This is a genomic window from Streptomyces sp. NPDC001980 (assembly GCF_040296885.1).
Lineage (GTDB): Bacteria > Actinomycetota > Actinomycetes > Streptomycetales > Streptomycetaceae > Streptomyces.
In genome coordinates this window covers 227,921-284,274 of record NZ_JBEOYD010000007.1, presented here as the reverse complement: position 1 = coordinate 284,274, position 56,354 = coordinate 227,921, and the positions used below count along the sequence as shown (strand labels likewise).

The 56,354-nt window shown below is 71.6% G+C and carries 51 protein-coding genes (2 of these 51 running past the window's edge); 40 read left to right on the top strand and 11 right to left on the bottom strand.

Translation table 11 applies throughout. The features are described 5' to 3' along the window. Positions 1 to 1,020, top strand: the 3' portion of a protein-coding gene (gene mnmA, locus ABT137_RS13785) for a tRNA 2-thiouridine(34) synthase MnmA (protein ID WP_351707317.1). It extends 117 nt beyond the left edge of the window; only the last 1,020 of its 1,137 coding nucleotides appear in the window; its start codon lies off the left edge, out of view; it ends in the stop codon at positions 1,018 to 1,020. Here mnmA and ABT137_RS13780 read toward each other — a convergent pair. After that, positions 996 to 1,322 (bottom strand): DUF427 domain-containing protein, encoded by a 327-nt coding sequence (locus tag ABT137_RS13780; protein ID WP_351707314.1) that lies wholly within the window; start codon positions 1,320 to 1,322, stop codon positions 996 to 998. The two genes, mnmA and ABT137_RS13780, sit on opposite strands and share 25 nt — an antisense overlap. 131 nt (positions 1,323 to 1,453) lie before the next feature. On the opposite strand from ABT137_RS13780, the gene ABT137_RS13775 reads away from it, so the two are divergent. From ABT137_RS13775 to ABT137_RS13755, 5 genes are all read left to right on the top strand, one after another. Beyond that, entirely contained in the window at positions 1,454 to 1,993 is a 540-nt protein-coding gene (locus tag ABT137_RS13775) for an LOG family protein (RefSeq protein WP_351707310.1), read from the top strand. Positions 1,994 to 2,009: 16 nt separating this feature from the next. Next, complete coding sequence (locus tag ABT137_RS13770; RefSeq protein WP_351707307.1) at positions 2,010 to 2,708, top strand: SDR family oxidoreductase; 699 nt, start codon at positions 2,010 to 2,012, stop codon at positions 2,706 to 2,708. A gap of 195 nt (positions 2,709 to 2,903) precedes the next feature. Then, complete coding sequence (locus ABT137_RS13765) at positions 2,904 to 3,905, top strand: methionine synthase (protein ID WP_502984511.1); 1,002 nt, start codon at positions 2,904 to 2,906, stop codon at positions 3,903 to 3,905. A gap of 13 nt (positions 3,906 to 3,918) precedes the next feature. Beyond that, entirely contained in the window at positions 3,919 to 6,114 is a 2,196-nt protein-coding gene (gene ligA, locus ABT137_RS13760; RefSeq protein WP_351707304.1) for an NAD-dependent DNA ligase LigA, read from the top strand. 213 nt (positions 6,115 to 6,327) lie between these two features. Next, a complete protein-coding gene (locus ABT137_RS13755) occupies positions 6,328 to 8,577 on the top strand; it encodes a putative bifunctional diguanylate cyclase/phosphodiesterase (RefSeq protein ID WP_351707301.1) in 2,250 nt (749 codons plus the stop codon). A 130-nt stretch (positions 8,578 to 8,707) separates the two neighbouring features. Here the strand turns inward: ABT137_RS13755 and ABT137_RS13750 are convergent, their stop codons facing one another. Beyond that, positions 8,708 to 9,286 (bottom strand): TetR/AcrR family transcriptional regulator, encoded by a 579-nt coding sequence (locus ABT137_RS13750; protein WP_351707298.1) that lies wholly within the window; start codon positions 9,284 to 9,286, stop codon positions 8,708 to 8,710. Between the two features lie 96 nt (positions 9,287 to 9,382). Here ABT137_RS13750 and ABT137_RS13745 point away from each other — a divergent pair, with 96 nt between their 5' ends. From ABT137_RS13745 to gatB, 6 genes are all read left to right on the top strand, one after another. Next, positions 9,383 to 9,754, top strand: a complete 372-nt coding sequence (locus ABT137_RS13745; protein WP_351707295.1) for a DUF4267 domain-containing protein — start codon at positions 9,383 to 9,385, stop codon at positions 9,752 to 9,754. A 38-nt stretch (positions 9,755 to 9,792) separates the two neighbouring features. Continuing rightward, a complete protein-coding gene (locus ABT137_RS13740; RefSeq protein ID WP_351707292.1) occupies positions 9,793 to 10,284 on the top strand; it encodes a cupin domain-containing protein in 492 nt (163 codons plus the stop codon). A 112-nt stretch (positions 10,285 to 10,396) separates the two neighbouring features. After that, positions 10,397 to 10,693, top strand: coding sequence for an Asp-tRNA(Asn)/Glu-tRNA(Gln) amidotransferase subunit GatC (gatC, locus tag ABT137_RS13735; RefSeq protein WP_293990396.1), 297 nt, complete (start codon positions 10,397 to 10,399; stop codon positions 10,691 to 10,693). A gap of 6 nt (positions 10,694 to 10,699) precedes the next feature. After that, entirely contained in the window at positions 10,700 to 12,193 is a 1,494-nt protein-coding gene (gene gatA, locus ABT137_RS13730) for an Asp-tRNA(Asn)/Glu-tRNA(Gln) amidotransferase subunit GatA (protein ID WP_351707288.1), read from the top strand. Then, entirely contained in the window at positions 12,190 to 12,432 is a 243-nt protein-coding gene (locus tag ABT137_RS13725; RefSeq protein ID WP_089098594.1) for a hypothetical protein, read from the top strand. The genes gatA and ABT137_RS13725 overlap by 4 nt, the downstream gene beginning before the upstream one ends. A gap of 15 nt (positions 12,433 to 12,447) precedes the next feature. After that, positions 12,448 to 13,962 (top strand): Asp-tRNA(Asn)/Glu-tRNA(Gln) amidotransferase subunit GatB, encoded by a 1,515-nt coding sequence (gene gatB, locus ABT137_RS13720; RefSeq protein WP_351707285.1) that lies wholly within the window; start codon positions 12,448 to 12,450, stop codon positions 13,960 to 13,962. Positions 13,963 to 14,019: 57 nt separating this feature from the next. Here gatB and ABT137_RS13715 read toward each other — a convergent pair whose 3' ends face one another. Further along, a complete protein-coding gene (locus ABT137_RS13715) occupies positions 14,020 to 14,829 on the bottom strand; it encodes an SAM-dependent methyltransferase (protein ID WP_351707282.1) in 810 nt (269 codons plus the stop codon). 186 nt (positions 14,830 to 15,015) lie between these two features. On the opposite strand from ABT137_RS13715, the gene ABT137_RS13710 reads away from it, so the two are divergent. From ABT137_RS13710 to ABT137_RS13685, 6 genes are all read left to right on the top strand, one after another. Then, a complete protein-coding gene (locus ABT137_RS13710; protein ID WP_351707279.1) occupies positions 15,016 to 15,336 on the top strand; it encodes a hypothetical protein in 321 nt (106 codons plus the stop codon). Positions 15,337 to 15,435: 99 nt separating this feature from the next. Next, positions 15,436 to 16,011: a GNAT family N-acetyltransferase gene (locus ABT137_RS13705; protein WP_351707276.1), complete on the top strand. Its 576-nt coding sequence runs from the start codon at positions 15,436 to 15,438 to the stop codon at positions 16,009 to 16,011. 35 nt (positions 16,012 to 16,046) lie between these two features. Further along, positions 16,047 to 16,694: a hypothetical protein gene (locus ABT137_RS13700; RefSeq protein WP_351707273.1), complete on the top strand. Its 648-nt coding sequence runs from the start codon at positions 16,047 to 16,049 to the stop codon at positions 16,692 to 16,694. 207 nt (positions 16,695 to 16,901) lie between these two features. Then, positions 16,902 to 17,132 carry a hypothetical protein gene (locus ABT137_RS13695; protein ID WP_351707270.1) on the top strand — a complete coding sequence of 77 codons (231 nt, stop codon included), beginning with the start codon at positions 16,902 to 16,904 and terminating at the stop codon, positions 17,130 to 17,132. A 161-nt stretch (positions 17,133 to 17,293) separates the two neighbouring features. Then, the gene (locus ABT137_RS13690; protein WP_351707267.1) at positions 17,294 to 20,329 is read left to right on the top strand and encodes a helix-turn-helix transcriptional regulator; all 3,036 of its coding nucleotides are present in this window, start codon (positions 17,294 to 17,296) and stop codon (positions 20,327 to 20,329) included. 31 nt (positions 20,330 to 20,360) lie between these two features. Further along, positions 20,361 to 20,573: a DUF6191 domain-containing protein gene (locus tag ABT137_RS13685; protein ID WP_502984513.1), complete on the top strand. Its 213-nt coding sequence runs from the start codon at positions 20,361 to 20,363 to the stop codon at positions 20,571 to 20,573. Between the two features lie 21 nt (positions 20,574 to 20,594). Here the strand turns inward: ABT137_RS13685 and ABT137_RS13680 are convergent, their stop codons facing one another. Beyond that, complete coding sequence (locus ABT137_RS13680) at positions 20,595 to 21,752, bottom strand: PQQ-dependent sugar dehydrogenase (RefSeq protein ID WP_502984510.1); 1,158 nt, start codon at positions 21,750 to 21,752, stop codon at positions 20,595 to 20,597. A 178-nt stretch (positions 21,753 to 21,930) separates the two neighbouring features. Beyond that, positions 21,931 to 22,929, bottom strand: coding sequence for an aldo/keto reductase (locus tag ABT137_RS13675; protein WP_351707258.1), 999 nt, complete (start codon positions 22,927 to 22,929; stop codon positions 21,931 to 21,933). A 74-nt stretch (positions 22,930 to 23,003) separates the two neighbouring features. Here ABT137_RS13675 and ABT137_RS13670 point away from each other — a divergent pair, with 74 nt between their 5' ends. The 6 genes from ABT137_RS13670 (at position 23,004) to serA (ending at position 32,968) form a co-directional block, all read left to right on the top strand. Further along, positions 23,004 to 23,954 (top strand): 2-hydroxyacid dehydrogenase, encoded by a 951-nt coding sequence (locus tag ABT137_RS13670; RefSeq protein ID WP_351707255.1) that lies wholly within the window; start codon positions 23,004 to 23,006, stop codon positions 23,952 to 23,954. Positions 23,955 to 24,422: 468 nt separating this feature from the next. Continuing rightward, positions 24,423 to 27,359, top strand: coding sequence for a putative bifunctional diguanylate cyclase/phosphodiesterase (locus ABT137_RS13665; RefSeq protein ID WP_351707503.1), 2,937 nt, complete (start codon positions 24,423 to 24,425; stop codon positions 27,357 to 27,359). Between the two features lie 243 nt (positions 27,360 to 27,602). Continuing rightward, entirely contained in the window at positions 27,603 to 29,453 is a 1,851-nt protein-coding gene (locus ABT137_RS13660; RefSeq protein WP_351707252.1) for an acetolactate synthase large subunit, read from the top strand. Positions 29,454 to 29,483: 30 nt separating this feature from the next. Beyond that, positions 29,484 to 30,008: an acetolactate synthase small subunit gene (gene ilvN, locus ABT137_RS13655; protein WP_046726929.1), complete on the top strand. Its 525-nt coding sequence runs from the start codon at positions 29,484 to 29,486 to the stop codon at positions 30,006 to 30,008. A 141-nt stretch (positions 30,009 to 30,149) separates the two neighbouring features. Further along, a complete protein-coding gene (gene ilvC / locus ABT137_RS13650; RefSeq protein ID WP_089098583.1) occupies positions 30,150 to 31,148 on the top strand; it encodes a ketol-acid reductoisomerase in 999 nt (332 codons plus the stop codon). A 230-nt stretch (positions 31,149 to 31,378) separates the two neighbouring features. Next, positions 31,379 to 32,968 carry a phosphoglycerate dehydrogenase gene (gene serA, locus ABT137_RS13645; RefSeq protein ID WP_351707249.1) on the top strand — a complete coding sequence of 530 codons (1,590 nt, stop codon included), beginning with the start codon at positions 31,379 to 31,381 and terminating at the stop codon, positions 32,966 to 32,968. Positions 32,969 to 33,077: 109 nt separating this feature from the next. Here serA and ABT137_RS13640 read toward each other — a convergent pair whose 3' ends face one another. Beyond that, positions 33,078 to 34,595, bottom strand: coding sequence for an MFS transporter (locus tag ABT137_RS13640; protein WP_351707246.1), 1,518 nt, complete (start codon positions 34,593 to 34,595; stop codon positions 33,078 to 33,080). Positions 34,596 to 34,692: 97 nt separating this feature from the next. Between ABT137_RS13640 and ABT137_RS13635 the strand changes: the two genes are divergently transcribed. Then, a complete protein-coding gene (locus tag ABT137_RS13635; protein ID WP_351707243.1) occupies positions 34,693 to 35,268 on the top strand; it encodes a TetR/AcrR family transcriptional regulator in 576 nt (191 codons plus the stop codon). A 43-nt stretch (positions 35,269 to 35,311) separates the two neighbouring features. Here ABT137_RS13635 and ABT137_RS13630 read toward each other — a convergent pair whose 3' ends face one another. Further along, the gene (locus ABT137_RS13630; protein WP_351707240.1) at positions 35,312 to 35,899 is read right to left on the bottom strand and encodes a hypothetical protein; all 588 of its coding nucleotides are present in this window, start codon (positions 35,897 to 35,899) and stop codon (positions 35,312 to 35,314) included. Positions 35,900 to 35,978: 79 nt separating this feature from the next. Continuing rightward, a complete protein-coding gene (locus ABT137_RS13625; RefSeq protein WP_351707237.1) occupies positions 35,979 to 37,277 on the bottom strand; it encodes a PucR family transcriptional regulator in 1,299 nt (432 codons plus the stop codon). 142 nt (positions 37,278 to 37,419) lie between these two features. Between ABT137_RS13625 and ABT137_RS13620 the strand changes: the two genes are divergently transcribed. Continuing rightward, positions 37,420 to 38,346: a proline dehydrogenase family protein gene (locus ABT137_RS13620; RefSeq protein WP_351707234.1), complete on the top strand. Its 927-nt coding sequence runs from the start codon at positions 37,420 to 37,422 to the stop codon at positions 38,344 to 38,346. A gap of 59 nt (positions 38,347 to 38,405) precedes the next feature. Further along, positions 38,406 to 40,037: an L-glutamate gamma-semialdehyde dehydrogenase gene (gene pruA, locus ABT137_RS13615; protein ID WP_351707231.1), complete on the top strand. Its 1,632-nt coding sequence runs from the start codon at positions 38,406 to 38,408 to the stop codon at positions 40,035 to 40,037. A 73-nt stretch (positions 40,038 to 40,110) separates the two neighbouring features. Here the strand turns inward: pruA and ABT137_RS13610 are convergent, their stop codons facing one another. Continuing rightward, positions 40,111 to 40,971: a helix-turn-helix transcriptional regulator gene (locus ABT137_RS13610; protein WP_351707228.1), complete on the bottom strand. Its 861-nt coding sequence runs from the start codon at positions 40,969 to 40,971 to the stop codon at positions 40,111 to 40,113. A gap of 88 nt (positions 40,972 to 41,059) precedes the next feature. Between ABT137_RS13610 and ABT137_RS13605 the strand changes: the two genes are divergently transcribed. The 3 genes from ABT137_RS13605 (at position 41,060) to ABT137_RS13595 (ending at position 42,719) form a co-directional block, all read left to right on the top strand. Continuing rightward, entirely contained in the window at positions 41,060 to 41,755 is a 696-nt protein-coding gene (locus tag ABT137_RS13605; RefSeq protein ID WP_351707225.1) for an SDR family NAD(P)-dependent oxidoreductase, read from the top strand. Between the two features lie 20 nt (positions 41,756 to 41,775). Beyond that, positions 41,776 to 42,312, top strand: coding sequence for a GNAT family N-acetyltransferase (locus tag ABT137_RS13600; protein WP_351707223.1), 537 nt, complete (start codon positions 41,776 to 41,778; stop codon positions 42,310 to 42,312). Between the two features lie 275 nt (positions 42,313 to 42,587). After that, the gene (locus ABT137_RS13595; protein WP_294004210.1) at positions 42,588 to 42,719 is read left to right on the top strand and encodes a hypothetical protein; all 132 of its coding nucleotides are present in this window, start codon (positions 42,588 to 42,590) and stop codon (positions 42,717 to 42,719) included. Positions 42,720 to 42,832: 113 nt separating this feature from the next. On the opposite strand, the gene ABT137_RS13590 is transcribed toward ABT137_RS13595, so the two are convergent. Further along, the gene (locus ABT137_RS13590; RefSeq protein ID WP_351707220.1) at positions 42,833 to 44,386 is read right to left on the bottom strand and encodes a purple acid phosphatase family protein; all 1,554 of its coding nucleotides are present in this window, start codon (positions 44,384 to 44,386) and stop codon (positions 42,833 to 42,835) included. Between the two features lie 131 nt (positions 44,387 to 44,517). Between ABT137_RS13590 and ABT137_RS13585 the strand changes: the two genes are divergently transcribed. The 4 genes from ABT137_RS13585 to ABT137_RS13570 all read left to right on the top strand — a co-directional run bounded on the left by ABT137_RS13585 (position 44,518) and on the right by ABT137_RS13570 (position 49,399). Continuing rightward, positions 44,518 to 45,561, top strand: a complete 1,044-nt coding sequence (locus ABT137_RS13585) for a 3-isopropylmalate dehydrogenase (protein ID WP_351707217.1) — start codon at positions 44,518 to 44,520, stop codon at positions 45,559 to 45,561. A 273-nt stretch (positions 45,562 to 45,834) separates the two neighbouring features. Further along, positions 45,835 to 46,923, top strand: a complete 1,089-nt coding sequence (locus ABT137_RS13580; RefSeq protein WP_351707214.1) for a branched-chain amino acid aminotransferase — start codon at positions 45,835 to 45,837, stop codon at positions 46,921 to 46,923. 81 nt (positions 46,924 to 47,004) lie between these two features. Continuing rightward, positions 47,005 to 48,078 carry a hypothetical protein gene (locus ABT137_RS13575; protein ID WP_351707211.1) on the top strand — a complete coding sequence of 358 codons (1,074 nt, stop codon included), beginning with the start codon at positions 47,005 to 47,007 and terminating at the stop codon, positions 48,076 to 48,078. 19 nt (positions 48,079 to 48,097) lie between these two features. Continuing rightward, positions 48,098 to 49,399: a KamA family radical SAM protein gene (locus ABT137_RS13570; protein WP_351707208.1), complete on the top strand. Its 1,302-nt coding sequence runs from the start codon at positions 48,098 to 48,100 to the stop codon at positions 49,397 to 49,399. 132 nt (positions 49,400 to 49,531) lie between these two features. On the opposite strand, the gene ABT137_RS13565 is transcribed toward ABT137_RS13570, so the two are convergent. Further along, the gene (locus ABT137_RS13565; RefSeq protein WP_351707205.1) at positions 49,532 to 50,974 is read right to left on the bottom strand and encodes a cytosine permease; all 1,443 of its coding nucleotides are present in this window, start codon (positions 50,972 to 50,974) and stop codon (positions 49,532 to 49,534) included. 153 nt (positions 50,975 to 51,127) lie between these two features. Here ABT137_RS13565 and ureA point away from each other — a divergent pair, with 153 nt between their 5' ends. The 6 genes from ureA to ABT137_RS13535 form a co-directional block, all read left to right on the top strand. After that, positions 51,128 to 51,826, top strand: coding sequence for an urease subunit gamma (ureA, locus tag ABT137_RS13560; RefSeq protein WP_351707202.1), 699 nt, complete (start codon positions 51,128 to 51,130; stop codon positions 51,824 to 51,826). Continuing rightward, positions 51,823 to 53,535, top strand: coding sequence for an urease subunit alpha (locus ABT137_RS13555; RefSeq protein WP_351707199.1), 1,713 nt, complete (start codon positions 51,823 to 51,825; stop codon positions 53,533 to 53,535). Before ureA ends, ABT137_RS13555 begins: the two co-directional genes overlap by 4 nt. A gap of 9 nt (positions 53,536 to 53,544) precedes the next feature. Then, positions 53,545 to 54,579: an agmatine deiminase family protein gene (locus ABT137_RS13550; protein ID WP_351707198.1), complete on the top strand. Its 1,035-nt coding sequence runs from the start codon at positions 53,545 to 53,547 to the stop codon at positions 54,577 to 54,579. 42 nt (positions 54,580 to 54,621) lie between these two features. Further along, positions 54,622 to 55,221 carry a TetR/AcrR family transcriptional regulator gene (locus ABT137_RS13545; protein WP_351707195.1) on the top strand — a complete coding sequence of 200 codons (600 nt, stop codon included), beginning with the start codon at positions 54,622 to 54,624 and terminating at the stop codon, positions 55,219 to 55,221. Positions 55,222 to 55,343: 122 nt separating this feature from the next. Then, complete coding sequence (locus ABT137_RS13540) at positions 55,344 to 56,090, top strand: hypothetical protein (protein ID WP_351707192.1); 747 nt, start codon at positions 55,344 to 55,346, stop codon at positions 56,088 to 56,090. 61 nt (positions 56,091 to 56,151) lie between these two features. After that, positions 56,152 to 56,354: the 5' portion of a TolB-like translocation protein gene (locus ABT137_RS13535; protein WP_351707189.1), read on the top strand. The gene runs 946 nt beyond the window's last position; only the first 203 of its 1,149 coding nucleotides appear in the window; the start codon lies at positions 56,152 to 56,154; the stop codon falls past the right edge of the window.

The following is a 56,354-nucleotide window of genomic DNA, read 5'->3' as shown; positions in this document are numbered from 1 at the left end:
GTCCACCTCGCGCTCTCCGCGAACCCGCAGTCCTTCCGCACGGGCGCCCGGGGCTGTTGCACCATCGAGGACTCCCGCGACGCCCGCCGCGCCGCCGACGTCATCGGCATCCCGTTCTACGTCTGGGACCTCGCCGACCGCTTCCGCGAGGACGTCGTCGAGGACTTCGTCGCCGAGTACGAGGCGGGCCGCACCCCCAATCCGTGCCTGCGCTGCAACGAGAAGATCAAGTTCGCGGCCCTGCTGGACAAGGCGCTCGCGCTCGGCTTCGACGCCGTGTGCACCGGCCACTACGCGAAGATCGTGACGCTCCCCGACGGCTCCCGCGAGCTGCACCGCGCCTCCGACATGGCGAAGGACCAGTCGTACGTCCTCGGCGTCCTGGACGAGCGGCAGCTCGCCCACGCCCTCTTCCCGCTCGGCGACACCCTCACCACCAAGGGCGAGATCCGCGCCGAGGCCGAGCGCCGGGGCCTCGCGGTCGCCAAGAAGCCCGACTCGCACGACATCTGCTTCATCGCCGACGGCGACACCCAGGGCTTCCTCGCCCAGCGGCTCGGCAGGGCGGAGGGCGACATCGTCGACGAGTCCGGCGCCAAGGTCGGCACCCACGAGGGCGCGTACGGCTTCACCATCGGCCAGCGCAAGGGCCTGCGCATCGGCACCCCCGCCGCCGACGGCAAGCCGCGCTACGTCCTCGACATCTCGCCGGTGAACAACACGGTGACGGTCGGCCCGGCCGCCGCCCTCGACGTCACCGGCCTCACCGCGATCAAGCCCCGCTGGTGCGGCACCGCCCCCGCCGGCCCCGGCGTCTACACCGCCCAGCTCCGCGCCCACGGCGGCGAGACCGAGGTGAGCGCCGAGCTGGTCGACGGCGAACTGCAGGTCACGTTCACCGAGCCGGTCCGCGGCGTCGCCCCCGGCCAGGCGATCGTCCTGTACGACGACACCCGCGTCGTCGGCTCGGCGACGATCGCCTCGACCGTCCGACGTCAGCCGGTGACGTCCACCTCGTAGAAGCAGAGGTGGTCCTTGATCTGGGCGACGTCCGCCTTCGGCTCGGGGTACGCCCAGACCAGGTCCGGCGCGTCGGGCAGGGACCAGTACGAGGCGGTTCCCTTGAAGGGGCAGACGGTGTGCGTCTCGGAGGGGGTGAGGAGGTCGAGGCGGACGTCCTCGGCGGGGATGTAGTAGCGCACGGGTGATCCCGTCTCACGCAGGACGAGAGACCGATCGCTCTCGGCGAGGACCAGGTCCCCGTGCGTGACGCGTACGTGCTGCTGGGACTGCTCGATGGTGATCGTGTGTCCAGAGGCCATACAGGGATGACAGCGGCGGAGGCTCAGTTGTTCCCGACGCTCAGGCGAGCGCCCCCTAAGGGGCGCGGGGAACTGCGCGACCAGCCACATGCGGCCCGCACCCGCCATCCGGCCACGCCTACCCTGACCCCATGCGAATCTGTGTCTTCCTCTCCGCGGCAGATCTCGACGACCGCTACACCCGCCCCGCCCGCGACTTCGCGAAACTCATCGGCAAGGGCGGCCACTCCCTGGTCTGGGGCGGCTCCAACGTCGGCCTCATGAAAGTGGTCGCCGACGGTGTCCAGGAAGCCGGCGGCAGGCTGATCGGCGTCTCCGTCGACTTCCTCGCCAACAGGGCCCGCCCCGGCGCCGACGAGATGGTCATCGCGGCCGACCTCGCGGAGCGCAAACGGCTCCTGCTGGAGAAGGCCGACGCCGTGGTCATCATGGTCGGCGGCACCGGCACGCTCGACGAGGCCACCGAGATCCTGGAGCTGAAGAAGCACGGCCGCACCGACAAGCCCGTCGTGCTGCTCAACACCGCCGGCTTCTACGACGGCCTGAAGCAGCAGTTCCACCGCATGGAGGCGGAGGGCTTCCTGCCCCGCCCCCTGGCCGAGCTGATGTTCTTCGCGGAGGAACCCGCACAGGCCCTGGCCCACCTGGAGCAGAGTCTCGGCGCCCGCTGATGCGAGCATGGGCCCCATGGCAACTCATGTGATCACCGGCGCCGGTTCCGGCATCGGCGCCGCCGTGGCCCGCCGCCTGCACGCGCGCGGGGACGACGTCGTGCTGCACGCGCGCGACGCCGGCCGCGCGAAGGAACTGGCCGCCGACTTCCCCGGCGCCCGCACCCTGGTCGGCGACCTGGCGGACCCGGACAAGCTCTCCTGGGCCTTCTCCCACCAGACCCTCCCGGACCGGGTGGACTCGCTGCTGCACATCGCCGGTGTCGTCGACCTGGGCGAGGTCGGCGAGCTGACCCCGAAGTCCTGGCGCCACCAGCTCAACGTCAACCTGGTCGCACCGGCCGAGCTGACCCGGCACTTCCTGCCCCAGCTCCGCGCCGCCCGCGGTCACGTGCTGTTCGTGAACTCCGGCGCGGGACTCAACGCGCACGCGGTCTGGTCGGCGTACGCGGCCTCCAAGCACGGCCTGAAGGCCCTGGCCGACTCCCTCCGCGCCGAGGAGCACGGCAACGGCGTCCGCGTCACCTCGGTCTACCCGGGCCGCACGGCGAGCCCGATGCAGGCGAAGGTCCACCAGCAGGAGGGCAAGGAGTACGACCCGGCGCGCTGGATCGACCCGGAGTCGGTGGCGACCACGATCCTCACCGCCCTGGACCTGCCGAGGGACGCGGAGATCAACGACCTCACCGTGCGCCCGGGCCCGCTTCCCGGTTGAGCGCTCCGCCGGGAGTGCCGCGATACGCCGTCTGTCGAGTGCGGCGCCATCGTGGCTGGTCGCGCCCGCGCGGCGGCAGCCGCACATCGAATACAGCCCAGCGCTCCTTCGGGGCGCTGCCGGCCGGCCCTGCGCGCCACGATCCGCACCCACGCTGCCGCACACCGCACCGCCCACCCCGCTTAGGCTCCTCACGTGAACGCAATCTCCGACTTCGGCCCCGCCACAGGCGTCGGCTCGCTCCCCGGCACCGACGCCCGCGAGGCCGCCAAGACCGCGACCGGCAGCTTCGAGGACTTCCCCTTCCTGCCCGAGCTGCCCGCCCGCGGCCCCGGCGCCGACATGATCGGCCGCACCGCCGGCCTGCTCGTCGAGCTGTACGCGCGCGTGGAGCCCAGCGGCTGGCGGCTCGGCGACCGGCCGGGCCGGGACACCCGGCGGGCCCGGTCCTGGCTGGGCGAGGACCTGGACGCGCTGGAGGAGTTCACCCAGGAGTACGCGGGCCCGCTGAAGGTGCAGGCGGTCGGGCCCTGGACGCTCGCCGCCGCCCTGGAGCTGCGGAACGGCGAGTCGGCCCTCTCCGACCTCGGCGCCTGCCGTGACCTGGCCGCCTCCCTCACCGAGGGGCTACGGCTCCACCTGGCCGAGACGCAGCGGCGCATCCCCGGCGCCCGCCTGGTGCTCCAGCTCGACGAGCCGTCCCTCACCGCCGTACTGCGCGGCCAGGTGAAGACCGCCTCCGGCTACCGCACCCACCGCGCGGTCGACCGCCAACTCGTCGAGTCCACCCTGCGCGACGTGCTCGGCGTGCACGCCGACGGCCCGGTCGTCGTCCACTCCTGCGCCCCGGACGTCCCCTTCGCCCTGCTCCGCCGCGCCGGGGCGGCCGCCGTCTCCTTCGACTTCTCGCTCCTCACCGAGCGTGACGACGACGTGATCGGTGAGGCAGTGGAGGCGGGCACCCGGCTCTTCGCCGGTGTCGTGCCGGGCACGGACACGGCATTGTCAGACCCGGCCGGTAGCGTCATGGGTGTCAGGACGCTGTGGCGCAGGCTGGGGCTGCGACCGGGGCTTCTCGCGGAGTCCGTCACGGTCACCCCGGCGTGCGGGCTGGCGGGCGCTTCCCCCGCGTACGCCCGGCAGGCACTCACCCACTGCGTCCGGGCGGCGAGATCACTCGCGGACAACCCAGAGTAACGGGAGGAACACGGTGGCCGGCGACAAGCAGCAGGCGGAGACGGCAGTGCCCGCCGAGGCACGGGAGAAGCACGCGCGGCTCGCTGAGCAGATCGAGGAGCACCGCTTCCGGTACTACGTGAAGGACGCTCCCGTCATCAGCGACGCGGAGTTCGACAAGCTCCTCAAGTCGCTGGAGGCGCTGGAGGACGAGCACCCCGAGCTGCGCACGCCCGACTCGCCGACCCAGAAGGTCGCGGGGGCGTACGAGACGGGGTTCACGGCGGTCGAGCACCGCGAGCGGATGCTGTCGCTGGACAACACGTTCAACGACGACGACCTGGCCGCCTGGGCCGAGCGGATCCACAAGGAACTGGGTGACCAGGAGTACCACTTCCTGTGCGAGCTCAAGGTCGACGGTCTCGCCGTCAACCTCACCTACGAGCACGGCCGCCTCACCCGCGCGGCGACCCGCGGCGACGGCCGCACCGGCGAGGACATCACGCCCAACGTCCGTACGATCGCCGAGATCCCGGACCGGCTGCACGGCGAGCGCGTCCCCGACCTGGTCGAGATCCGCGGCGAGGTCTACTTCCCGATGGAGAAGTTCGCCGAGCTCAACGAACGCCTGGTCGCGGCCGGCGACAAGCCGTTCGCCAACCCGCGCAACGCGGCGGCCGGTTCACTGCGCCAGAAGGACCCGCGGGTCACCGCCACCCGCCCGCTGCACATGGTCGTCCACGGCATCGGCGCCCTGGCGGGCTTCGAGGGCCTGAACCGGCTCTCCGAGGCCTACGACCTGCTGAAGACCTGGGGGCTGCCCACCTCCCCGCACAACAGGGTGGTCGACGACCTCGACGGCGTACGGGAGTTCATCGCCTACTACGGCGAGAACCGGCACTCCGTGGAGCACGAGATCGACGGTGTCGTCGTCAAGCTGGACGAGATCCGGCTCCAGGGGCGCCTCGGCTCGACGGCCCGGGCCCCCCGGTGGGCGATCGCGTACAAGTACGCGCCGGAAGAGGTCAACACCAGGCTGATCGACATCAAGGTGGGCGTCGGCCGCACCGGGCGGGTCACGCCGTACGCGCAGGTCGAGCCGGTCACGGTGGCGGGCAGCGAGGTGGAGTTCGCCACCCTGCACAACCAGGAGGTCGTCAAGGCCAAGGGTGTGCTGATCGGCGACACCGTGGTGCTGCGCAAGGCCGGTGACGTCATCCCGGAGATCCTCGGCCCGGTCGTCGACCTGCGGGACGGCAGCGAGCGGGAGTTCGTGATGCCGGCCGAGTGCCCCGAGTGCGGGACGCCGCTGCGGCCCATGAAGGAGGGCGACATCGACCTCCGCTGCCCCAACGCCCGTGCCTGCCCGGCCCAGCTGAGAGAGCGGGTGTCCTACCTCGCGGGCCGCGAGTGCCTGGACATCGAGCACTTCGGCGGGGTCGCGGCGGCGGCGCTCACCCGGCCGCTGGAGCCCGCCGACCCGCCGCTGGTCGACGAGGGCGACCTCTTCGACCTCACCATCGAGAAGCTGCTGCCCATCAAGGCGTACGTCCTCGACCCGGACAGCGGGCTGCCCAAGCGCGATCCCAAGACCGGTGAGGAGAAGGTCGTCACGGTCTTCGCCAACCAGAAGGGCGAGCCCAAGAAGAACACCCTCGCCCTGCTCCAGAAGATCGAGGAGGCCAAGACCCGCCCGCTCGCGCGCTTCCTCAACGGCCTGTCCATCCGGCACGTCGGACCGGTCGCCGCCCAGGCACTGGCCCGCGAGTTCCGCTCCATCGACCGCATCGAGCAGGCCACCGAGGAGGAGCTGTCGAACATCGACGGTGTCGGCGGCATCATCGCGACCGCGCTCACGGAGTGGTTCGCCGAGGAGTGGCACCGCGAGATCATCCGAAAGTGGAAGGCCGCTGGAGTTCCGCTGGAGGACGAGTCCACCGGAGAGGACGAGGGGCCGCGTCCGCTGGAGGGCCTCACCGTCGTCGTGACCGGAACCCTGGAGCACTACACCCGGGACGGGGCCAAGGACGCACTGCAGACCCGCGGGGCCAAGGTGACCGGTTCAGTGTCGAAGAAGACCGCGTTCGTGGTCGTGGGTGACAACCCCGGATCGAAGTACGACAAGGCGATGCAGCTGAAGGTTCCTGTTCTGAACGAGGACGGATTTGTCGTCCTTTTGGAGCAGGGACCGGACGCGGCGGCCGAAGTCGCCCTTCCGACCGGGGAGTAGCGGTTGAAGGCCACCCGTTCGGCGCATATCAGATGCATACGGGTGGCCGGTGCGCAATCGGGCAACCGTCCTCGACCGCTGCCCGTGGAAGCCTTCTGCGGCCTACTGTTGAGACGTGCGCCTGCCGTGCCCAGCTGCGGTCGGGGCATTCCCGTGCTCCGGCAGGGCACGGACCGCACGGCGTGGGCACCGCCGGCTGTGAGAGGGACGGGAATGGAACCGACCGAGAGCGCCGCCGCGGGCGCGCGGCTGCCGCTGCGCCGCCGGGCGTGCGCGTGGCGGGGGAGCCGGTGGGCGGTGCGGGGCGACCGGCGCCCCGGCCTGCCGGGTGTGCCGGGCAGGTCGGCGGTGAGCGGCGCGGCGGACGCGCGCGACCCGCTGCCGCTGGCCGCCGTCGAACCGCCGCCCGACCTGATCGGTACCGATCACGAACGGCACCTGTCCTGGCCCGCGCTGCCCGCCGGAGTCGTCGCGGCCGCCGCGTTCGTCCTCGGCGCCGGTTTCTTCCGTGCGTTCTCCGACGGCCACGCCCTCTTCCCGTCCGGCACGGTCGGCTGGTCGCTGGCCGTGCTGACCGGCATCATCGTCGGCCACCTCGTCCTGCTCGGCCGCGCCCGCTGGTGGGGCGGCACCGGCTCCGGCGCCGCCCTCACCCTCGCCGTCCTCCTGCTGTACGGCTGGGTGCCCGCCGGCATGGTCAGCCTGACCGTCGTCGTCCTGGTCGGCATAGCCAGGCGCCACCGCTGGCGGCAGGGTGTCCTGCACGGCGCGGTGGACATCCTCGGCATCGGCGCCGGCGCGCTGGTGCTCCTCGTGTTCGGGCGTGTCCCGACCGTCGAGTCGCCCTGGAACCCCGGCAGCTGGAGCGTCGCCACCGCTCCCGAGGTCGTGCTCGTCGCGGTCGCCTACCTCGCCGTCACCCGCGCCCTGCTCTGGTACCTGCACGCACCGCGCGGCGGCGGCCTGCCCACCGTCGCCCGCACCGCCCTGATGCGCCAGGGCCTGGTCGCCGTCGCCCTGCTCGGCATCGCCCCGCTGATCTGCGTGGTCGCCGTCGCCCAGCCGCTGCTGCTGCCGCTGTTCTCCATCCCGCTGGTCGCCCTCGACTCCACCCTGTGGATAGCCCGGGCCCGCGCCGAGGAGCAGCTGCGCGACCCGCTGACCGGACTGCCCAACCGGCAGTGGCTGCTTGAGCGGATCTGGACCGCCCTCGACGACGCCGAACGCATCGGCGCCCGTTCCGCCCTCATGCTGATCGACCTCGACCGGTTCCGTTCGGTCAATGACACGCTCGGTCATCTCGCCGGTGACCGGCTGCTCCTCCAGATAGCCGACCGGCTGCGGGCCGCGCTGCCGCGCGGTGCGGAGGCGGCCCGGCTCGGCGGCGACGAGTTCGCGGTCTTACTCCCGGTCGCCGATTCCACGACCTCGGCCACCCGGGTGGCCCGGGGCCTGGTCACGGCCCTCTCCTCCCCGCTCGACCTCGACGGCCTCACCCTCGTCCTGGAGGCCAGCGCGGGTGTCGCCGTCTTCCCCGACCACGCGCTCGACGCGGAGGGACTGCTGCGCCGCGCGGACGTGGCGATGTACCAGGCGAAGCGGGACCGAACCGGCGTCGAGGTGTACGAGTCCAAGCGGGACTCCAACACCCCCGACCGGCTGGGCCTGCTGGGGGATCTGCGCCGGGCGCTGGACGCGCACGAGGTGCAGCTGCACTACCAGCCGAAGGTCCGCTTCGACGGACAGGTGGCGGGGCTTGAGGCGCTGGTGCGGTGGGTGCACCCGGAGCGGGGCAAGGTGCCGCCGGACGAGTTCATAGCGATCGCCGAGTCGTCCGGGCTGATGCCCCATCTGACGGAGTACGTACTGGAGACCGCGCTCGGGCAGGTCGCCCGGTGGCGGGCGCAGGGGCTGCGGGTGCCGGTGGCGGTCAACGTCTCGCCGCGAGACGTCCACACACCGGGGTTCGCGGGCCTGGTGGCGGCGCGGCTGGCGCGGCACGGGGTGCCGGCCGGGGCGCTGCAGCTGGAGATAACCGAGCACGTGCTGCTGGAGGACCCGCAGCGGGCCGCCGACACCCTCGCGGGGCTGAGCGGGCACGGCGTGAAGATGTCGCTCGACGACTTCGGCACCGGGTACTCGTCGCTCGTGCATCTGCGGCGGCTGCCGGTGAGCGAGCTGAAGATCGACCGGTCCTTCGTGGCCCGGCTGGCGGTCGACAACGAGGACGCGGAGATCGTGCGCTGCACGGTCGACCTCGCGCATTCGCTGGGGCTGCTGGTGGTCGCGGAGGGGGTGGAGGACGACGAGACGTGGGAGCGGCTGCGGGATCTCGGGTGTGACGCCGTGCAGGGGTGGCTGGTGGCCGCGGCGATGCCGCCGGAGGAGGCCACGGCGTGGTTGCTGGCGCGGGGGTCGCGGGGGTGGCAGCGGCCGCGAGCCGCGTTGCCGGCCGCCGAATAGTCGCCCACCCGCCCGCCGTTCACCGTCTCTCACGAGGTGAGCGTCTGCCGTGGGGGTGCGGTGGTGTTGGCGGGTGCGGGTTGAGTGTGGTTGCTCGCGCAGTTCCTCGCGCCCCCAAAGAAATGGGCCCTTACGGAGTTGTGAAGTGGCCGACCAGCAGGGCCAGCCTCGTCTCGTGGGCCTCCTCCGGCAGGCGGCCGCTGCGCATCAGCGTCACCAGGCCGTGCAGGCCCGCCCAGAACGTCTCCGTCAGGATGCCGGGGTCGTCGTCGCCCGTGGCGATCGGCTCGACCGCCTGCAACAGCTCACCGAACGCCGCCCACAGGGCCTCCGGGGCCTCCTGGGTCGCGAACGGCAGGTCCACCCGGTGCGTGAACATCGCGTCGTACAGCGCGGGGCGCCGACGGCCGAACGACGTGTAGGCCTCCGCCACCGCCGCCAGCGACTCCCGGGTGCCCTCCACCGCGGCACGCGCCGCCCGCAGCTCCGCCGCCATCTCCGCGAAGCCCTGGACGGCCACCGCCGCCATGATCGCGTCCTTGCCCTTGAAGTGGCTGTAGAGGACCGGCTGGCTGTACTCGATCTCGGCGGCCAGGCGGCGGGTCGTCACCGCGTCCCAGCCCTCTGTCTCGGCGAGTTCGCGGGCGGCCGTGACGATCAGCTGCTCGCGCTCTGCCCGCTCGCGTTCCCGGCGGTTCTGAATCGACATGCTCTGGATTCTAGCAGTGCTAGCCAATCTGTCGATGCTCTGCTAGCTTCGCTATCAGTCCTAGCACTGCTAGAAAAAAACCCACAGGGGGCCCTCATGACCGTCACCGCCTACACGCTCGCCGTCGTGCTCGACCTGTTCTGCGTGTTCCTCGGCTACCGGTTCCTGTTCCAGCCGGGGCCTGCCGCCGCCGGCTACGGCGTCCCCGCCGACCCGAAGGGCGACGCCGCCGCCTACCTCACGATCAAGGGCCTCAGGGACGGCACGTTCGGCGTCGTGGGGCTCGCGCTGCTGGCCTTCGCCGGCGCGCACGCCGAGGCCTGGTTCATGCTCTGCGTGGCACTCGTACCGTTCGGGGACACACTGACGGTGCTCCGGAACGGCGGCGCGAAGGCGGTCGCCTACGGGATCCACTTCGCCACCGCGATCGTTGTGCTGATCAGCGCCGCCCTGCTCTTCCTCGTCTGACCGCCCGCGACACGTCGTCATCAACAGGGGGTTCTGAAATGTCGTTGTTCGTACCGAAGTTCGATGAGTCCGTGATCGTGCGGGAGGCCGACGCCGAGGTGGTCGGCGGTGACCCGGTCGGCGTCAGACTGCTCGCCGACAGCAGCGCCACCGGCGGCGCCCTGTCCACCGTGCGCGTCACCCTCGGCGAGGGCGCCGACGGCGCCGTGCCGCACCTGCACCGCAACTCCGCCGAGATGTTCTACCTGCTCGGCGGTGCCGCCGACGTCCTCTCCGGCGACGACGTCGTCACCGCCGGACCCGGTGACCTGGTCGTCGTCCCGCCCGGCAAGCCGCACGCCTTCGCGGCGGTCCCCGGCAGCACCGCCGACATCCTCATCGTCATCACACCCGGCGTGGAGCGCTTCGAGTACTTCCGCCATCTCCAGCGGCTGCGCCTCGGCGAGGCCACCCTGGAGAGCCTCCTGGAGGTGCAGGAGCTGTACGACAACCACTACCTGCGGAGCGAGGCCTGGGACACCCGGCACTGAGCCGCGGACGTACGGAGGTTTCGGGGCCCGGGGGAAACCGTTTCACGGTCACCGGGCCCTGCCCCATAGGATTGGCTCCAAACCACACACACTCACCCCAGAGGAACGCTGCATGCCTGGCATCACGCGCGAGGAGGTCGCCCACCTCGCCCGGCTGGCGCGTCTGGAGCTGAAGCCCGAAGAACTCGAACACTTCGCCGGCCAGCTCGACGACATCATCGGCGCGGTCGCCCGCGTCAGCGAGGTCGCCGACCAAGACGTACCGCCGACCTCGCACCCGCTGCCGCTGACGAACGTCATGCGCGCGGACGAGGTCCGTCCCTCGCTCACCCCCGTGCAGGCGCTCTCCGGCGCCCCGGCCCAGGAGCAGCAGCGTTTCAAGGTGCCGCAGATCCTGGGGGAGGACTAGACAGCCATGACGGACATCATCAAGCTCGGCGCCGCCGAGATCGCCGCGAAGATCGCCGCAGGCGAGCTCACCGCCGTGCAGGTCACCGAGGCGCACCTGGCCCGGATCGAGGCCGTCGACGAGAAGGTGCACGCCTTCCTGCACGTCGACCGCGAGGGCGCCCTGGCGCAGGCCCGTGCCGTCGACGAGAAGAAGGCCCGGGGCGAGAAGCTCGGCCCGCTCGCCGGCGTACCGCTCGCGCTCAAGGACATCTTCACCACCGAGGGCGTGCCGACCACCGTCGGCTCGAAGATCCTCGAAGGCTGGATCCCGCCGTACGACGCCACGCTCACCAAGCGGCTGAAGGCCGCCGACGTGGTCATCCTCGGCAAGACCAACATGGACGAGTTCGCCATGGGGTCCTCCACCGAGAACAGCGCCTACGGACCCACCGGCAACCCCTGGGACCTCACCAAGATCCCCGGTGGCTCCGGTGGCGGCTCGTCCGCGGCCCTCGCCTCCTTCCAGGCGCCGCTCGCCATCGGCACCGACACCGGCGGCTCCATCCGCCAGCCGGCCTCTGTGACCGGCACGGTGGGCGTCAAGCCGACGTACGGGGCCGTGTCCCGTTACGGCATGGTCGCGTTCTCGTCCTCCCTGGACCAGGGCGGGCCGTGCGCCCGTACCGTCCTGGACGCGGCCCTCCTCCATGAAGTCATCGCCGGGCACGACCCGCTGGACTCCACGTCCATCGACGCGCCCGTGCCGCCGGTCGTCGAGGCCGCCCGCAACGGCAGCGTCGAGGGCATGCGCGTCGGCGTCGTCAAGCAGTTCCGCGGCGAGGGCTACCAGGCCGGCGTCATCCAGCGCTTCGACGAGTCCGTCGCGCTGCTGAAGGAGCTGGGCGCCGAGATCGTCGAGCTGGACTGCCCGTCCTTCGACCTCGCGCTGTCGGCGTACTACCTCATCGCGCCCAGCGAGTGTTCGAGCAACCTCGCCCGCTTCGACGGCCTGCGCTACGGCCTGCGGACCGGCGACGACGGCAGCCACTCCGCCGAAGAGGTCACCTCGCTCACCCGTGAGGCGGGCTTCGGCCCCGAGGTCAAGCGCCGCATCATGCTCGGCACCTACGCGCTGAGCAGCGGTTACTACGACGCGTACTACGGCTCCGCCCAGAAGGTCCGCACGCTCATCACGCGGGACTTCGAGAAGGCCTTCGAGCAGGTGGACGTCATCGTGTCGCCCACGACGCCGACCACCGCCTTCGCGATCGGCGAGCGCGCCGACGACCCGATGGCGATGTACCTGGCCGACCTGTGCACCATCCCGACGAACCTCGCGGGCAACGCGGCGATGTCGCTGCCCTGCGGTCTCGCCCCGGAGGACAACCTCCCGGTGGGCCTGCAGATCATCGCCCCGGCGCTCAAGGACGACCGCCTTTACAAGGTCGGCGCCGCCGTCGAGGCCGCCTTCGTGGAAAGGTGGGGGCACCCGCTCCTGGAGGAGGCACCGTCGCTGTGAGCAACGCACTGTCGAAGGCCAAGGGCTTCAAGAAGTCCAAGTCCGGTACGTACCTGTCCATGGCCACCACCGCGTTCGGCGCGGTCGGTGTCGCCAAGCAGATCAAGAAGGCCCGCGCCGAGCACGACACGCTCCGGCTCATCGACGCCACCGTGTCCGCCGTCGCGATCGTCACCGGTTTCGCCCTGCTGTACCGCGAGCTGAAGCGGCTGGGCGACGACGACGTCCTGCTGGGCTGAGAGGGAAGTTTCACCGTGACCACCACGACCGACCTGGTGTCGTACGAGGACGCGCTGGCGTCCTACGACCCCGTCATGGGCCTTGAGGTCCATGTCGAACTCGGCACCAGGACCAAGATGTTCTGCGGCTGTTCGACCGAGCTGGGCGCCGAGCCCAACTCCCAGACCTGCCCGACCTGCCTCGGCCTGCCCGGCGCGCTCCCGGTCGTCAACGCGACCGGCGTCGAGTCCGCGATCAAGATCGGCCTCGCGCTGCACTGCGAGATCGCCGAGTGGTGCCGCTTCGCCCGGAAGAACTACTTCTATCCGGACATGCCGAAGAACTTCCAGACCTCCCAGTACGACGAGCCGATCGCCTTCAACGGCTACCTCGACGTACAGCTGGAGGACGGCGAGTCCTTCCGCGTGGAGATCGAGCGCGCCCACATGGAGGAGGACACCGGCAAGTCGACCCACGTGGGCGGCGCCACCGGCCGTATCCACGGCGCGTCCCACTCCCTGCTCGACTACAACCGCGCGGGCATCCCGCTCATCGAGATCGTCACCAAGCCGATCGAGGGCGCGGGCGAGCGGGCTCCCGAGGTCGCGCGGGCGTACGTCCGTGAGCTGCGCGAGGTCATCCGGGCGCTCGGTGTCTCCGAGGCCCGCATGGAGATGGGCCAGATGCGCTGCGACGTGAACCTGTCGCTGCGCCCCAACGGCACCGAGAAGTTCGGCACGCGTTCCGAGACGAAGAACGTGAACTCGCTGCGGTCCGTGGAGCGCGCGGCCCGCTTCGAGATCATGCGGCACGCGGCCGTGCTGTCCTCCGGCGGCACGATCATCCAGGAGACCCGGCACTTCCACGAGGACACCGGGTCGACGACCTCGGGCCGCGTGAAGGAGGAGGCCGAGGACTACCGGTACTTCCCGGAGCCCGACCTGGTCCCCGTGGCGCCCTCGCGCGAATGGGTCGAGGAGATCCGCGCCGCGCTGCCGGAGATGCCGCTGGCCCGCCGCAACCGGCTGCTCGCCGAGTGGGGCATCTCCGCGGTGGAGATGCAGGCGATCATCAACGCCGCCGCGCTGGACCTGATCGTCGCCACCATCGACGCCGGGGCCGACGCGGCCTCCGCCCGCAAGTGGTGGATGGGCGAACTGGCGCGCAGCGCCAACGAGTCGGGCACCCCGCTCGACGAGCTGGCGATCACCCCGGCGCAGGTCGCCCGGGTCACCGAGCTCGTCACGAAGGGTGACCTCAACGACAAGCTGGCCCGTCAGGTCATCGAGGGCGTCCTCGCGGGCGAGGGCACCCCGGACGAGGTCGTCGACAAGCGCGGTCTGAAGGTCGTCTCCGACGAGGGCGCGCTGACCGCCGCCGTCGAGGAGGCCATCGCCGGCAACCCGGGCGTCGCCGACAAGATCCGCGGTGGCAAGGTGGCCGCGGCCGGCGCCCTGGTCGGCGCGGTCATGAAGGCGACCCGTGGCCAGGCCGACGCGGCCCGCGTCAAGGAGCTGATCCTGGAGAAGCTGGGCGTCAGCGAGGGCTGAGCAAGCAGTACGCACGCGGTACGGCCCCGGAGGCAGCGCCTCCGGGGCCGTACCGCGTCACAGGCGGCGGCCCACGATCCGGGCGAAGCCGAGCAGCTGCCCGCGGTCCGCCTGCAGCAGCTCCACCGACTCCCGGGCCATCCGGGCCATCTCCGGGTCCGGGCTCTCCGCGGCGCACACCTCGCTCCACAGCAGCCAGTCGCGCCAGCCGTCCGCCAGCCAGTCGGCGGTCTCGACCTGCACGGCCCCACTGCGGGTCCAGTGCCGGTGCCACCAGCCGGCGGAGTGGAACGCCCAGAAACCGGGGTCCCAGTGCGCCTTCAGGTGCTCGGGCGGCTCGGCGCCGTCCAGTTCCTCGCGCACCGCGGGCACGACGATCCCGATCCGGCCGCCGGGCTTCAGCAGCCGGGTGAGCGTGGGCAGATAGAGGTCGGCGGTGCCGAAGTACTGGTACGCGTCGACCGAGACGATCGCGTCGAAGCCGCCCTCGGCGAAGGGCAGGTCGTGCGCTTCCACGTGCACCGGCTGCACGCGGTCGGCGAACCCGGCCTCGGCGATGCGCCGGGCGTTGTCGTCGGGCCTGATCCACAGGTCCGCGGCGGTGACCTGCGCGTGGAACTCCCTGGCCAGGAAGATGGAGGTCATCGCCCGGCCGCAGCCCAGGTCGAGCACGCGCGCGCAGGGGCGCAGGGCGTCCAGGCCGAGGGCGGGGGCCAGCCACTCCAGCAGCCACAGGGCGTGCGGGCCCATCTGGTTCTCGACGGCCCAGCGGGCGTCGTAGGTGCTGCTGAGCGGATACCGGGGGAGGGTCAGACGGTCAGTGAGAGAGGCGTCCTTCGACGGTGCGGGAGAGACGGCGTCGGACATGACTGAACGGGCTCCTTGTGATCTTCGTAGTGGAAGGCGATGCGTAGGAGCTCATTCGAACCGTCAAACAATGCACCCGCTTCGGTCGCCGGCGAGGGGCCGGTCAGGGCTGACCAGCGGAAGCTAGCAGTTGTCCACCTGGTTCGCAGCCGATTTCCTCAGGTGCGGGTACTACGCTCGCCCGCCATGACCGCACACGCCGAATCCGACGCCGAACCCGAGATACCCGGGGTGGAGGCCGCGGACGACGAGGACCTCTACGAGGACGCCCGTCGGGCCCGCTGGACCGCCACCGTGACCGGGGCGCTGCTGGCCCTGATGGGGCTCACCGCCGCGCTGATGAGAGTGGGCGGGGGCGTGCCCGCGCTGGTGCCGGCCGCCTACGGTTCCGGATCCGCCGTGTGTGTGCTCGCGGCGGCGCTGGGGGCCCGGGGCCGTACCCGCTGGGCCCTCTGGCTGATGATCCTGGGGGTCATGGTCATGGCTCTCGGCGACCAGTTCGACTGACGCACCCGCCCCGGACCGGCAGCGAGCCGCCCGAGTGCCGCGCGGTGCATGAGAGGCTCGACGTGTAGGCCGAGGACGCGGTGGAACTGGAGAAGGACGATGTACGCGATATCCCTGGGTGACGACGGCGCCGAACTGCGCCCACTGGAGCCCTGGCACGCCGAGGAGTTCCTGGCCCACCTGGAACGCGGGCGGGAGTTCATCGGCCAGTTCATCTCCTTCGGCTCCAAGGAGACGGACGTGCCCGCCGCACGGGCCATGCTCCAGCGGTACGCCGACCTGCGCGCCGCCGACACCGGCTCCCTGCACGGCCTGTGGCTGGAGGGCACGCTCGTCGGCGGGGTGCTCTTCCTGAACTTCGACGCCGAACAGGGGAACGCCGAGGTCGGCTGCTGGCTGGAACCGGCCGGCACGGGGCGCGGACTCGTCACGCGCGCGATGCGGGTACTGCTCGACTTCGCGGTCGAGCAGCGCGGCATCCACCGGATCGAGTGGGTCGCCGCCTCGGGCAACGAGCCCAGCCTGAACGTGGCCCGGCGGCTGGGCATGACCCGCGATGGCGTACGCCGCCAGGCGCACCCCTATGGTGGCGTACGGCACGACCTGGAGGTGTGGTCGATCCTCGCCCCGGAATGGCGTGAAGCACGCGCGCGTGCCGTAGACAACGATCATTAAGACGCCTCTCAGACAGGATCCGTACGGTGCCGGACATGGGAACCAAGACAGCTGACGAGACCGGTGCCGAGACGGGCGCCGAGGCCACGACCGACGAGGAGAAGGTGAGCGTCACCAAGAGCACCGACGACGTGTCGGAGTCCGGTACCGAGGCCGGGGCCGAGCCGGAGGCGGCGGCCGCCGCCACCGAGGCCGCCGACGGTACGGACGCCGACCTCGACGCGGAGGACGCGGAGGACTTGGAGGACGACGCCGACCTCGCCACGGACCTGGCCGAGGCCGAGGGCCCGTCCGGCGTCGGCCAGGGCGCCGGTGCCGTGGTCTCCGTCGCGCTCGGCCTGGTCTCCCTCACGGGTGGCTGGATCGGTACGGTGGCCGCCGCCCGCGAGACCCTCGTCGGCCAGCTCCAGACCTCGTCGACCGCGAGCGTCGCCACGCAGGTCAAGGAGGTGTACGGCGACGCGTGGCAGACCACCGCGCTGTGGGCCGGCCTGTTCGCGCTCGCCGCCCTGCTGACCGCCGTAGTGGTGCTGGCCCGGCCCGCGTTCGGCACCCCCGGCAAGCCGCAGGCGCCGTGGATCAAGTCGGTCGCCTGGGCCGGTGTCGCGCTCGGTGTCATCGGCCTGCTGCTCGCCGTCCTCAAGTACTCCGACGCACTCCTCGGACTGCCGTCGACCAGCTGAGCCGGCTGCGACGGCCCAGGTCAGAAGGGGCCTTAGGGCGTCCGTAAGCACCTTACGGACGGCCTGAGGCCCCTTACGCGTGTCCGGGGTCCGGCGGCCCCGCGAAGATGCGGAACTCTCCCGATGTGGCGCACCCCCCTGGGAGACGAAAGTGGAGGCATCGCAGAAAGCGAAGCCCAACCACCCACTCTCACAAGGGACATCACCATGTTCGAGTACGAACTCCACCGGATCCGTTCCGCCGAACTGCGCCGGCAGGCCGAGGACGACCGTCTCGTCCGCGAGGCCGTCCGCTCCCGCCGCGCCGCCCGCCGCGAGGCCCGGGCGGCCCGGGCGGCCGGGGCGGCGGAGCACGCCGCGGTGACGGGAGACACCCCGGTGGCGCAGGAGGCCCATACCGACCGCCGTGGCCGGCGCCGGCTTCCGCGCGCCGCGTGAACACGGGACGGCCGGGCGGGGCAGACCGCCCGGAGACCGGGAACGGGGAAGCCGGTGGCCGCACGGGGGTCGGTCACCGGCTTCCCCCGTTGCCGTCCGCCGGTACGACAAGCGCACCGGCGCTGTGGAAAACCGCTGCCGCGGGCTCCGGGCCCCATGCGATGCTCTGGCCTGTGGAAACCAGGTCCGTGAGTCCCGTGTTCGTAGGCCGCAACGACGAGTTGGACACACTGAACGACGCGCTGGAGCGTGCCGGGGCCGCCGAGCCGCAGGCGCTGCTGCTCGGCGGCGAGGCCGGCGTCGGCAAGACCCGGCTGGTCGAGGAGTTCGCCACCGCCGCCTGCCGCCGAGGCGCGGTCGTCGCCCTGGGCGGCTGCGTGGAGATCGGCGCCGACGGGCTGCCGTTCGCCCCCTTCTCCACCGCACTGCGCGCGCTGCGGGCCGCCCTGCCCGACGAACTGGCCGAAGCCGCCGCCGGCCAGGAGGACGAGCTGGCCCGGCTGCTGCCCGAACTCGGCGAGGCCACCTCCGGCCGCCACGACGAACAGGGCATGGCCCGCCTCTTCGAACTCACCGCGCGCCTCCTGGAGCGGGTCGCCGCCGAGCGCACGGTGGTCATCGCCCTGGAGGACCTGCACTGGGCCGACGCCTCCACCCGCCACCTCCTCGCCTACCTGCTGCGCACCCTGCGCACCGGCCGGCTCGTCGTCCTCGCCACCTACCGCTCCGACGACATCCATCGCCGCCACCCGCTGCGCCCCCTGCTCGCCGAACTCGACCGGCTGCGCACCGTCCGCCGCCTCGAACTCGCCCGGTTCACCCGCGAGGAGGTCGGCCGCCAGATCGCCGGCATCCTCGCCGCCGAACCCGACCCCGCCCAGGTCGACGAGATCTTCGAACGCTCCGACGGCAACGCCTTCTTCGTCGAGGAACTCGCCGTGGCCGGCGCCGAGGGCTGTCGCACCGGACTCACCGACTCACTGCGCGACCTGCTCCTGGTCCGGGTGGAGGCGCTGCCCGAGAGCGCCCAGCGGGTGGCCCGGATCGTCGCCGAGGGCGGTTCCACCGTCGAGTACCGGCTGCTGGCCGCCGTCGCCCAGCTCGCCGAGGACGACCTCATCGAGGCGCTGCGGGCCGCCGTCGGCGCCAACCTCCTCACCGCCACCCCGGCCGGCGACGGCTACCGCTTCCGGCACTCCCTGGTCCGCGAGGCCGTCGCCGACGACCTGCTGCCCGGCGAACGCTCCCGGCTCAACCGCCGCTACGCCGAGGCCCTGGAGGCCGACCCCGGGCTGGTCCCGGCCGACGCGCGCGTGACCCGCCTGGCCAGCTACTGGTACCAGGCCCACGACCCGGCCAAGGCCCTGCCCGCCGCCCTGGACGCCTCCGTCGTGGCCCGCCGCCGGCACGCCTACAGCGAGCAACTCCGGCTCCTGGAGCGGGCGATGGAGCTGTGGGACACCGCCCCCGAGGAGGTCCGCGCGGCCCTGCGCCCCGTCGACTACACCGACGTCTACCCTCCCTGCGGCTGCGATCCCGCCACCACCCCGCTGCGCTATCTCGACCTGATGGCGGAGGCGGCCGTGGCGGGCCGCTTCTGCGGGGAGCGCGAACGCGCCCTGAAGATCACCAAGAAGGCGCTGCGGATCCTCCAGGACGAGCACGACCCGCAGCGCGCCGCCTGGTTCTGGGTGCAGCGCTCCCGGCTGGTCCAGGGCCTGGCCCGCGGCGACGGCTGGCAGGAACTCGGCACCGCCCAGGACCTGGTGCGCGGCCTGCCGCCGTCCGAGGTGCACGCCGACGTGCTGGCCAACGCCGCCGCCTGGTCCATGCTGCACGAGCCGGGCCCCGAGGCCTTCGCCGCCGCCGAACGGGCCGTGGAGTACGCGCGGATGGTGGGCGCCCGCGAGATCGAGCTCAACGCGCGCGTCACCCTGGGCACCCTCATGGTCGACGCGGGTGACGTCGACAACGGCCTCGCGGAGCTGGAGCGCGTCAAGGACGCCGCGCTCCAGGAAGGCGTCGCCCATGTCGCGGGCCGCGCCTACACGAACCTCCCCTCCGAGCTGGAGTCGGTGGGCCGCTCCCGCGAGGCGGTGCCGATCCAGCGCGAGGGCATCGCCTTCACCCGCAGATACGGCCTGCTGGACGCCGAGGCGTGGGTCTGGGGCAACCTCTCCGAGTCGCTGTACGCGCTCGGCCAGTGGGACGAGGCCGCCGAAGCCGCCGCGGGCGCCCTCGGCTCCGCGGCCAGCGCCAAGCCCCGGGGTGCCGGCGCCCTGCACCTCGCCCATATCGCCCTCGCCCGGGGCGACACGGCCGAGGCCGCCCGTCGGCTGGCCATCACGCGCGCCCACTACGGCACCCACGACCCCATGCCCCAGGCACAGCTGCCGGTCGCCCGGATCGCGATCGGCGTCGCCGCCGAGGAGGGCAGGATCCTCGACGCCCGCGCCGAGCTGGACCACACCCTGGCGGCCGGCTTCCCGCCCGGCACCCACCGCTACGGCTGGCCCCTGCTGCTGGCCGCGGCCACCGCCGAGGCCGACGCCCGCGGCCTGCCCGCGGCGGCCGACGGCCGCGCCGAGGCGCTCGACCGGCTCGCCGAGGCCGCCCGCAAGCTCACCACCGGCGCGCCCCTCTGGCAGGCGTACGAGCGCTGGACCCGCGCCGAGCTGCACCGCGCCCGGGGCACCGGCACCGCCGCCGTCTGGTCGGACGTGGTCACCGACTTCGAGCGCCTGGACCGCCCCTACGACCTCGCCCGGGTCCGCCGCCGCCTCGCCCAGGCCCTCCTGGAAGAGGCCACCGGCGACGACGAACGCGACCGCGCGACGGAACTCCTCCGGCTGGCCGGCGCCGTCGCCGACCACCTCGGCGCCCGCCCGCTCGCCGAGGCCGTCGCCCTCCTCGCCCAGCGCGCCCGCCTCACCCTCACCACCCGCGCCGACCGCCGGGCCCTCGACCCCGCCGAGAGCCTCGGCCTCACCAGCCGGGAGCGCGACGTCCTCCGCCTGGTCTCGGCCGGCCGCACCAACCGCCAGATAGCCGAGGAGCTCTTCATCTCCCCGAAGACCGCGAGCGTCCACGTCTCGAACATTCTGGGCAAGCTGGGCGTTGCAGGGAGGGGCGAGGCGGCGGCGGTGGCACACAGACTGGGGATGTTCCCCGTCGAGGCCCTCGACCCGACCAGGTAAGGGGACCGGCACAGGAGGCACCGTGTTCAACATGTTCGAGGAGCTGTTCGCACCCGGCCGCAAACACACCCACGAGGAGCAGAAGCGGCTGGAGCTCACCCGGGAGGACGTGGGGGACACGGATCCCGGACGCGGACCGATAGACCTCGCGTCCGGCAAGGTCGTCATACGGCTTCCGCAGGAGGAGCCCGCGGTGGAGTCCGAAGAGGAGCCCGCCGCGGACTCCGGGGACGGCGAGGGGTGAGCGGCGCCGCCCCCGCCACGCCTACTTCACCTCCAGCTCCAGGATCCGGTCGTCGCCCGTCTTCGGCTTGCCCCGCCCGTCGGTGTTGCTGGTCACCAGCCACACCTTGTCGCCGCCGGCCGCCACGACCGTACGCAGGCGGCCGTACTCGCCGGTGAGGAAGGCCTGCGGAGCCGCGGCCGCGGTCGTGCCGTCCAGCGGGATGCGCCAGAGCCGCTGACCCTTCAGACCGGCCATCCAGATGACGCCGTCGACGTAGGCGATGCCGCTCGGGGAGGCGTCGTCGGTGTGCCACTGGGCGATCGGATTGACGTACTTGGGGTCCGACGACTTGCCCTCCGCGTCCGGCCAGCCGTAGTCGCCGCCGGGCTTGATGGCGTTCAGCTCGTCCCAGGTGTCCTGCCCGAACTCCGAGGCGAACAGCCGTTCCTTGTCGTCCCAGGCGAGGCCCTGCACGTTACGGTGGCCGTAGGTGTAGACGGGGGAGTCCGGGAACGGGTTGCCGGGGGCCGGGTCGCCCTCCGGCGTCAGCCGCAGGATCTTGCCGCCGAGCGACTTCTTGTCCTGCGCGAGCCCCCGCTGTCCGCTCTCCCCGGTCCCCGCGTAGAGCATGCCGTCCGGGCCGAAGGCGATCCGGCCGCCGTTGTGGATGAGCCCCTTCGGAATGCCCTTGAAGATCGTGTCGGGGGCGCCCAGCTGCTCCTTGGCCGGCTTGCTCTCGTCCCAGAGCAAGCGGACGATCCGGTTGTCGGAGGCCGACGTGAAGTAGGCGTAGATCATGTGGTCGGAGGCGAAGTCGGGGGAGAGCGCGATCCCCAGCAGGCCCCCCTCACCGGCCGCGGACACCCCGGAGACGACCCCCAGCTCCGTGATCTTCCCGGTCTTCTCGTCGACCTTGCTGATCGTCCCGTCGTCCCGGTCGGACACCAGCAGCCCGGCCCCGTCCGGCAACGGCGCCAGCCCCCACGGCGACTTCAGCCCCTCGGCGACCGTACGCACCACCGTGACCGACCCCTTGGCCGGCGCGGCCGAGTCCGATGCCCCGGCGGACGCGGAGGCCCCGGAGCCACTCGCCGACGGACCCCCGGCCCAGGACGGCGTGGGCAGATCCCCACCACCGCCCCCCGAGGAACACCCCGCCACCAGCAGGAGTCCGGCCGCGGCCAACAAGGCGGGCACAGCGCGACGTTGCACGATCATGGTCCCTTCGAAAAGCCCCCGGCTCCTCCGACCGACGGTAGTACAACGCGCCCCGTCAGGGGCGCGGGGCTTTATCGATATGCGGCTCCGCCGCGTGGGCGCGACCAGCCCCCACGGTGCCGCACCGAACCACCGGCGGGTCACGGCAGTCGCCGTGCTAGTCCCAAGAGCCCTGCGCGGCAGGCAGCCCGCCCAGCTCCCCCAGATCCTCCGCACTCAGCCGGATCTCCACCGCCCCGGCGTTCTCGGCCACCCACCGTCCCTGCTTCGTCCCCGGCACCGGCACCACATGCCGCCCCTGCGCCAGCACCCACGCCAGCGCCACCTGAGCCGCGGTGACCCCCTCTCCCCGCCGGCCCGCAACCCTCCGCAGCCCCGCCACGATCGGCTGGTTCGCTGCCATCATCTCCGCGGTGAAGCGAGGGTGCCGCGCCCGCAGATCGTCGGGCTCGAACCCCTCACCCGGCGTGAGCGTCCCGCTCAGGAAGCCGTTGCCGAGCGGCATCGCCGCGAGAAACCCCACCCCCCGTGCCGCACACCACGGCAGCAGCGACTCCAGCGCCTCCGGCGACCACACCGACAGCTCCGCCTCCACCGCGCTCACCGGAAACACCTGTTGCACCCGCTGAAGCTGCCGCAGGGTCGCGTCGTGCAACCGCGCGCCGGACCTGCGCCCCCCACGCGCCCCCACGGCGCACAACCCCAACGCCCGCACCTTTCCCGCCTGCACCAGTTCCGCCATCGCGCCCCAGGTCTCCTCGACGGGAACCTCGGGGTCGGCGCGGTGCAGCTGGTAGAGGTCTATGACATCGGTCTGCAGCCGGCGCAGCGACGCGTCGCAGGCCCGCTTCACGTAGCCGGGCCGGCCGTTCGCCACGATGTGCTGGTCGCCCACCAGCAGCCCCACCTTCGTCGACACGAAGGCCTCCGCACGCCGCTCCCTGAGCACCCGCCCCAGCAGCAGCTCGTTGGTGAACGGACCGTACATGTCGGCCGTGTCAAGGAGTGTCACGCCCAAATCCAGGGCCCCGTGCACCGCTCTCAGCGACTCGTCACCCCGCTGCCGCGACCCGCTGTACGCCCAGCTCATCGGCATGCACCCGAGTCCGACGGCCCCCACCCCGAGCGCCCCCGCGCCGATCGTCCTGCGCTCCACCAGCCCGTGAACCTCCTTCTTGGGCCCCCAACCTAACCCGCCCGCCGCCGCACCCCTGACATAGCCTCCTGACCATGACCTCTGACGTGTGGCTCCCCATCCCCTCGGCCGAGATCCAGGGGCTCCCGGAAGGCCTCAATTACCTCTTCTGGGACGGCGACCAGGACTTTCCCGGTGACCCTGCCGACTGTGCCGTGTACGTCGTCCCCTACATGAAGCGGCAGCCCGTCAAGGTGCGGCCGCTTCCGGGGATGCGCAACGTCCGGCTCATCCAGACCCTCACCGCCGGCGTCGACGACATGACCGCGGCCCTCGACCTGATCGCCCCCGGCGTGCAGCTCTGCAACGCGCGCGGGGTGCACGAGGCGAGCACCGCCGAACTCGCGCTCGCCCTGACGCTGGCGTCCCTGCGCGGCATCCCGGGATTCGTACGCGCCCAGCGGCAGGAACACTGGCAGAGCGGTTTCCACCAGGCCCTCGCCGACAAGTCCGTCCTCATCGTCGGCTACGGCGCCATCGGTTCGGCCATCGAGGACCGGCTCGTGCCCTTCGAGGTTGCGCGGGTGGCGCGCGTCGCGCGCTCCGGGCGCGCCTCGGCGCGCGGTCCCGTGCATCCGCTCACCGAACTGCCGAATCTGCTTCCGGAAGCCGATGTCGTCATCCTTGCCACGCCCCTCACGGACACCACGCGTGGCCTCGTCAACGCGGAGTTCCTCGCACGGATGAAGGACGGCGCACTGCTCGTGAACATCGCGCGCGGGCCCGTCGTGGACACCAAGGCCCTCCTCGCCGAGCTGGAGAGCGGCCGCCTGACCGCCGCCCTGGACGTGACCGACCCGGAACCGCTGCCGGCCGGACACCCCTTGTGGCAGGCGCCCGGAGTGCTGATCAGCCCTCATGTCGGCGGCCCCACCTCGGCCTTCCTGCCGCGCGTCAAGCGTCTCGTCACCGATCAGATGAACCGCTTCGTGAACCGGGAGCCGTTGCGAAACGTGATTTTGACGACGGGATCCACCGACAACTGACCATCACGGCAATACGCGTGTAATCCGCTTCCGGTACGGTCCGCAACCTTCCGGGCGCGGTGCGTGCGCGCATAGCCGCTGGTCGTCACGGAGCGTAGAGAAGCTATGTCCCTGAGTGACGAGACTGGTGTATCGTCCCGGAAGGGGCTGCGCCGCGCACCGTACGGCGCCGGGGATGGACATTTCAGATTTGTGAGGGGGGCGACGGGCGATGCACGGCCTATGGACGAACGATCCGACGCGGCGGAGCCGCCGGCGGCGACCCTGGCGCACAGCTGCGCGCAGACGCGGCCATCACACCAGCCATCACCACCACCGCAGGCACAGCGGACGCAGGAGGCACGCTCACCCAGCGCACCGGGACCCGCGGGACCTGGGAGTGACGCGGACCGGGAGCATCCGGTGACTGCGTCGACACCTGTGACGACCACCCTCCCCGGAGCGCTGCGGGCACAGTCTCCGGCGGGGATGCCGCACCCCCGGCCGCCGGCCGCCGGCGGCGGGACCGGCGTGGTCCGCCAACTCGTCCTGGCCCTGATCTGCGCGGGATACGCCGTCGGTTCCGCGCTCGACTGGGGCTCGAACCAGGTCGCTCTGTTCATGGGTGACTTCGGTCTGACCGCGGCCGCCGGCACCGCCGCCGTGTCGTGCTTCTGCTACGCCCGCTCCCCGCGGGTCCGCTTTCGACCTGCCTGGCTGCTGTTCGCCCTCTCCTCGGCGATGGCGGCCCTGGGCAACGCGGTCTGGGGGTGGTACGAGGTCGTGCTCCAGCGGCCCATGCCCAGCCCCAGCTACGCCGACCTGTTCTTCCTGTGCTTCGCGCCGCCCGCCATCGTCGGTCTGCTGGTGCTGGCCAAGCGGCCGGTGACCAAGGCCGGCTGGATCTGCCTGGCGCTGGACGCCTGGCTGATCGGCGGCTCGCTGCTCACCCTGTCGTGGAGCCTCGCGCTCGCCCAGGCCGCCCGGTTCGACGGTCGCAGCGTCGCGCACACCGCGCTCTCGCTGGCGTACCCGCTGCTGGACATCGCCCTGGTCAGCATGGTGCTCGCGCTGCACTTCCGGCGCTCGCCGGGCAACCGCACCGCGGTGAACACCGCGATCGGTGCCCTCGCCCTGACCGTGATGTGCGACGCCCTGTTCACCTCGCCGCTGCTGCACAGCAGTTACCGCTCCGGCCAGCTGCTGGACGCGGGCTGGTTCGCCGGCTCGCTGCTGCTCGCGTACGCCCCCTGGGCCGCACCCCGGCCGCAGGGCACCCAGGATCCCGAGGGGCACACGCGCGTGGTCCACGAGCACGTGCCCGGCGGCCGTGCCCCGGCGGCCAAGCAGCCGCCGGTGCCCGCCCCGGGAGGTGATCACAGCCGGTACCCGGCCGGCCGGCCGATCACCGGCTCCCTGGCCGCGCTCACCCCGTACCTGGCCGCCGCCGTGTGCACCCTGGGCATCCTCTACAACGTCCTCAACGGCCGCAGTCCGGACCACGTCGTCCTGGTCACCGCCGGCTGCGTGGTCCTCGCGCTCGTCGTGCGCCAGGGCATCATGCTGCTCGACAACATCACCCTCACCCAGGAACTGGCACAGCAGGAGAACCACTTCCGCTCCCTGGTGCAGGGCTCCAGCGACGTCATCATGATCGCCGCGCCGAACGGTATGCTCCGGTACGTCTCCCCGGCCGCCGCCGGGGTCTACGGCCGGTCCGCCGACGACCTGGTGGGCTCGGAACTGGCCAATCTCATCCACCCGGAGGACCTGGGCTGCGTGGTGCACGAGGTGCGCCGCTTCCTCGCCGCCAGCTCCCTGGACGAACCCACCACCCGCATCGAGTGCCGGTTCCGGTCCGGCGAGGGCGGCTGGCTCAACGTCGAGTCCACCGTCAACCGCCACCACGGCGGCCTCATCTTCAACAGCCGGGACGTGACCGAAAGAGTGCGCCTGCAGGCGCAGCTCCAGCACAACGCCGAGCACGACCCGCTCACCGACCTGCCCAACCGCGCCCTGTTCACCCGGCGCGTGCAGCAGGCCCTGTCCGGCCGCCGCTCCTCCGACCGGGGTCCGGCCCTCAGGAACACCGCGGTGCTCTTCATCGACCTGGACGGGTTCAAGGCCGTCAACGACACGATCGGGCACCAGGCCGGGGACGAACTGCTCGTCCAGGCCGCGCGCAGACTCCAGGACGCGGTCCGTCAGGGCGACACCGCGTCCCGGCTGGGCGGCGACGAGTTCGCGGCGCTGATCGTCGGCGACGGCACCCGTGACCGCAGTGCCCGGGAGCGGCACATCCTGGAGCTCGCCGACCGCCTCAGGGTGACCCTCTCCCAGCCGTACGCCATTGACGGCAACGATGTCCGTGTCAACGCGTCCATCGGTGTCGCCTTCGCCGAACCGGGTCTCGGCGCGGGCGAGTTGCTGCGCAACGCCGACCTGGCGATGTACCGCGCCAAGTCGGCCGGAAAGGGCCGCGTCAAGCTGTACAAGCCGCAGATGCAGCAGGACGTCGTACGCAAGGCGGAACTGGCCACCCGGCTGCGGGCCGCCCTGCACGACGGCGAGTTCGCGCTGCTGCACCAGCCCGTGGTGTGCCTGGAGAACGGCGGGATCGAATCGGTCTCCGCGCAGGCGCGCTGGCGCTCCTCGCAGGGGGTGCTGTTCACGCCGGCCGAGTTCCTGCGAGTCGCCGAGGACAGCGACAAGACGGCCGAGCTGGACCGCTGGATCCTCCAGGAGGCCGTCGAGCAGGCCGCAGAGCGGGCCGCGAGCGGGCTCGTGGTGCCGGTCGCCGTCCGGACGTCCGCCCGGCGGCTGCTCGACCGGTCCTCGCCGCTCGGCTCCGTGGAGGCCCTGCTCACCCGGCACGGGCTGCCCTCGGGGGCGCTGCTCCTGGAGCTGTCCGACACCGACCCCAGGGTTCCGCTGGACGAGCTGGAGCGACGGCTGACCGCGCTCAGCCGGCACGGTGTCCGGATCGCTCTGGACGGCTTCGGCAGCGGCTACGCGGCGATCACGGCCCTCCGCAAGCTCCCCGTCGACGTGCTCAAGCTCGACCGCAGCCTGGTCGAGGGGGTCGTCGAGTCGGCCCGGCTGCACAAGATCACCAGCGGGCTGCTGCGGATCGCCTGCGACCTCGGCCTGCAGTCCGTGGCCGAGGGCGTGGACCTGCCCGAGCAGGTCACGGCGCTCCGCGCGATGGGGTGCACGCACGGGATGGGCATGGCGTTCTCCGGCCCGGTGGACGAGTACCGGCTGCGCCGGGCGCTCGGTTCCGGCCACTATCCGGTTCCGCACGCACCGGCCGAGCCGGCGTTCGCGGGGGGCGGCTCGGGGGTGTACACCGGTGGTGTGCCCGCCGTGCTGGGAGGCGGAAGTGCCCTACGCTCACATAATGAGACTCCCGTCCCACCCACTTGACACGTGGTGCGCGTCGGAGGGAGGGTCAGTCCCATGCGCACCCGAATTCTCGTACTTGGACAGCGCGTCGGCTGAGCTGGGACCCACCGGAGGACGATCCGGAATCCCCAGCGACCACACCGGCGCGCTCCCCTCGCTTGCCTTTTGGCACGAGGGGTTTTTTGTTGCACCAGCACCAGACGTACGGCAGCGAAAATCCGTACGAACCTCGCAAAAACCCTCAGCATCGAGAAGAGAATGCCGATGACCGAGCAGGCCACCGGGGCCCACCATCCGCAGCCGCGGCCCCGTTCCGGAGGACAGCAGACCCCGACCGTCGAGCACGTGACGGGTGCGAAGTCGCTCATCCGCTCGCTTGAGGAGGTCGGCGCTGACACGGTATTCGGTATCCCCGGTGGCGCGATCCTGCCGGCCTACGACCCGCTGATGGACTCCACCCGGGTGCGCCACGTCCTGTGCCGGCACGAGCAGGGCGCCGGCCACGCGGCCACCGGCTACGCGCAGGCCACCGGCAAGGTCGGCGTCTGCATGGCGACGAGCGGCCCGGGTGCGACGAACCTGGTGACGCCGATCGCGGACGCGCACATGGACTCGGTGCCGCTCGTGGCGATCACCGGGCAGGTCGCGTCCTCCTCGATCGGCACGGACGCCTTCCAGGAGGCGGACATCGTCGGCATCACCATGCCGATCACCAAGCACAACTTCCTGGTCACCAAGGCCGAGGACATCCCGCGGACCATCGCCCAGGCGTTCCACATCGCCTCCACCGGCCGCCCCGGCCCGGTCCTGGTCGACATCGCCAAGGACGCCCTCCAGGCGAAGACCACCTTCTCCTGGCCGCCGGTCATGGACCTGCCCGGCTACCGCCCGGTGACCAAGCCGCACGCCAAGCAGATCCGCGAGGCCGCCAAGCTGATCACCGCCGCGAAGCGGCCCGTCCTCTACGTCGGCGGCGGCGTCATCAAGTCGCACGCCACCGCCGAGCTCAAGGTCCTCGCCGAGCTCACCGGAGCGCCCGTCACCACCACCCTGATGGCGCTCGGCGCATTCCCCGACAGCCACTCGCTGCACGTGGGAATGCCGGGCATGCACGGTGCGGTCACCGCCGTCACCGCGCTGCAGAAGGCCGACCTGATCGTCGCCCTCGGAGCCCGCTTCGACGACCGCGTCACCGGCAAGCTGGACAGCTTCGCCCCGTACGCGAAGATCGTCCACGCCGACATCGACCCCGCGGAGATCGGCAAGAACCGCGCCGCCGACGTGCCGATCGTCGGTGACGCCCGCGAGGTCATCGCCGACCTGATCCAGGCGGTGCAGAAGGAGCACAGCGAGGGTCACCAGGGTGACTACACCGCCTGGTGGAAGGACCTCAACCGCTGGCGCGAGACGTACCCGCTGGGCTACGACCTGCCCGACAACGGTTCGCTCTCGCCGCAGCAGGTCATCGAGCGCATCGGGCAGCTCGCCCCGGAGGGCACCATCTTCGCGGCGGGCGTCGGCCAGCACCAGATGTGGGCCGCGCACTACGTGCAGTACGAGAAGCCCGCCACCTGGCTGAACTCCGGCGGCGCCGGAACCATGGGCTACGCGGTCCCGGCCGCCATGGGCGCCAAGGCCGGCCAGCCCGGCAGGACCGTCTGGGCGATCGACGGCGACGGCTGCTTCCAGATGACCAACCAGGAACTCACCACCTGCGCCCTGAACAACATCCCGATCAAGGTCGCCATCATCAACAACGGCGCCCTCGGGATGGTCCGCCAGTGGCAGACCCTCTTCTACAACCAGCGGTACTCCAACACGGTGCTGCACTCCGGGCCCGACGACGTCAACCCGGACGCCCGCGGCACCCGGGTCCCCGACTTCGTCAAGCTGTCGGAGGCGATGGGCTGCTACTCCATCCGGTGCGAGTCCCCGGACGACCTCGACAAGGTCATCGAAGAGGCCAACTCCATCAACGACCGCCCCGTCGTCGTCGACTTCATCGTCCACGAGGACGCCATGGTGTGGCCGATGGTCGCCGCCGGCACCTCCAACGACGAGATCCTGGCCGCCCGGGACGTCCGCCCCGACTTCGGCGACAACGAAGACGACTGAGCGAGAGACGTAAGAGAGAGACGCAGAAAAATGTCCAAGCACACGCTCTCCGTCCTGGTGGAGAACAAGCCGGGCATCCTCGCCCGGATCGCCGCCCTGTTCTCCCGCCGCGGCTTCAACATCGACTCGCTCGCCGTCGGGGTCACCGAGCACGCCGACATCTCCCGCATCACGATCGTGGTGAGTGTCGAGGCGCTGCCGCTGGAGCAGGTCACCAAGCAGCTCAACAAGCTCGTCGAGGTGCTCAAGATCGTCGAACTGGAGCCGGGTTCGGCCGTTCAGCGGGAACTCGTTCTGGTGAAGGTGCGCGCCGACAACGAGACGCGTTCCCAGATCGTCGAGATCGTCCAGCTGTTCCGCGCCAAGACCGTCGACGTCTCCCCGGAGGCCGTCACCATCGAGGCCACCGGCAGCAGCGAGAAGCTGACCGCCATGCTCAAGATGCTGGAGCCGTTCGGCATCAAGGAACTCGTGCAGTCCGGCACCATCGCGATCGGACGCGGGGCCCGTTCGATCACCGACCGGTCGCTGCGCGCCCTCGACCGATCTGCGTAAGGCTTGAGCAAGGCTTGATACGGGCGGTCGACGGTCGTAACCGGCGCGCCGGCCGCCCGTATACCGAGACCCCGAAACTTCCCTTCCGCCCGCCGTCATACGGTGGGACGCAACACCTGCACACCAAGGAGAGAACCCAAAGTGGCCGAGCTGTTCTACGACGCCGATGCCGACCTGTCCATCATCCAGGGCCGCAAGGTCGCGGTCATCGGCTACGGCAGCCAGGGTCACGCCCACGCCCTGTCGCTGCGCGACTCGGGTGTCGACGTGCGTGTCGGTCTGCACGAGGGCTCCAAGTCCAAGGCGAAGGCCGAGGAGCAGGGCCTGCGCGTGGTGACCCCGGCCGAGGCCGCCGCCGAGGCCGACGTCATCATGATCCTGGTCCCGGACCCGATCCAGGCCCAGGTCTACGAGGAGTCCATCGCCCCGAACCTGAACGACGGCGACGCCCTGTTCTTCGGCCACGGCCTGAACATCCGCTTCGGCTTCATCAAGCCCCCGGCCGGCGTCGACGTCTGCATGGTCGCCCCGAAGGGCCCGGGCCACCTCGTCCGTCGTCAGTACGAGGAGGGCCGCGGCGTGCCCTGCATCGTGGCCGTCGAGCAGGACGCCACCGGCAACGGCTTCGCGCTCGCGCTGTCGTACGCGAAGGGCATCGGCGGCACCCGCGCCGGCGTCATCAAGACGACCTTCACCGAGGAGACCGAGACCGACCTGTTCGGTGAGCAGGCCGTCCTCTGCGGTGGCACCTCCGCCCTGGTCAAGGCCGGTTTCGAGACCCTGGTCGAGGCCGGCTACCAGCCGGAGATCGCCTACTTCGAGTGCCTGCACGAGCTGAAGCTCATCGTCGACCTGATGTACGAGGGCGGCCTGGAGAAGATGCGCTGGTCGGTCTCCGAGACCGCCGAGTGGGGCGACTACGTCACCGGCCCGCGGATCATCACCGACGCCACCAAGGCCGAGATGAAGCAGATCCTCGCCGAGATCCAGGACGGCACCTTCGCCAACAACTGGATGGACGAGTACCACGGCGGTCTGAAGAAGTACAACGAGTACAAGAAGCAGGACTCCGAGCACCTGCTGGAGACCACCGGCAAGCAGCTGCGCAAGCTGATGTCCTGGGTGAACGAAGACGCGTAAGCCCCAGGTGACAGGGCCGGGGCGAGCCGCCCCGGCCCTGTTGTCCACCCCGTCGAATCTCGGACGGGTGATCCTTCCGCAGAGGCGCAGGACGACCTCCGCCACGCCACTACACTGCCGTACTACATACGCGTCAGGCCCACAGCGTCGTGCGTCTCCACGCGGCTAGCCAACCTCCACCGCCAGCGGCCGTCGGGACGGCCGTCCGCATTGGACATGTGAGGACTCACGTGAGCTCGAAACCTGTCGTACTCATCGCTGAAGAGCTGTCGCCCGCCACCGTCGACGCGCTGGGCCCGGACTTCGAGATCCGGCACACGAACGGAGCAGACCGAGCCGAGCTGCTCCCCGCCATCGCCGACGTGGACGCGATCCTGATCCGCTCCGCCACCAAGGTCGACGCCGAGGCGATCGCCGCGGCGAAGAAGCTGAAGGTCGTCGCACGAGCCGGCGTCGGCCTGGACAACGTCGACGTCGCCGCCGCCACCAAGGCCGGCGTGATGGTCGTCAACGCCCCGACCTCCAACATCGTGACCGCCGCCGAGCTGGCCTGCGGTCTGCTGATCTCCAGCGCCCGCCACATCTCGCAGGCCAACGCCGCGCTGAAGAACGGCGAGTGGAAGCGCAGCAAGTACACCGGCGTGGAGCTCGCCGAGAAGACCCTCGGTGTCGTCGGCCTCGGCCGCATCGGCGCCCTGGTCGCGCAGCGCATGTCGGCCTTCGGCATGAAGGTCGTCGCCTACGACCCCTACATCCAGCCCGCCCGCGCCGCCCAGATGGGCGTCAAGGTGCTGTCCCTGGACGAGCTGCTGGAGGTCGCCGACTTCATCACCGTGCACCTCCCGAAGACCCCCGAGACGGTCGGTCTGATCGGCGACGAGGCGCTGCGCAAGGTCAAGCCGTCGGTGCGGATCGTCAACGCCGCGCGCGGTGGCATCGTCGACGAGGAGGCGCTGTACGCGGCGCTCAAGGAGGGCCGGGTCGCCGGCGCCGGCCTCGACGTCTACAGCAAGGAGCCGTGCACCGACTCCCCGCTGTTCGAGCTCGACCAGGTCGTCTGCACCCCGCACCTCGGTGCCTCCACCGACGAGGCCCAGGAGAAGGCGGGCATCGCGGTCGCCAGGTCCGTGCGCCTCGCCCTCGCCGGCGAGCTGGTCCCGGACGCGGTCAACGTCCAGGGCGGTGTCATCGCCGAGGACGTCAAGCCGGGCCTGCCCCTCGCCGAGCGCCTCGGCCGCATCTTCACCGCGCTCGCGGGTGAGGTCGCGGTCCGCCTCGACGTCGAGGTCTACGGCGAGATCACCCAGCACGACGTGAAGGTGCTGGAGCTCTCCGCGCTCAAGGGAGTCTTCGAGGACGTCGTCGACGAGACGGTGTCGTACGTCAACGCGCCGCTGTTCGCGCAGGAGCGCGGTGTCGAGGTACGGCTGACGACCAGCTCGGAGTCGGCCGACCACCGCAACGTCGTCACCGTGCGCGGCACCCTCGGCACCGGCGAGGAGGTCTCGGTCTCCGGCACGCTGTCCGGCCCGAAGAACCTCCAGAAGATCGTCGCGGTCGGCGACTACGACGTCGACCTCGCGATCGCCGACCACCTGCTGGTGCTGCGGTACGAGGACCGGCCGGGCGTCGTCGGCACCGTCGGCCGCATCCTGGGCGAGGCGGGCATCAACATCGCCGGTATGCAGGTGTCCCGGGCGGTTGCGGGCGGCGAGGCGCTCGCTGTCCTCACCGTCGACGACACGGTTGCCTCCGGCGTGCTGGCCGAGGTTGAGGCGGAGATCGGGGCGACGTCGGCTCGTTCGGTGAACCTCGTCTGATTTTTCTGCCCACCCGCCCACCCGACTCGGTGGGCTGGAAGGCTCGCGTCATGTCCTCAAACGCCGGACGGGCTGATTCAGTCAGCCCGTCCGGCGTTCGCATGTGCCCCTACTTACCGGACCTTCGCAGCGTCACTCCCGCCCCCACCGCCGCCCCCGCCAGCAGCACCGCCCCCGCGATCGCCGCCCCTTGCATCCCGCTGGTGAACGCCTCCCGCGCGGTCCGGGTCAGGGCCTCTCCCGCGGGCCCCGGCAGCCGGCTCGCCGTGGCCAGCGCGCCGCCCAGGGTCTCGCGGGCCCCGGCCGGAGCCGTGGCCGGCATCTCGTGGCGGTAGACCGCCGTGCCGATCGAGCCCAGCACGGCCATGCCGAGCGCACCGCCGAACTCCGCGGCCGTCTCAAGGAGCGAGGACGCCGTCCCCGCCCGTTCCACCGGCGCCCCGGTCATCGCGAGGTCGGTCAGCTGGGAGACGATCGCGACCATCCCGCAGGCGAGGACGCCGGCCCCGGCCAGCACCAGCCACAGCGAGTCGGTGCCGATCAGGGCGAGCAGCACGAACCCGGCCGCCATGGCCGCGAAGCCGCCGGCGACGACGTACCCCCGGTCGGCGCCCCGCTGCACCAGCTGTGCCGTGAGCGGCCCCGCGGCCCCGATGAACACCGAGGGCAGCAGACTCCACAGCGCCGCCGCGAGCGGGCTCATCCCGAGGACCGACTGCAGGTACTGCGTGGTGAAGATCGCCGAGCCCATCATGGCGAGCGAGGCGACCAGGTTCAGGACCAGCGCCGGGGTGAAGCCCCGGCCCTTCAGCAGGGCCGGCGGGATCAGCGGGGAACCGGTGGTGCGCTGGCGATGGACGAAGAGGGCGGCGAAGAGCAGGCCGACGGTGACCGAGACGACGTACAGCGGGTGCCAGCCCTCGGAGGGGATCTCCTTGACGCCGTAGATCACGGGGAGCACGGCGGCCGTTGAGAGCGGGACGCTCAGCCAGTCGAAGCGGCCGGGGGAGGGGTTCCGGGACTCCGGGAGCAGGAACGGGCCGATGAGCAGGAGCAGGGCCATCGCCGGAAGGTTGACCAGGAAGACCGAGCCCCACCAGAAGTGCTCGACGAGGATCCCGCTCATCACCGAGCCGAGCGCGATCCCGCCGGTCATCACCCCGGACCACAGGCCGATCGCCTTCGCGCGCTGGCCCGGGTCGGTGAACATCGTGCGCAGCAGGGCCATCGTCGACGGCATCAGGGTCGCGCCGCCGAGGCCGAGGACCGCGCGGGCGGCGATCAGGGTCCCGGCGCTGTCCGCGTACGCGGCGAGCAGCGAGGCGCCGCCGAAGGCCGCGGCGCCGAACAGCAGCAGGCGGCGGCGGCCGATGCGGTCGCCCAGCGCGCCCATCGTCATCAGCAGACCGGCCAGGACGAAGCCGTAGATGTCGAGGATCCACAGCTGCTGGGTGCCGCTCGGCGCCAGGTCCGCGCCGATCGCCGGGAGGGCGAAGTAGAGGACCGAGACGTCCATCGAGACCAGCAGGAGCGGAAGCATCAGCACACCGAGCGCGGTCCATTCACGGCGCCCGGCCAGGGAGTTGGTGGTCGGTGGTGCGGTCGTCGTGCTCGTCGGGTTCGTCATGCCAAGGAATGTACGAGCGTATTAAACGCTTGTCTAGGACGCTTGTATAATTCATGCGTCTAGGACGGGTGTATGGATTCCGGGTAGGGTGCTCGGCATGGGACACCGTGAGGATCTGCTGGAAGGCGCCAAGCGCTGCCTGCTGGAGAAGGGGTTCGCGCGGACGACGGCGCGCGACATCGTCCGGGAGTCGGGGACCAACCTCGCCTCGATCGGCTACCACTACGGCTCCAAGGGCGCACTGCTCGCCCAGGCCTACATCGCACTGGTGGAGGAGATGTCCTTCGAGGGCGGCGACGGGGGGCTGACCGGAGCGCCCGGCTCCCTCGACCGGTTCCGGGAGGTGTGGTCGAACATCGTCGACAGCATGCGCGGGCCCGGCTCCATGTGGCGGCTCAGCGTGGAGATCGTGACGATGGGCGATCAGATGCCGGACGTGCGCGACCAGTTGGCGCGCGCCCAGCGCGAGGGCGGCCGGGGGCTGACCTCGCTGCTGATGGGCGTGCCGGAGGAGGAGGTCTCCGACGAGACCGCCGACACCCTCGGCCGCTTCTACATGACCCTGATGTCCGGCCTCATCTCGCAGTGGACCTTCGACCCGAAGACCGCGCCCGACGGTGACGCGCTCGCCGAGGGGCTGCGCCAGATCGTCGAGGCCGCGACCCGGAGCTGACGCGGCGCAGACGGCGGCCGCCGTGCGGTGCCGGGGCGCCGGATCAGCCGAGCGGGTACGTCACCACGGTGCGGGCCGGGAACCGGAGCGCGTCGTCGTACAGCGGTGAGCGCTCGACGGTGACCCGGACGCCGTCGACGGAGTCGTAGTACCAGACGGGGCTCTGCAGGGCGGGCCCGCACAGGCCGTCCGGAAGCTTGTACGGCTCGCCGGCCACGCCGACCCCGCCGTGGCGCTTGTCGAACAGGCCGGCGCCCGACCGCACGATGCCGGCGCCGCGCAGGAAGTCCGGGAGCAGGCCGCTGCGGAAGGACAGGACGGCCCTGCCGTTCCGGGTGAAGTAGTGGACGTCGGAGGCGTCGGAGGGGATCGGCGTGCCGTGGACGAGGATCCGGGCCGGCAGCCGCTGCTCGCTTCCGGCGCAGGCCCGTTCGTCGCCGAGCGGGTGGGGCAGGTCGTCCCGGAAGAGCCAGACGGCTCCGGAGGCGCACCCCGCGAGGGCGAGGGCCCCGATCCCCAGCGCGGCCGCCCGGCGGCCCGGCCGGAGCTGTCCGCGCGCCCTGGTCTGCTCCGCCGTCGACGGCGGTTCGGCCGCCTCGTCCTGCCGTATGTCCGGACCAGAATCACCCATGTCCGCCCCCGCCGACATCCTTGATGTGAACACGCGGAGCATACGCCGACCGGCATCCGCACCGGGTGCTGAAGGCGCCTCAGGCAAGCCGGGCCCCCTTCAGTGCCATGTGCAGCAGCAGGCGGTCCTCGCCGTCGTCCAGGTCGAGGCCGGTGAGCTGTTCGACGCGGGACAGGCGGTAGTACAGGGTCTGCCGGTGGATGCCGAGCGCGGTGGCCGTGCGGCCCGCCTGGCCCGCGTGGTCGAGGTAGGCCTCGGTGGTGCGGGCCAGTTCGTGGTGGGCCGGGGTGAGGAGCGGGGCCACGGCCGGGTCCGGCGGGGCCTGCGGCGGCAGCGCGGTCAGCAGGCGGTACGGGCCGATGTCCGCCCACTGTGCGACCGGCCCGAACCGCGGCTCCGCCAGCGCGGCCCGGGCGGCCGCCGCGGCCTCCTGCCAGACCGCGCCCAGCTCGGCCAGCCCGGTCCGGGCCCCGCCCACCCCGGTGGCGCAGCCCTGCGCCACCGGGACCGGCCCCGCGAACCCCGCGGCGACGGCCGCCGCCGTCCGCGCCCCGGCGCCGCGTGCCGCCGCCGACCGGGCCTCCTCCGCCTCCTTGAGCAGCCGCGCGGCGGCCGTCAGGGCGGGCGTGGCCGTGTCCGTGCTGCGCAGCCGGACCAGTACCGCGAGGCTGTGGCCCGTCGCCCCCCACGGCAGGGCGCACAGCGCGGTGGCGTGCGGGACCGTGCGCGGGGACGGGGCGTCGTCCGGGTCGGCGGACGGCCAGGGGGCGACACAGACCAGGGTGTGCGGGGCGTCCGCGCGGGCGCCCAGGGCCGTGCGGAGCTCGGCCACCGCCATGTCCCGCTGCCAGCCGCCCTCCGCGACCAGCACCGCCCGCAGCTCCCGGCCGAGGCCCGCCCCCGCCTGCGCCTCGTCCGCGAGCAGCGCGCCGATCCGCCCCGCCACCCCCATGGCGGCGGCCAGCTGGGCGTCCGTCGGACCCGGATCGGAGTCGAGCAGCCACACGTAGCCGAGGACGACACCCCGATGGCGTACCGGAAGGCAGATCCGCCCCCGGTACACCCCGGCCTCCGGGGTCGGCGGGATCCGGACCGGTCCGGTCGCCCGGGTGATGCCGAACCCCTCGAACCAGGTACGGACCGTCGCCGTCGAACGCCGGGTCAGGATCGAGCGGGTGCGGACCGGGTCCAGCGCCGACGGATCGAGGTCGCCCTCACTGTCGTACGCCCCGAAGGCGATCAGCTCGAAGTCGCGGCTCTCCAGGGTCGCCGGGACGCCCAGCAGCTCCGAGATCTCGTCGACCAGCTCCTGGTAGTCACCCTTGAATTCCGACGTCACCCGGGCATTCTCCCGCAATTCCCGACCGCCTTCATACATCTGTCTGAGATCCGCGGCACGGATGCGTGACAGCTGTCGATGGCCCACGATCGGAGGGATCCTTAACTTTCACGGTGGTTCCCCGTGCCGTATCCAAATCGTCGGATCGCGGCCTGTCTGGCATGTGTTGTGGAGGTGCCCCGTGCTGGGTCCCGTGATTCTCGCCGCGTCGCGCAGCGACCGGATGCGACGTCTGATCTCGGCGGCCCCGGTGACGAAGCAGGTCGTCGACCGCTTCATCCCCGGTGAGTCGGTCGCAGACATCGTCCCGATCATCGAGGAGCTCACGGGCCGCGGCCTGGAGCTGACGATGGACGTCGTCGGCGAGGACATCACCACCCCCGAGCAGGCCGGCGCCGCCCGGGACGCCTACCTCGCGCTGATCGACCGGCTGCGCCTGCTGGGCCTCGGCGAGCGCGTCGAGATGTCGGTCAAGCTGTCGATGTTCGGCCAGTCCCTCGCCGGGGGCCATGAACTGGCCCTCGCCAACATCCGCCCGGTCGTCGAGGCCGCCGCCGCCATCGGCACGACCGTCACCCTCGACGCCGAGGACCACACCACCCTCGACTCGATGTTCGCCATCCACGAGGAACTGCGCCGGGACTTCCCGCAGACCGGCTGCGTCATCCAGGCCTACCTCTTCCGCACCGAGGCCGACGCCCGCCGCCTCGCCGACTCCGGCAGCCGCGTCCGCCTGGTCAAGGGCGCCTACAAGGAGCCCGCCGAGGTCGCCTACCAGCAGAAGCACGAGATCGACAAGGCGTACGTCCGGATCCTGCGGACTCTGATGGACGGCGAGGGGTACCCGATGGTCGGCTCCCACGATCCGCGCCTGATCTCCATCGCCCAGGAACTCGCCCGGCGCGCCGGCCGCAAGCCCGACGAGTACGAGTTCCAGATGCTGTACGGCATCCGCAGCGACGAGCACCTGCGGCTGGCCGCCGAGGGCCACCGGATGCGTGTCTACACCGCGTACGGCACGGACTGGTACGGCTACTTCATGCGCAGGCTCGCGGAGAAGCCGGCCAACCTGCGCTTCTTCCTCCGCTCGATGGTCAGCAAGGGCTGAGCCCCACCAAGCCGCGACAAGCCCCGACACCCGCTCACGTACAAGGAGTTACGGATCCCATGGACGCTGTGACCCAGGTCCCCACCCCCGTCAACGAGCCGGTGCACGGCTACGCCCCCGGCTCCGCCGAGCGCACCCGCCTGGAGGCGAAGCTCAAGGAGCTCGCCGAGAACCCGATCGAGCTGTCGATGACCATCGGCGGCGAGCAGCGGCTCGGCGGCGGCGAGCCCTTCCAGGTCGTGCAGCCGCACCACCACAAGGCCGTCATCGGCACCGGCCGGCACGCCACCCGGCAGGACGCCCAGGACGCCATCGACGCCGCCCTCGCGGCCGCGCCCGCCTGGCGCGCGATGTCCTTCGACGACCGTGCCGCGATCATCCTGCGCGCCGCCGAACTACTCGCCGGCCCCTGGCGCGAGACGATCGCCGCCTCGACCATGCTGGGGCAGTCCAAGACCGCCCAGCAGGCCGAGATCGACTCGCCCTGCGAGCTGGTCGACTTCTGGCGGTTCAACGTCCACTACGCCCGCCAGATCCTGGCCGAGCAGCCCCCGGCCAACTCCCCGGGCGTCTGGAACCGCCTCGACCACCGCCCGCTGGAGGGCTTCGTCTACGCGATCACGCCGTTCAACTTCAGCGCGATCGCGGGCAACCTGCCGACCGCGCCGGCTCTCATGGGCAACGTGGTCGTGTGGAAGCCGTCCCCCACCCAGACCCACGCCGCCGTGCTGCTCATGCGGCTGCTGGAGGAGGCCGGTCTGCCCAAGGGCGTCATCAACCTCGTCACCGGCGACGGCATCGAGGTGTCCAAGGTCGCCCTGGTCCACCGGGACCTGGCCGGCATCCACTTCACCGGCTCCACCAAGACCTTCCAGTACCTGTGGAAGACGGTCGGCAACAACATCGAGAAGTACCGCTCGTACCCGCGTCTGGTCGGCGAGACCGGCGGCAAGGACTTCCTCGTCGCCCACCCGAGCGCCGACCGGGCCGTCCTCAAGACGGCGCTCACCCGCGGTGCCTTCGAGTACCAGGGCCAGAAGTGCTCGGCGACCTCCCGCGCCTACATCCCGGCATCCATCTGGAACGACGGCTTCCGCGAGGAGTTCGCCGCCGAGGTCGACTACCTGACCATGGGCGACGTCACCGACCTGTCGAACTTCGTCGGCGCCGTCATCGACGACCGTGCCTTCGCCAAGAACAAGGCCGCGATCGACCGCGCGAAGACCGACCCGTCCTGCGAGATCGTCGCGGGCGGCTCCTACGACGACTCGGTCGGCTACTTCGTCCGCCCGACGGTCGTCGTGTGCAGCGACCCGGAGAACGAGGTCTTCCGCACCGAGTACTTCGGCCCGTTCCTCGCCGTGCACGTCTACGAGGACGACACGTACGACGAGATGCTGACCCAGATGGAGTCGGTGTCGGACTACGCGCTCACCGGCTCGGTCATCTCCAACGACCGCGCGGCGGCGGCGTACACGATGGAGAAGCTGCGCTACGCGGCCGGCAACTTCTACATCAACGACAAGTCGACCGGCGCCGTCGTCGGCCAGCAGCCCTTCGGCGGCGGCCGCGCCTCCGGCACCAACGACAAGGCCGGCGCCCCGCAGAACCTGCTGCGCTGGACGCTGACCCGCGCGATCAAGGAGACGCTGGTCGCACCGACCGACTACGCGTACCCGCACATGGGCTGACCCTCAGCCCCCCCGAGCACGGGCCGGGAAGCCTGACCCACGAGCAGGCTTCCCGGCCCGTTCCCATGAGGGCTCACTCCGCCGAGGTCATCGCGTCCCGGAACCTGGCCCCCGCCTCGGTGTCCGGCGCCGCCGACAGGATCACGATCTTCAGCTCCGAGTCGCCGTCCGTCAGCACGTCGCAGTCCACCTCCACCGGCCCCACCCGCGGATGTTCGACCGTCTTGCGGTCCTCGCGGTGGGCCGCCACCGTGCCGCTCGCCCACATCCGGGCGAACCGCTCGTTGCCCTCGGACAGTTCGCGGATCAGCTCCGCCAGGTCGGCGTCCTGCGGGAAGCGGCCGGTCGCACGGCGCAGGTCGGAGACGACGGCGAGGTCCGAGCCGTCCACGTCGTCGACGTGCACCGGCCACCACGTGACGCGGGCGCCCGTGGCGCCGACCGGGAACCGCTCACGGGCGAAGTTGCGCAGCTGAGGCGATGTGGCCGACGGATCACCGAGGAGCGCGGCCCAGCGGGTGTTCCAGCAGAGCATCTGCCAGTGTGCGGTGAACGCGGCGACCGCGACGTCCCCGAGCCGGTTGAGCACGCGGCACACACTCGGCGGGAGGTCGTCGGGGATCGGACCGCCGCCCGGGGCGACCAGGCCCGCCATGCGGTAGAGGTGCTCGCGCTCGCCGGCGGTCAGCCGCAGGGCGCGGGACAGGGCGGCGACCACCTGCCCGGACGGCGCCGTGGCCCGGCCCTGCTCCAGACGTACGACGTAGTCCACCGACACCCCGGCCAGCTCGGCGAGTTCCTCGCGGCGCAGCCCGGTCGCACGGCGGGCGCGGCCGGTCTCCGGCACGCCGACGGACGTCGGCGACAGCCGCTCCCGCCAGGCACGGATCGTCGGGCCCAGACCGGCTTCCTCTTTCCTCGCCATGGCCTCCATCCTGCCCCAACCCGGTGGACCTGGTACTGCCGTTCCTACGGTCGGAGCGTCCCTGGCAGCGGCCCTGCGCCGGGCGGACGATCGGGCCATGACCATCACCTTCATCACCGGAGCCAACAAGGGGCTCGGCCGCGAGACCGCCCGCCGCCTCGTCGGGCTGGGCCACACCGTGATCGTCGGCGCCCGCGACCCGGAGCGGGGCGCCGCGGCCGCCGATGCGCTGGGCGCGCGGTTCGTACGGATCGACGTCACCGACGACGCCTCCGTCGCCGCCGCGGCCGCCGACGTCACCGCGCACGAGGGCAGGATCGACGTACTGATCAACAACGCCGGAATCGCCGGCCCGCTCGGCGACCCGGGCGAGCCCACCATCGCCGACGCCCTCGCCGTCTTCGACGTCAACCTCTTCGGCGTCATCCGCACGACCACCGCGTTCCTGCCCCTGTTGCGCCGGTCGGCGGACCCCGTCGTCGTCAACGTCAGCAGCGGACTGGGGTCGATCGCCGTCACCCACGACCCCGCCCGTATCGAGTCCACCGTCGTGGCGCCGCTCTACAACTCCTCCAAGGCGGCCCTCGTCATGCTCACCACCCAGTACGCCAAGGCGTTCAAGGACATCCGCGTCAACGCCGTCGACCCCGGCTACACGGCGACCGACCTCAACGCCCACAGCGGCCCGCAGACCGTCACCGAGGGCACCGACGCGATCGTCCGTCTCGCCACCGAGCCCTCCGACGCGGGAACGGGCCGGTTCATCGACCGTAACGGCCCCGTCGCCTGGTAGTTCCGTACGACACTTGGGCCATGCCTCTCCGCATCGCCCACACCGCCGACCTCGACCCCGCCGACCTGCGTGCCGCCCGCGGCCTCCTCCACGAGGCGTTCGGCGGGGACTTCGCCGACAGCGACTGGGAACACGGGCTGGGCGGCCTGCACGCCCTCGTCCACGACGAGGCAGGGCTCGCCGCCCACGGCTCGGTCGTCATGCGCCGCGCCCGGCACCGGGGCCGCTGGCTGCGCGTCGGCTACGTCGAGGCGGTGGGCGTACGGCCCGACGCCCGCCGCCGGGGGTACGGCGGGCAGGTGATGGCGGCGCTGGAACGGATCGTCGAGCGGGCGTACGACCTCGGCGCGCTCGGCGCGAGCGACGACGGCGCCCGGCTGTACACGGTCCGGGGCTGGCAGTGCTGGCCCGGCAGGATCTGCGCCCTGTCCCCGGACCGGGGGATCGTGCGGCTCGCGGCGGAGGAGGGGGACGTGTTCGTGTGGCCCGCCCTCGCCGGTGCCCTCGACCCCGCCCACGAGCTGATCTTCGACTGGCGCGACGGAGACGTCATGTAACCCGTTCGCCCCAACCGCCCCAACCGTCAAAACCCCAGCTCACAGGCGGGTGACCGACTCTGCCGTCTCAGATAGTAGGAAGTCCGAGTAATTGTGCAGACAGAAGCGGGCCGCTCGCTTATTTTTGTAGGAGCCGAACGTCTCGCTCGATCAAGCGAATGGCGGTCGTGAGCCGGGCCCCGTGCAGGCAACCCCTGCGGCACCGCTCCCCGCCCCTTCCGGCGTCTCGTATCCCCCCTTGCCGTACTCCACGTATGTCGAAGGAGTCGATTCCCATGGCCGAGACGACCGTCCGCCGCCGAGTCCGCCACGTGTCCCGCACGAGCGACTCGGACCGCAAGAACGCCGCCGCCGCTCTCCAGCGCGCCCTCGACCGCCGCGACAACGGCGGCGAGACCGGCCACTGAGCCGTTGACGAGCCGTTGACGCACCGTCGGTAACACGTGTAACAACCCCTCAACGGGAGCCGCACCCGCACGGGGTACGGCGCGGCCGGGACAGCCGCGCCGTACTCCGGGCATCACCCGCCCCGGCGTACCTCGAAGTGGTCGATCCGCGCACCGCTCTGCGCCAGCGCCGACACCTTCAGCCTCGGTGCCGTACCCGCCTCCGCCTCGACCTTGAGGAAGGAGAAGCCGGTGTACCGCACCCGCGACCACTCCACCGTCTCCGCGACGTTGTGCTGCCCCTTGGTCCAGTGGAAGCTGTGCACCGCGTCGTGCCGGGTGACGTGCCCCTCGTAGCTGTCCCTGACCCCCGAGGGGAACCCGTACAGGCCCCGCCCGCCGCCGCCCGCCGTGACGTACACGATCCCGTCCCGCGTCGGGTCGGTCGAGCCGCCGACCGGGACCGCGCGGCCGACCCCGCCGCCCTTCACCGCGTCCGTGCGCTCGTAGACGTGGTTGTGCCCGTTGATCACCAGGTCCACCTGGTACTTGGTGAACAGCGGCAGCCAGGCCGCCCGGATCCCGCCGTCGGAGGCGTGCGAGGACGTCGAGTACGCGCAGTGGTGGAAGAAGACGACCACGAAGTCCACGCCCTTCGCCGCCCGCAGCTCCTTCAGCTTCTTCTCCAGCCACTTCGTCTGCCGGCCGCCGCTGTAGCCGAGGTTGGCGGGGATCTCGTACGACACGTCGTTCGCGTCCAGCGCCACGAAGCCGACGTTGCCGTAGGTGAACGCGTAGACGCCCGGTGACCCGTGCGGGTCGAAGCCGTTGTCCGGGAGGGCGAAGCGGGCGTACTGGCCGCCGTAGCCGTCGGGGGAGTACCAGGCCTCCATGTCGTGGTTGCCGGTCGTCACCATCCACGGGACCGACCGCGCCACCGGGTCGTTCTGCTTCAGGAACCGGTCCCACTCCCGGGCGTCGTACCCGTCCGAGGTCTTCCCGGCGCCGTTGCCGTCCGCGTAGCAGATGTCGCCCGCGTGCAGGTGGAAGGCGGGGTTCTGCTTCAGCAGCGCGTTGTCACTGGCCTTGCCGGCCTGGCTCACGCCCTGGTCGCCGAAGGCCGTGAACACGAACCGCTCCGGGCTCGCGGGCGCGGTGCGGAACGGGGTGATGGTGGCGCGGTGGTCGGGGGCGGCCGGGTCCCAGCCGTCGTGGCCGACGCCGTAGTAGTAGGTGGTGCCGGGTGTGAGGCCGGTCAGGGCCGCGTGGACGTAGTACTGCTCGACCACCGGGCGCACCCCCGGCACGCCGGGCGTGTGCAGGTGCCGGATCTCGGCGGCGACGCGCGTGCCCAGCCGGTCCGGGCGCGTCCCGATCCGCACGAACGGCTTCTTCACCGCGAACGGCACCTGCCAGGAGATCCGCAGCTGCGTCCGCGGGTCGGCGCCGAAGGCGAGGTGGCGGCCGAACGGCACGACCGCCGCGCCCCGGACCGCGGAGGTCGCCGGAGCCGGGCTCGCCGACTTCGCCGTCTTCGCGCACCCGGCCGCCAACGCGCCGCCCGCGATCGCGCCCGCCGTCACCAGTGTGCGGCGGCTCACCAGCCGGGCCCGCAGATACTCGTACTGCTCCGCCATGCTCATCCGGGCGGCGAGCCGCGGCGGGATGCCGAAGTCGGGGATGTCCATGCCGGAAACGTGCCCAGCACAGGCCAACACCGGCCACACGTACGGGTGAACGGCAGTCGACGGGACGACCCGCCGTGTCCGTATGCCGGACGGTGTGTGTCATCCCATGGGACGCGGAGTAGGGTGCCGACATGTCTCGCAGCATCGATCTCGCAGTGATCCCCGGTGACGGCATCGGGCAGGAAGTCGTGGCCGAAGGCCTCAAGGTCCTCTCCGCCGTCCTCCCCGGGGACGTGAAGCTGGAGACCAAGGAGTACGACTTCGGCGCCAAGCGTTACCACGCCACCGGTGAGACCCTCACCGACGCCGACCTCGACGCGCTGAAGCAGCACGACGCCATCCTGCTGGGCGCCATCGGCGACCCGAGCGTGCCCTCCGGCGTGCTGGAGCGCGGCTTCCTGCTGAAGCTCCGCTTCGCCTTCGACCACCACGTCAACCTGCGTCCGTCGAAGCTCCTCCCGGGTGTCGCCACCCCGCTGGCCGGCGAGCCGCAGATCGACTTCGTCGTGGTCCGCGAGGGCACCGAGGGCCCGTACACCGGCAACGGCGGCACCATCCGCAAGGGCACCGAGCACGAGGTCGCCACCGAGGTGTCCGTCAACACGGCCTTCGGTGTCGAGCGCGTCGTCCGGGACGCCTTCGCCCGCGCCCAGGCCCGCCCGCGCAAGAAGCTCACGCTGGTCCACAAGAACAACGTGCTGACCTTCGCCGGGCACCTGTGGACGAACATCTTCAACAAGGTGGCCGCGGACTTCCCCGAGGTCGCGACGGACTACATCCACGTCGACGCGGCGACGATCTACCTCGTCACCGACCCCGGCCGCTTCGACGTCATCGTCACCGACAACCTCTTCGGCGACATCATCACCGACCTCGCCGCGGCCGTCTCCGGCGGCATCGGCGTCGCGGCGAGCGGGAACATCAACCCGAGTGGTGAGTTCCCGTCCATGTTCGAGCCGGTCCACGGCTCCGCGCCCGACATCGCCGGCCAGGGCAAGGCCGACCCCACCGCCACGGTCCTGTCCGTCGCCCTCCTGCTCCGTCACCTCGGCTACGAGGCCGAGGCCGCCCGCATCGACGAGGCCGTCACCGCCGACCTCACCGAACGCCAGGGCAAGCCCGCCCGCTCCACCTCGGAGATCGGCGACGCGCTCGCCGTACGAGTAGCCGGCTGACCCGCCGAGCCTCTTCGCAGATCTTCGAAGCCGCCGGGTCGCACAAGCGCTCGGCGGCTTCCCCATGCCTGCCGCCGGGTGCCACCATCAACCCCGGGTCCGCATTCACCCCGATTCCTTCCACCCCGGCCCCCGCGCGATAATCGAACGCGGAGCCGCGCCATGAGGGAATGCTCGGACGTCCTACGACAGGGCACTCGCCCTGCTACCGGACACCGGCCGTACGGGTGTGAGCGCGGCCTCATCACTACAACCGGTGAAGGACACCTACCCATGACGACGCCCACGATCGAGCTCAAGCCGTCCGCACACCCGCTCGCCGCCGCCGAGCGCGAGGCGATCCTGGCCAGCCCCGGATTCGGCCGCCACTTCACCGACCACATGGTGACGATCAAGTGGACCGAGGGCCGCGGCTGGCACGACGGCCAGCTCGTTCCGTACGCGCCGATCCCCCTCGACCCGGCCACCAACGTCCTGCACTACGCCCAGGAGATCTTCGAGGGCCTGAAGGCCTACCGCCGCCCCGACGGCTCGGTGGCCACCTTCCGCCCCGACCAGAACGCCAAGCGCTTCCAGCGTTCCGCCCGCCGCCTCGCCATGCCCGAGCTGCCGGTGGAGACCTTCATCGAGGCCTGTGACCTGCTCGTCCAGCAGGACAAGGCGTGGGTCCCGGCGCACGGTGGCGAGGAATCCCTCTACCTGCGCCCCTTCATGATCGCCACCGAGGTCGGCCTGGGCGTCAAGCCGGCCAACGAGTACCTCTTCCTGGTCATCGCCTCCCCGGCCGGCGCCTACTTCCCCGGCGGCGTGAAGCCGGTCTCCATCTGGGCCTCCGAGGACCGCGTCCGCGCCGTCCCCGGCGGCATGGGCGACGCCAAGACCGGCGGCAACTACGCGGCCTCCCTGCTCGCCCAGGCCGAGGCGGCGGCCCAGGGCTGCGACCAGGTCTGCTACCTCGACGCGGTCGAGCACAAGTGGGTCGAGGAGCTCGGCGGCATGAACCTGTACTTCGTGTACGGGGACAAGATCGTCACCCCGACCCTCACCGGTTCGATCCTCGAAGGCGTCACCCGCGACTCCCTCCTCACCGTCGCCCGCGACCTCGGCTACGAGTCCGAGGAGGCCCGGGTCTCCATCGAGCAGTGGCAGCGCGACTCCGAGAACGGCACCCTCACCGAGGTCTTCGCCTGCGGCACCGCCGCCGTGATCACCCCGGTCGGCACGGTCAAGCGCGCGAACGCCGAGTGGCAGCAGTCCGGCGGCGAGCCCGGCGAGGTCACCCTCAGGCTCCGCGAGGCGCTCCTCGACATCCAGCGCGGCACGGCCGAGGACAAGCACGGCTGGATGCACCAGCTCGGCTGATCGATCTTCGGTTGTCCGTTCGACGCGTATCACCTCCCCCGTACGGGTATCTCCTGAGTCCACACGGGGGAGGGAGCACGCGTGAGCGGACGGTCGCCGATGCCTCGGCTGCGCTGGCTGATGCGCACGTTACGCACGCCGCGCCGCCCGCAGAGCCTCACCGTGCTCGCCCTGCTCACCGCCGTCGCGGGCCTGCTCCTGTGGCGGGCCTCGACGATGGACAACTACGGGCAGAACCTCGCCCTCAACCTCGGCACCGACATCGTCGGCGTGGTCGTCACCGTGTTCGTCATCGGCCCGCTGATATCCCGGGCCCAGGAGGGCCGGGTCCGCGAACACACCCGGCTGGACTACGAGTGGTTCGCCGCCCAGGTGTACGGCTCGACGTCCAACGTGAAGGTCCTGGACACCTTCTCCAACCTGTTCGGCCCGCAGTTCTCCGAGCGCCTGTTCCGGGGCGTCAGGTCCGCCACCGCGAGCGGCGCCCGGGTGCAGATCCTGCTCCTGGACCCCGACTCCCTCGCCGTCATCCTGCGCGGCCGCGAACTGGGCGAGCAGAGCGCCGACATCCGCCGCGACATCATGCGCAACCTGCGCACCCTGGACGGGTTCGCCCGCCGCCTGGACGCCGCCTCCCGGCAGCTCCTGGAGGTACGGCTGTGCTCCACCTCCCCCGGCGTCACCCTCTACCGCTGGGACGAGCGCTGCCTGGTCTCCTTCCTGACCGTGGGCCGGCTCTCCGGCGAGGGCGTCCAGCTGGAGGTCGCCGTCCGCTCCCCGCTGGGCACCTTCGTGGAGCAGCGCTTCGACGAACTGTGGCAGCAGGGCAAGCCGATGGAACGGTTCACCCGCCTGCCCGTCACCCTCGTCGACGCCACGGACGGGCGACGCGAGTTCGTCTGCCACTTCGTCTTCCTCGACGACGGCCTGTACGTCGCCGCGCCCGACCTCGTCACCTACCTGGCCCGCCACCGGCTCGACCAACTCAGCGCCTACAGCGACGCGCTGAGCGGGTCCGGCGCGCACGACGTCATCGTCGTGGACGACGAGAGCGAGCTGCATCGGCGGCTCATCCAGCACTTCGGGGAGAAGTACGATGCGCAGGCGGCCGCCTTCGTGGAGTTGCGGCCGTCCACGGTCCTGGTCACGGAATGAACAGAGGGCCCCGCCACAGATGAGCTCAGCGCACCACCCCCGTTTCCGCGCCTTCACGCCCCGTGACCTGGACGGTCTGCTCCGGCGTGTCTCCCTGACGGACGATCAGCGGCTGGCGCTGCGGGCGGTCTCCTCGGTCCTGCCGTTCCGTACGAACGCGTACGTCGTCGACGAGCTGATCGACTGGACGGCCGTGCCCGAGGACCCGGTCTTCCGGCTGACCTTCCCGCAGTCCGGCATGCTGCCCGCACCCGACGTCCGCCGGATGGCCGACCTGCTGGGCCGGGACGCGCCGCGCGCCGAGATCCAGCGCGCCGCGCACGAGATCCGGATGCGGCTCAACCCGCACCCCTCCGGCCAGCTCGACGCCAACGTCCCCGTGCACGAGGGGCAGCGGCTGACCGGCCTGCAGCACAAGTACCCGGAGACGGTGCTGGTCTTCCCGCGCCAGGGCCAGACCTGCCACGCCTACTGCACCTACTGCTTCCGCTGGCCGCAGTTCGTCGGCGAGGCCGACCTGCGCATCGCGACCGACGACATCGCGGCCACCAGCTCCTATCTGCGGGCCCACCCCGAGGTCGCCAGCATCCTGGTCACGGGCGGCGACCCCCTGGTGATGAGCACGGACGTACTGCGCCGGTACGTCGAGCCGTTGCTGCGGATCGACACCGTCCGCTCGATCCGCATCGGCACCAAGTCCCTCGCCTTCTGGCCGTACCGCTTCACCACCGACCGCGACGCCGACGACCTGCTGCGGCTCTTCGAGGAGGTGGTGGCGAGCGGCCGGCACCTGGCCCTCATGGCCCACTTCACGCATCCGCAGGAGCTGCGCCCGCCCGTCGTACGGGAGGCGATGCGGCGCATCCGGGGCACCGGGGCCGTGATCCGCTGCCAGGGCCCGCTGGTCGCCGGGATCAACGACAGCGCGGACGCCTGGGCCGAACTGTGGGAGGAGACGACCACGCTGGGGGCGGTGCCGTACTACCAGTTCGTGGAGCGGGACACCGGCCCTCAGGGCTACTTCGGCGTCCCGCTGGCCCGCGGCCACGCCATCTTCCGCGACGCCTACGCCCGCGTGTCGGGCCTCGCCCGTACGGTCCGCGGGCCCGTCATGTCGGCGATGCCGGGCAAGGTCTGCGTGGACGGCGTCGCCGAGGTGGCCGGTGAGCGGGTCTTCGTCCTCCACCTCATCCAGGCCCGCGACCCGGACCTGGTCGACCGGCCGTTCTTCGCCGCGTACGACGAGGGGGCGACGTGGTTCACGGACCTCAAGCCGGCGTTCGGGGCGAGCCGGTTCCTGCCGGGGCTGGAGCCGGGGTGACGGGCGCCGAACGTTGTCGGGTGCGGCGTGGTGGGGTGGCCCGCCTTCTGGGGGCTGCGCCCCCAGACCCCCCTTCGGCCTGAACGGCCTCGTCCTCGGACGCCGGACCGGCTGAAAGGTGGCTGACCGTCTTCAGACCGCGGACCGGCTGAGATGTGGCTGAGCGCCGTTCTCGGACATCGGGTGGGCTGTGTCTGCCCGATTCCACGTGAGAAGCAGGTACACCAGCCCACCGACCGTCCCCGACAGCAGGAAGCTGCAGTCCACCCCGCCCGTCAGTGACAGCAGCGGGCCCTCGTACGACGGCAGCGACACCGCCAGGAGGCCGACGCCCGCGCCCAGGGCCCAGGACACCGTGGCGCGGATGTTCCAGCCGGACCGGTACCAGTAGATCCCGCCCCGCGAGCGGCGGTTGAAGACCTGCAGTGCGTCCGCGTCGTACACGCCCCGGCAGCGGGCGAAGCCGATCAGGGTGATGACCGCCCACGGGGTGCCGATGGCGGTGAGCAGGAGGACGAAGGAGGTCATCGCGGACTGGGCGTTCCAGGCGTAGTGGCCGGCGAAGACGCAGGCCGTGGCGACGATCGCGACCGTGTAGGTGGCGCGGGCGCGGGACGCGCGGGGAAGGATCGCGTCCAGGTCGAGGCCCATGGAGTAGAGCATGAGGCCCGCGTTGCCGACCGAGCCGGCCGAGGCGGAGAGCAGGAGCGGGACCAGGTACCAGGTGGGGGAGGCCGACACCAGCGGGCCCGCGTAGTCCGCCGCCGCCCGCGCCGCGTACGCGGTGAACGTGCCGAACAGCTGCGGCACCAGCAGGCCCAGGATCAGGCCCAGCCAGGTCGCGTGCAGGACCCGGCGGGAGGTGTGGCGGGCCGGGGAGATGTAGCGGGTGTAGTCGCCGAGGAGGGTGATGAAGGCGACCGGCCCGGACAGGCCCGCCGCCACCGCCGCCAGACACCACGTGGGCCAGAAGCCGCCCAGCAGGTAGCCGCCCGCCTCCGGCAGCGCGGAGGTGGTGAAGTGCGGGGCGTAGGCGAAGATCCCGAGGATCAGCAGGGCCGTCATGCCGATGGCGAGGACCTTGGACATGGCGAGCAGCACCCGGTAGCCGTAGACCGCGCCCGCCACCGTCGCCGCCGCGAGCACCGTGTAGACCACGGCGTACGCCACCCCGTCCGCCGGCAGCCCGAACAGGCGTCCCAGCACGCTCACCATCACGTCGCCGCCGATCCACACGGTCAGCGCGGTGTAGCCGAGGGCCAGCAGCAGGCCCACCACGGAGCCGACCAGCCGCCCGCGCACCCCGAACTGGGCGCCCGAGGAGGTGGAGAGGTTGGTCGCCGTGCGGAGGGAGACCAGGGCCAGCGGGGCCGTGAACACCGTGCCGATCAGCGTGCCCGCCACGATCGCGCTCACCGACGCCCACCAGCCGAGCCCGAAGGACGGCGGCAGCCAGCCGAAGATGATCACGCCGAGGCAGAGGTTGGAGCCCAGCAGGATCGAGACCAGGTCCTTCGGCCCGCTGGTGCGTTCCCCGTCCGGGATCGTGTCGACTCCGTGCTGTTCTATCGGCATGGCTGGTCTCCTTCGACGGCCACCTAAAAGTTAGAGCGACGTTCAATGTGGTTGACCTGGAGGTCGATGTCAATGGTTCCCTTCTCGTCATCCGGCATTTAGAGTGTTGTTCTAAGTCGAGCGAGGTAAGAGGAAGCGAAGGAGGTGCCGGGCGTGCGACTGACCCCCACGGAACGTGACCGGCTGCTGCTCTTCGGAGCCGCCGAGCTGGCCCGTGCCCGCCGCGCCCGGGGCCTCAGGCTCAACGTGCCGGAGGCCACCGCGCTGATCGCGGACACCGTCTGCGAGGCCGCCCGGGACGGCCGGCGGCTCGCCGAGGCGATCGAGGCGGCCCGCTCCGTCCTGGGCCCGGCCGACGTGCTGCCCGGCGTCGCCGACATCGTCACCGAGGTGCACGTCGAGGCCGTCTTCGACGACGGGTCGCGGCTCGCCGTGGTCACCGACCCGATCGGGGGCGGGGGACTGGGCGAGGACGCGCCCGGCGCGCTGCTGCCGGGGCCCGAGCACGCCGACCCGGAGGCCGTCGTACGGCTGACCGTCACCAACACCGCGACCGTCCCCGTCTCCGTCACCTCGCACTTCCACTTCTTCGAGGCCAACCCGCGCCTCGACTTCGACCGCGCCGCCGCCTACGGCCTGCGGCTCGCCGTGCCCGCCGGGTCGTCCGTGCGGTTCGGGCCTGGGGAGTCGCTGGAGGTCGGTCTCGTGCCGATCGGCGGCGGCCGGGTCGCCATCGGCTTCGCCGGGCTCGTCGACGGGCCGCTGGACGCGCCCGGCGCCCGCGAGGAGGCGCTGCGCCGCGCCGCCGCCTGCGGATACCTGGGCATTCGAGAGCAGGAGGTCGAGCGATGAGCCGCCCTGGAGGCCACCCCGCCGAGGCCCGCCGCCTCACCCCGCACGAGTACGCGGCCACCCACGGCCCCCGCGCCGGCGACCGCGTCCGCCTCGGCGACTCGGGGCTCGTGATCCGCGTCGAGGACGACTCCCAGCGCTACGGCGACGAGTTCCTGGCCGGTTTCGGCAAGACGGCCAGGGACGGGCTGCACCTCAAGGCCGCCGCCGTCCGGGAGACCTGCGACGTCGTGATCAGCAACGTCGTCGTGATCGACGCCGTGCTGGGGATCCGGAAGGTCTCCATCGGGATCCGCGAGGGGCGGATCTGCTCGATCGGGCGGGCCGGGAACCCGGACACCCTCGACGGGGTGGACGTCGTCGTCGGCACCGGCACCTCGATCGTGTCCGGCGAGGGGCTCATCGCCACCGCCGGGGCCGTCGACACGCACGTCCACCTGCTGTCGCCGCGCATCATGGAGGCCTCGCTGGCCTCCGGCGTGACCACGATCATCGGGCAGGAGTTCGGGCCGGTGTGGGGCGTCGGCGTCAACTCGCCCTGGGCGCTGAAGCACGCGTTCAACGCCTTCGACGCCTGGCCGGTCAACATCGGCTTCCTCGGCCGGGGTTCGTCCTCGCACGCGGCCCCGCTGGTCGAGGCCCTCGCCGAAGGCGGCGCCTCCGGCTTCAAGGTGCACGAGGACATGGGCGCCCACACCCGGGCGCTGGACACCGCGCTGCGGGTCGCCGAGGAGCACGACGTCCAGGTCGCCCTGCACAGCGACGGGCTGAACGAGTGCCTGTCGGTCGAGGACACCCTCCGGGTGCTGGAGGGCCGCACCATCCACGCCTTCCACATCGAGGGCTGCGGCGGCGGACACGTGCCCAACGTCCTGAAGATGGCCGGCGTCCCCAACGTCATCGGCTCCTCCACCAACCCCACCCTGCCGTTCGGCCGGGACGCGGTCGCCGAGCACTACGGGATGATCGTCTCCGTCCACGACCTGAAGACCGACCTGCCGGGCGACGCCGCCATGGCCCGCGACCGGATCCGCGCCGGGACCATGGGCGCCGAGGACGTGCTGCACGACCTGGGCGCGATCGGCATCACCTCGTCCGACGCGCAGGGCATGGGCCGGGCCGGGGAGACCGTCCGCCGTACCTTCGCCATGGCCGGCAAGATGAAGGCCGAGCTCGGCGCCCCGGACGACGGCCACGACAACGAGCGCGTGCTGCGCTACATGGCCAAGCTGACGATCAACCCGGCGATCGCCCACGGCCTCGCCGACGAGGTCGGCTCGATCGAGGTCGGCAAGCTCGCCGACATCGTGCTGTGGAGCCCGGAGTACTTCGGGGCCAAGCCGCAGCTGGTGCTGAAGGCCGGCTTCCCGGCGTTCGGTGTCACCGGCGACCCGAACGCGGCCACCGACACCTGCGAACCCCTCGTCCTCGGCCCCCAGTTCGGGGCGCACGGCGCCACCCCCGCCGACATCTCCGTCGCGTTCGTGGCGCAGGCCGCCCTCGACCAGGGCCACGACACCATGCCCACCCGGCGCCGCCGGGTCGCCGTCCGCGGCACCCGCGGCATCGGCCCGGCCGACCTGCGGCGCAACTCCCGTACCGGAGCGGTCGACGTGGACCAGCGCACCGGCCTGGTCACCCTCGACGGCGAGCCGCTCCGCTCGGAGCCCGCCGACTCCGTCTCCCTCAACCGCCTGTACTTCCTCTGAGGATCACCGATGACTGCTGCCTCCGACGGTTTCCGGATGCCCGCCGAGTGGACCCCGCACGAGCGCACCTGGATGGCGTGGCCGGGCCCCAACCCCACCTTCGACGACGCCGACGACCTCATCGCCGCCCGGATGGCCTGGGCGTCGGTGGCCCGTGCCGTCCTCCGCTTCGAACCGGTGACCGTCGTGTGCGGCCCCGGCCAGTCGGCGGCGGCACGGACGCTGCTCGGGCCCGGCGTCGACGCCGTCGAGCGGGACCTCGACGACGCCTGGATGCGGGACATCGGCCCCACCTTCCTCACCGACGGACGTGAACTGGCCGCCGTCGACTGGACGTTCAACGGCTGGGGCGCCCAGCACTGGGCCCGCTGGGAGCACGACGCGAAGATCGCCGCGTATGTCTCGGACCTCGCGGGCGCGCGGACGTACGCCTCGCAGCTGGTCAACGAGGGCGGCGCCATCCACGTCGACGGCGACGGCACCGTCCTGCTGACCGAGACGGTGCAGCTGGGCCCCGAGCGCAACCCGGGCTGGACGAAGGCGGAGGTCGAGGCCGAGATCCACGGGATGCTCGGCACCCGCAAGGCGATATGGCTGCCCCGCGGCCTCACCGGCGACTACCCCCCGTACGGCTTCGGCACCCTCGGGCACGTCGACATCGTCGCCGCCTTCGCCCGCCCGGGAGTCGTGGTCGCGCACTCCCAGCCCGACCCCGCACACCCCGACCACGAGGTGAGCAAGGAGGTCATCGGCCTGCTGCGGTCCCAGACCGACGCGCGCGGCCGCACCCTGGAGGTCGTCGAGGTGCCCGCCCCGACCGTCCTGGAGGCCGACGGCCACTGGGCCGACTACTCCTACATCAACCACTACCTCTGCAACGGCGGGGTCGTGCTGTGCGGCTTCGACGACCCGCGCGACGAGATCGCCGCCGGGATCTTCCGCCGCCTCTTCCCCGAGCGGACGGTGACACTGGTGGACGCCCGTACGATCTTCGCGGGGGGTGGAGGCATCCACTGCATCACCCAGCAGCAGCCGAGGATCTAGTTCCAGAGGTTCTGGTTCTGGTCGTAGTTCGAGGAGCCGAAGATGGCCGGTGGGCGCAGACAGGCCCCGCCCCGCGAGGACGTGCTCGCCGCCGCCATGACGATGATCGCCGGACGGGGCCTGGAGAAGCTCACCATGGCCGCGCTCGGCCGTGAGGTCGGCATGAGCAGCGGCCATCTCCTCTACTACTTCCACTCCAAGGACGAACTCCTGCTCCAGACCCTGGAGTGGAGCGAGGGCCGGCTGGGCGCCGAGCGCGGCCGGCTGCTCACCCGGCGCGGCACCGCCCGCGAACGCCTCGACGCCTACGTCGACCTGTACGTCCCCGACGGGCACCGGGACCCGCACTGGACGCTCTGGCTGGAGGTCTGGAACCGCTCGCAGAACGCCGACGAGGCGGCCCGGGACCGGCAGGCCGCCATCGAGGGCGCCTGGCACCGCGACCTGGTGGCGCTGGTCGCCGAGGGCATCTCGCGCCGCGAGTTCCGGCCCGTCGACCCCGACCGGTTCGCCGCCCGCCTGCGCGCCCTGCTCGACGGCTTCTCCATCCATGTGGCGATCGGGCTGCGCGGCACGGACCGGGCCCAGGTTCTCGGCCATGTACGCGAGTTCCTGGAAGCGGATCTTCTCGCGGACGCGTGACCTTACGACCGGGTTGTACGCAATATGGGTGATTGACCCGGGTTGTGGGGTGCGGTTGCATCGTGTTCAGCCCTCGGCGCAGGGCCGGGGGAAACGCGTCCGAATCCACGGGGGGACAAGCCATGGGGGAGGAACACGGCTCGGCGAGGCCGTCCGGAAGCCTCTTACGCCGCACCGCCGCCACCACCGTCACCGCCGCGCTGGCCGTCGTGGTCTCGCTGACCGCGCTGCCGTCCGCGTCGGCGGCGGACCACGACGCCGTCCGGCGGGTGAGCAGCGAGGCCGACGGGACACAACTGGCCACGGCGTCGCTGACCGCGAGCGTGAGCGCCGACGGCCGCTATGCGGCGTACGGGGCGAAGGGGCCCCGCGACGGCTGCCCGCTGCCCGTGTCCACCTGTCTGTTCGTCAAGGACCTGCGGACGGCTGCGGTCAGGCGCGTCGGCACCGCCCGTGACGGGACGCCGGGCGACGCCGACTCCTCGCTCGTCCGGCTCTCCGACGACGGCCGCCGGGTGGTCTTCAACTCCCGGTCGGCCAACCTCACGCCCGAGAGTCCGGCCGGTGACCAGTGGCACCCGTACGTGCGCGATCTGCGCACCGGCCGTATCGAGGCGTTCGGGTCGGCCGTCCGGACCGCCTCCGCGGCGGACGGCACCGCCCGTCATGTGGTGCTGCAGGAGCCGGACGTCCTGGTCCTGCGTGACCTTCGCACCGGCAGGCAGCGGGCCATCGCGCCCTGGACCGCCGACGCCACCCTCGGCGCGGTCGCCCGCCACGGCAGCGAGGTCGTCTTCGCCTCGTCCGAGCCGGACCTGGTGCCGGGCGACACCAACGGCGTCTCGGACGTGTTCCTCGTCCACACCTGACCACACTCCGGCTGACTAGCTCACCCGCTCACCGACCGACACACCACGGGGGATCACCACCTTGAACATCCGCGTCCGCACCGCCCTCGCCACCGCCCTGGTCGCCACCGCCCTGGTCGCCGCCGCCTTGGCCGCGACCGGGGCGACGGCCACCGCCGCACCCGCCGTACATGCTGCTCCGCGCACCGAACCGATCAGCGTCACGCCCTCCGGGAAGGCGGGCGACGGCGCCTCCACCGGCGCGGTCATCAGCCGCGACGGCCG

Coding starts and splice junctions, on each gene's coding strand:
- ABT137_RS13705 (WP_351707276.1), top strand. CDS start 15,436: ATGTACGCGATATCCCTGGGTGACGACGGCGCCGAACTGCGCCCACTG.
- ABT137_RS13670 (WP_351707255.1), top strand. CDS start 23,004: ATGACCTCTGACGTGTGGCTCCCCATCCCCTCGGCCGAGATCCAGGGG.
- ABT137_RS13750 (WP_351707298.1), bottom strand. CDS start 9,286: ATGTCGATTCAGAACCGCCGGGAACGCGAGCGGGCAGAGCGCGAGCAG.
- ABT137_RS13755 (WP_351707301.1), top strand. CDS start 6,328: ATGGAACCGACCGAGAGCGCCGCCGCGGGCGCGCGGCTGCCGCTGCGC.
- ABT137_RS13600 (WP_351707223.1), top strand. CDS start 41,776: ATGCCTCTCCGCATCGCCCACACCGCCGACCTCGACCCCGCCGACCTG.
- ABT137_RS13640 (WP_351707246.1), bottom strand. CDS start 34,595: ATGACGAACCCGACGAGCACGACGACCGCACCACCGACCACCAACTCC.
- ABT137_RS13550 (WP_351707198.1), top strand. CDS start 53,545: ATGACTGCTGCCTCCGACGGTTTCCGGATGCCCGCCGAGTGGACCCCG.
- ABT137_RS13540 (WP_351707192.1), top strand. CDS start 55,344: ATGGGGGAGGAACACGGCTCGGCGAGGCCGTCCGGAAGCCTCTTACGC.
- ABT137_RS13695 (WP_351707270.1), top strand. CDS start 16,902: ATGTTCGAGTACGAACTCCACCGGATCCGTTCCGCCGAACTGCGCCGG.
- ABT137_RS13745 (WP_351707295.1), top strand. CDS start 9,383: ATGACCGTCACCGCCTACACGCTCGCCGTCGTGCTCGACCTGTTCTGC.
- ABT137_RS13740 (WP_351707292.1), top strand. CDS start 9,793: ATGTCGTTGTTCGTACCGAAGTTCGATGAGTCCGTGATCGTGCGGGAG.
- ABT137_RS13665 (WP_351707503.1), top strand. CDS start 24,423: ATGCCGCACCCCCGGCCGCCGGCCGCCGGCGGCGGGACCGGCGTGGTC.
- ABT137_RS13565 (WP_351707205.1), bottom strand. CDS start 50,974: ATGCCGATAGAACAGCACGGAGTCGACACGATCCCGGACGGGGAACGC.
- ABT137_RS13780 (WP_351707314.1), bottom strand. CDS start 1,322: ATGGCCTCTGGACACACGATCACCATCGAGCAGTCCCAGCAGCACGTA.
- ABT137_RS13690 (WP_351707267.1), top strand. CDS start 17,294: ATGCTCTGGCCTGTGGAAACCAGGTCCGTGAGTCCCGTGTTCGTAGGC.
- ABT137_RS13630 (WP_351707240.1), bottom strand. CDS start 35,899: ATGGGTGATTCTGGTCCGGACATACGGCAGGACGAGGCGGCCGAACCG.
- ABT137_RS13715 (WP_351707282.1), bottom strand. CDS start 14,829: ATGTCCGACGCCGTCTCTCCCGCACCGTCGAAGGACGCCTCTCTCACT.
- ABT137_RS13710 (WP_351707279.1), top strand. CDS start 15,016: ATGACCGCACACGCCGAATCCGACGCCGAACCCGAGATACCCGGGGTG.
- ABT137_RS13775 (WP_351707310.1), top strand. CDS start 1,454: ATGCGAATCTGTGTCTTCCTCTCCGCGGCAGATCTCGACGACCGCTAC.
- ABT137_RS13635 (WP_351707243.1), top strand. CDS start 34,693: ATGGGACACCGTGAGGATCTGCTGGAAGGCGCCAAGCGCTGCCTGCTG.
- ABT137_RS13700 (WP_351707273.1), top strand. CDS start 16,047: ATGGGAACCAAGACAGCTGACGAGACCGGTGCCGAGACGGGCGCCGAG.
- ABT137_RS13625 (WP_351707237.1), bottom strand. CDS start 37,277: ATGTATGAAGGCGGTCGGGAATTGCGGGAGAATGCCCGGGTGACGTCG.
- ABT137_RS13580 (WP_351707214.1), top strand. CDS start 45,835: ATGACGACGCCCACGATCGAGCTCAAGCCGTCCGCACACCCGCTCGCC.
- ABT137_RS13595 (WP_294004210.1), top strand. CDS start 42,588: ATGGCCGAGACGACCGTCCGCCGCCGAGTCCGCCACGTGTCCCGCACG.
- ABT137_RS13590 (WP_351707220.1), bottom strand. CDS start 44,386: ATGGACATCCCCGACTTCGGCATCCCGCCGCGGCTCGCCGCCCGGATG.
- gatA (WP_351707288.1), top strand. CDS start 10,700: ATGACGGACATCATCAAGCTCGGCGCCGCCGAGATCGCCGCGAAGATC.
- ABT137_RS13555 (WP_351707199.1), top strand. CDS start 51,823: ATGAGCCGCCCTGGAGGCCACCCCGCCGAGGCCCGCCGCCTCACCCCG.
- ABT137_RS13660 (WP_351707252.1), top strand. CDS start 27,603: ATGACCGAGCAGGCCACCGGGGCCCACCATCCGCAGCCGCGGCCCCGT.
- ABT137_RS13545 (WP_351707195.1), top strand. CDS start 54,622: ATGGCCGGTGGGCGCAGACAGGCCCCGCCCCGCGAGGACGTGCTCGCC.
- ABT137_RS13685 (WP_502984513.1), top strand. CDS start 20,361: ATGTTCGAGGAGCTGTTCGCACCCGGCCGCAAACACACCCACGAGGAG.
- gatC (WP_293990396.1), top strand. CDS start 10,397: ATGCCTGGCATCACGCGCGAGGAGGTCGCCCACCTCGCCCGGCTGGCG.
- ABT137_RS13770 (WP_351707307.1), top strand. CDS start 2,010: ATGGCAACTCATGTGATCACCGGCGCCGGTTCCGGCATCGGCGCCGCC.
- ilvN (WP_046726929.1), top strand. CDS start 29,484: ATGTCCAAGCACACGCTCTCCGTCCTGGTGGAGAACAAGCCGGGCATC.
- ABT137_RS13585 (WP_351707217.1), top strand. CDS start 44,518: ATGTCTCGCAGCATCGATCTCGCAGTGATCCCCGGTGACGGCATCGGG.
- ABT137_RS13570 (WP_351707208.1), top strand. CDS start 48,098: ATGAGCTCAGCGCACCACCCCCGTTTCCGCGCCTTCACGCCCCGTGAC.
- pruA (WP_351707231.1), top strand. CDS start 38,406: ATGGACGCTGTGACCCAGGTCCCCACCCCCGTCAACGAGCCGGTGCAC.
- ABT137_RS13610 (WP_351707228.1), bottom strand. CDS start 40,971: ATGGAGGCCATGGCGAGGAAAGAGGAAGCCGGTCTGGGCCCGACGATC.
- ABT137_RS13605 (WP_351707225.1), top strand. CDS start 41,060: ATGACCATCACCTTCATCACCGGAGCCAACAAGGGGCTCGGCCGCGAG.